This is a genomic window from Alteromonas sp. KS69, from assembly GCF_003989595.1.
Lineage (GTDB): Bacteria > Pseudomonadota > Gammaproteobacteria > Enterobacterales > Alteromonadaceae > Alteromonas > Alteromonas naphthalenivorans.
In genome coordinates, this window is the sequence record NZ_PYHU01000025.1 from 1 (window position 1) to 57,671 (window position 57,671).

The following is a 57,671-nucleotide window of genomic DNA, read 5'->3' on the forward strand; positions in this document are numbered from 1 at the left end:
TTGCCCCTAAGTTGGGCGTTATGTTTACAGGAGATACTGTGCAAGATTCACTAAAAATATTAGAAAGTGTTAATGCTTTTTACTCTCAATCCTTTGGGCAACTAATCAACATTACAGTAGCTGTTTTAGCTTTTGCAGGGATAGTTCTACCTATTTTAATTACACTCTATCAGAAACGATTATTCAAATTAGAACATCAAGCAATTCAGAATTCTTTAGCTACTGAAATGGAAAGTCGCCTTGAAGAAGGCATCAAAGAAATAAAGGCTGAATACGAACAAAAAGAAGCTGAGTTTGAAGATAAAATTTCTAAAATGAAAGAATCATTAAAGAAAGATTTAGATGCAACTAAAGGTGGCATATGTCATGTGCAGGGAAATAACGAATTAAAGCAAGAATTACTCCTCATGGCTTTTGATAGTTTTGTTTCTGCTAGTTTTTCATATGTAAAAGCAGAAGATAATTTAAATTTGAGGAGAGTTTTAGGTCTCATCGAAGAAAAATGCTTACCTAAGTTCTCAAAAACAGTTATTGAAGAGCATGATGAAAGCTTTAAGAGTTTTGAAAAGTTGCAGGAGAAAATAAGAGAATATGATAATAATGGTACCTTTGCTGATTTAGTCCAAAGTTTAAATAAAACTTATAACACAGCGAAAAAACGTCAACACTCAAAATCTGGTGCAAAGTAAACATAACAAGCCACTTAAAAGGACAAAAAACAGTTGGTTTTGCTCCTGCGTCGCTTATTTTAACCAACTATTTTTTGCCTCTTAGTGGGGCGTTATGACAGAAAGGATTCCGCCTAATGGTTCAAAATTTAGCTTTAATCTTTCTTTTATTCTTTGCCAGTTCTTCACTGGCTTTGGACAGTGAGGATATAAAGCAAGATAAATCTGTTAGTCTCGCAACGATTGCAGACAGCATCGCCATGCAACACCAGCAGATGGGCTGGTTTTCCGGCGCATTACTGATAACTAAAAATAATGAGGTGGAGTTTGCGTCATCTTATGGCTTTCAGAATGTCGAAGAAAAAATAAAGAACAGCATTCAAAGTCGCTTTAATCTTGGCTCAATCATGAAAGACTTTACCAAGGTCTTGATCTTGCAACAGGTTGAGGCTGGCAAATTAAAGTTAAGTGATAAACTAGTTAGCTTCGAGTTGGGGTTCAAACAACCTGATGCTGATAAAATCACGATTGAGCACCTACTAAATCATAGTGCAGGCTTTGCTGATATCTTTGTGGCTGAATATCGTCAGAATCAACTTGCATTTGATACTCTAAACAAGAAAATAAAGATATTGATAAATAACCCCCTTTTATATACACCTGGTACTGATCGAAAATATTCAAATTATGGGTATGTGGTATTAGGAGTGATTCTTGAAAAAGTAACTGGAAAGCCTTTCGAAGAACTACTCAAAAACAATATCTTCAATCGGGTTGAGATGTCTTCAACGACCTTCAGGCCGGTTAATTCTCATGAATATCAGTCAGTTCGATATACATTCCAGTACAATGGCAATTTGAGGAAGGTCGGCATTATTGAACACCCTAGTCCCGATGGCGGCATTGAATCGACTGTTGTGGATGTGCAACGATTTTATCGAGCGTTATTCTATAGCGATAAGTTATTGAAAAACTCAGACGCGATTAATCGCCACTTATTTGAAATGGACGGCTCCCACTGGGGCGCATATGGAGGTGGTCTAGGCGTCAGTGCAGCCGCGGAAGTAGATTTGGACACTGGCTATGAAATAGTTGTTCTGGCGAATACTGATCACTTAGTTGCAGAACGCATTTCTGGTCGAATACACTCTTACATCAAAAATGGTGAGTATCAACCAATTAGACAATTGGAAAAAAACTTTGCCTTTAAGTACTACCAATCAAAAGGAAAACAACAATTCTATAAACACTTCAAACAGGTTTACAACGACAATGGTTATAGTCGATTCATCGGAAGAACAATTAATGAAGTAGGAATGGAACTACTTAAAACAAAATCATGGACCGAGGCATTTGATATGTTCGAATATTTAGTTTCATTGTTTCCCAATGCACCGCAGGCCTACGACAGTTTGGCATTCGCCTATTTATCGAAAGGAGATAGCGAGACTGCGAAAAGTACTTTTAGCAAATCTTTAACTATTGATGGTAGTTTTAAAAGTGATTACGTGAGTGATAATTACGGTCATAACAGTACGCTCAAGTAAGGACAGGCTATCGCCAGCCTCTTAGCTTTGCGTTATGTTTCATGGAGGATTAAGTGAGCATCGGCCCCGATTACAAGTCTTATTCAATCGATGAACTTCTTGAAGCTCATGAAACGATAGATCGGAAAGCTTTTCCATTACAATTTAAAGTTTTAAATGACGAAATCACTTCTCGCTCAATTGCTTTAACTAAATCAGGGGTAGAGAGAGAGCAAAAGGGTGAAACGGTAGATGTGTATGTTCCAAATGAGGTTCCTATTTGGGAACAACTCAAAAATATCCTTCTGTCCATTGGAGTAATAGTATTTGGCGGCATCGGAGTTTTTGAAAATGATCTCGCGGTGAAAATTTGTCGCAGATGTGAAACTGTTTATCATCTTAAAGATGAGGCTGCATGGGTAATGTATGCATCTATGCTGCTCATGGCTGTGGGGCTTGTCTCAGAAGTGGTAGATCACTATGACAAAAGAAACAATGAGCATGTATACCACCGAATTTCCAATTTAACCATGTTACCGGGGTTAGTATTATTTGGACTTGCAATGTACTTGCATACACAATGAAACATAACAATTAAAACCAGTGTCCACTTTTATGGGTGAACTCTCTTGGGAAGTTATACATACGGAAGAAACATTAAGTTAAATGGATTACTCAAATAAGTGGTTAGTCGGCTTAGCCACATTACCAGCAACCGCTGTTTCAGTGACATTATTAGGCCAATTTGGTTTTTGGGGCTTACTTGCCTCTTTTGTAATTTTTATTGTGGTTACTAATATTTATCTTTCAGTCGTTGCTACCGCGGAAAAATCCCATAGGCTTATTAGGTTAAGCGCATTTTTTCTCGCACCATTCGCTTTCTTCGTAGTTGCAATGTATGTATAACAAACAAATTATGGCACTCGCTGCCGCTCGTTGAGACGCAGACACGTGCGCGGCTTCGCTATTTTCGCGCACGTGTCTGCGCCCCATATTTGGAAGTTAGCAATACAACAAACGGGGTTTCGCCAAATGAAGGGTCTACAAAAACTAGCTGGTATCGCAGCAATTTTCCAAGGGCTTATTTACATAGCAGCCTTTGTGTATTTTGGTGCTTTTTGGTCATATCCGGTTGATGGTAGTCCAGTCGAAAAAATGACTTACATGGCAGAAAATCAACTTCTATTTTCAATGTTCTATTTTCTAATGTACGTGGTGTTTGGCGTTTTTCTGGCCATACTCGTTATTGGTATGTATGAGAGGCTTAAACATAAAGTGAATCCCTTAATTACTATTGGATCTCTATTCGGGGGCATTTGGGTCGGTCTGGTGATCGCAAGTGGAATGATTTCGAATATCGGGCTTGATCATGCAATCAATCTGATGGATGCAAATCCAGAAAAAGCCCTTGATATGTGGATAATCGTTTCAGTGATAACAGAAAGTATAGGTGGTGGAAATGAATTAGTTGGCGGACTTTGGGTTCTATTGATTAGCGTAGCAGCTATACAAGAGGGCAGATTACCCCGGTCACTTAACTATCTCGGATATTTTGTAGGCATAGCGGGCATTGCAACGATTTATCCTGACAAACTATTTACTGAAATATTTGGCGTATCACAAATTGTTTGGTTTATTTGGTTGGGTATATGTTTACTAACCGAGGAAAATGCTAACAAATCAATCCAGCAGACCGCTAACGCGTCGGTTGATTGAGGCGTTAACCGACCGAATAAGACCATGCGACGAATTAGTATCAATCGACCTAAAGAAAAAGTACGCGGCATAAAGAGAAGGCTTGGCGTCTTGGATAAGTGGGCCGACTCTTTTGAAGGTTACTTCCCTTCAGAGTATGCCCAAGAAAAGTATTGGAATTGGAAGTTGCCTGTGCTTGACCGGTTAGTTGGTCCACCTACAACTCAAAATGGTTGGTTTAAAAACGCTTAGTATCAACTCCCAAGTGCAAAATTGATCATGCATCGTCATTCTTAATCTGCCGAGGAGTTTTGAACCCATACCGTTTACGCGGACGACTATTAAGTCGCTTCGCTCCAAAATTTAGCCCACGTGTTATTACCATTAAGCGGGGTGTTAGCATTACAAGGATTTGATGAAAGGTTATGGCTTCAAAAATTAGCGTTTTTTCTTTGCCCTTTATATTACTTACGATGTGTTCATGTTCTACATCGGCACCAATTGTTGTACATGAGCAATACGGTGAGATGAGTGCCAATAATGAACTGTTTCGCAAAGAAGCGAGTGATTGTGCGTTACAAGCTAGAGAAAGTGTTACTGGCACAACTTTAGACAAAAATTCCAATAAAGAAGATGTAACCGTTGCAAGCGTCCAGTTATTATCATTTTTTAGCGGTAATGCTTCATGTCTTAAATCTAAAGGTTGGTACATTAAAGAGTAATTGCTATAAGTCAATCAAGCGACTAAAGGCTAGCGGTTAACTAGCCTAAGCTTGCTCTCACATCTGCAATGGAAATGAAGAGTTTGTTTTCAGCGTCTTGAAATGCCTGAAAACCATAGCGTTCATAGAAATGTTTTGCTCCGTCTTTGGCATCAACAATAACAACTGGAAATGCAACGCTATCACTAGCGGCTAATAGCTTTGTGAGTGCGTCGATAAGCAGCCACTCACCAAAGCCTTTCCCTTTGTATCGGTCATCGACAGAAAGACGGGCAATCAGACCACCAGAAGTGGATGATTGGTGCTTTTTTTGTAACTTATCAGGCAATGCCTGTAAGTCAATTGGTGTCATTGTTAGCGTGTAAAAGCCGATGACATATGAGTTGTCGCTATCATCTTCCAAAACAAACGTTCTGGTGTTGTCCTTCTTTGCTTGCTGACTCGCTATTACCTTTAAGTAATTAAAGATTAATTCGGCACGCTGCTATTGTGGCGAAGCAATTAGATCTACGCTTGGGTTTCTTCATCATATTGTAAATTATTGTCTTAGCCATAGTTTCTCCGAAAATTGTTGTTACACTATGATTAATAAGCCAAATTAAGCACAAAGTGGCGACATCACGGTGGAGCTATCCTCATGAAACACAATCATTTATTTTTAGTGTTACTTTTAAGTGGCGGCGTACTATCAGCTTGCCATCAGCCCGATACTGCGCAATGCGATATCATATCAGCGTCTGTAGAAGAGGCCGGTTTTAGTAAGTCGGTACAGGTAACATGTGACGACAGCTATGCTTATTTAACTTCTAGTACCTATCCTAGCCACGATATGATGAATGGCATTACGGGCACCAACGAACAAATTCCGGTACCCGCTTTAGATTATGCAGCACCCATAAAGCTTAAACCTACCAAAGCTGAATCATTAACTAGTATTGATGCTGCATTAGGTGTTGCCGTTAATGGCGTTCCTATATACGACTATTCATCTCAAGGCGAACTTGATTTATCACACTACAACGAAAACGTTGATACCGTTAAATTAGGCCAGTTAGACAATTGTGGTGGTCACGCAGGGCGGGGCGACGATTACCACTACCATGCGGCGCCTACTTGTATGATTGAAACCATGGCGAATCGTAAAAGTAACCCCATTATTGGATGGGCGTATGACGGGTATCCTATTTACGGAGACGATAATCCAGATGGTAGTAAAATAGAAAAGGACACACTGGATGACTGTAACGGTCAGGCTGATGATGTATTTGGTTATCGTTACCATACGTCAGAGGCGCCGCCTTATATCGTTCAATGTTTGGTTGGAAAAGTTGATGTAGGTGACTTACCAAGAGTAGCACCGCTTACCAGCACCGATAAAGATGGTTCTACAACAACACTGAATGCTATGCGAGATAACTTAACGCCTCCCAGAGATGGCGTTGAAAATTTAAAGCATACTGTGTCCGATACTGGTAAACGTTCTATGACCTATACCTTCCAAGGTCAGGATTATTTTGTTCATTACACGCCGAATTCTAGCAAATCAAACTGTTTCGATTTCGAACAAAAAACGGTAAGTAACGGTGGGATAGTAGAAACAGGTACGTTTTGTCGAAATACCGATTCAAAACAAAACCCAACCCAAAACCAAAGCCAAAATGAAGAACCAGGCAGAAGACAAGACAACTCTCCGCCACCGCCACCAAAAGGTGATAGAAAGCCACCTCGCCAAAACGACCCTAATAGTGCAAAAGTTAATAAAACGACACACACTACAATGGTGAACAAAAGCCATACTTTTAAACTTGAAGCATGGGCAGACAATTGGTTCGCGGCGTATCTTAACCAGCAACTTATTGTTGAAGATTCAGTACCTATTACCACCGAGCGTTCTTTCAACGCAGAAGAGGTTACATTTTCGGCCGATTACCCGCTCACTATCAATTTAGTTATTAAAGACTTTAAGCAAAACGATACTGGGCTTGAATATATTGGTACACCAAGGCAACAAATGGGAGATGGCGGCTTCATCATGCAGATTACCGATATTTCAACCAATGAAATGGTTGCGGTTAGTAATAGCGCCTGGCATTGCAAGGTGCTTCATGAAGCGCCATTAAATAAGCAGTGTGAAACTGAGTTAAACCCAACCGCTGGCAAAGCGCCTTGTGATTATACTAGTACCGAAGCACCTTCTGGGTGGAAAAAAGCAGGGTTTGATGTAAGTGAATGGCCAAATGTTACCGAATATAGCGCGGCAATGGTTAGCCCTAAAGATGGCTACAACCTTATAAGTTGGGATGCACGTGCGAAGTTAATTTGGGGCGACGATTTAGAAACCAGTAATACGCTTATTTGTAAATTTACGGTTGAGAAGCCGTGAGAAAGCGCATGATGACATTCTTGTTTTCTGTATCGTATTTACGCGCCTTGCTGAAGGGGGTGTTTGCATTTACTTGTTTGCTACTCTCTTTTGCAACAAATGCTCATGTGGTTGAAGAAACCACGGCGCAAGTTATATTGCGAGACGGACAAGTAGAAATACGGATGCAAACCGACAGAGCCCATTGGGTAGCAGCAGTAGGTGATAGCGCCGCATTTTTAGTCGGTGATATAGACAGCGTTATGCCGAAAGGGCTATCCATTAAAGCGCAAGATACCTTTTTTGCGTCGATTCTAAAAAAGCAAACGGTAATAAGGGTCAATAACCTTGAACAAGCTATTGATGGCATTACTGTAATAGAAAACGAGAACAGCCAAAAAATGACTGTGGTGATGTACGCCACCCATACGCTATCAAAGGTAGAAAGCATTGGGGTAAGCTTTCCACAAAGCTTGGGTAACATTCACAGCAGTTTCAGTAAACCTCAATATCGAACGATACCTGCAGGAAGTTACCGTAGCGTAACACTAAAATAGTATGGATTCTGTAACGGCAGAGAAGTTAAAAACCAATGGCTGTGTTTAAAATTTTCCGCTGCTAATATTGCACACGCTAACTTTCACTTTTTACAAACCTGTTATGTCATCAGTACAGTTTTGTCCCATTTTCTGGATACTTTCGTGACATCTTTCTTTCAGTATTGATAGGGCGTTAACACAAACCTATTTATTACTAAGGAAACATCATGAAGCGATTTAATAAAATTTCTGCAGCGGCATTGCTTGCGTTTGCAAGCCAACAAAGTTTCGCTGCTGATATAACAGTAGAAATTCAGAACTTAACTCACGGGTTGTACTTCACACCTATTGCCGCTGTGGCGCACACCGCTGATGCTAGCTTATTTGAAGTAGGCGAAGCTGCCAGCACTGAATTACAAATGATGGCAGAAGGCGGCAGCTTAGACGGTATTGCTACCATTGGTACTGCTATTGGTGCAGACGTAATTGCTAACCCTGCAGGCGGACTGTTGGCGCCTACCATGTCTACGTCAGCCGACTTAATGACAGCCGACGACAATGTTGTATTGTCGGTAGTAGCGATGATCCTTCCTTCTAACGATGGTTTTATCGGGTTAGATAACTGGGAAATTCCAACAGAAGCTGGCACTTATACGGTTTTCATTAATGCGTATGATGCGGGCACAGAAGCTAACGACGAATTACGTGGTAGCGGTGAACCAGGTATGGCGGGTATGCCAGTACCACCACCATTAGATCCATTACTTGGTAACGGCGGAACTGGTGTAGCAGGCGCAGATACTAACACTACCGTACATATTCACCGCGGAAACATTGGCGACGACTCGTTAACGGAAGGCGCAAGTGATGTAGACAACGCCGTTCATCGTTGGTTGAACCCAGTAGCTAAAGTAACAGTAACCGTACGATAAGGAGGCTGTTGTGCAATATTTAGCCAAACATTATAAAAAAGCATTGGTACTTACGTTACCCTTTTTGCTTGCGGCGTGTGGTGATGACGATACCCGTGAAGTAATTGTAGAAGTAGAAGTGCCAGCTGAAATTCCCGATCCAGTGCCGGTATCGTACGACGTAACCGTAACTAATTTAACCAATGGTCAGCCAGTTTCGCCGCCTGCGGTAGTGCTGCATAGCGAAGGTACCTTGTGGGAAGTAGGTGCCGTTGCATCGGTGGAACTAGAGCGTATTGCCGAAGTAGGCGATTCAGCCGACTTTCTAATGCTAGGTGATGCAAGTGCTGGCGGTGTTGGCCCCATTACCCCAGGCGACTCACAAACAATTAGTGTCACCATTAACGATATCACCGACGCTAACCTGACTATTGCTGCCATGCTGGGAAATACCAACGATGCTTTTACCGGTATTAACAGTTGGAGCCTAGCCAACCTTGAAGTAGGCGCTACCTATACCACTGTTAGCCCAGCTTATGATGCAGGTACGGAAGCAAACACAGAAAGTGCTGCAACAGTACCAGGCCCTGCAGCGAACGGAGAGGGCTTTAGCCCAAGTCGTGACGACACAGGGTTTATCTCAATGCACCCAGGTGTGGTGAGCTCGGACGACGGCCTTACAACCTCGGCGTTAACGGTTGAACATAAGTTCGATAACCCGGTTATTCGTATACAAATTACGCGAACTGAGTAATGAAAAATAACGCCCAAGACTTAGACTAAAGTCTACTTTAACGGGCAGGTAAATAAAAAGCGTTAATCTTGTGAAAGATTAACGCTTTTCCATCGTTCTATTAGTTTTTGAACTGTGGCTTTCCTAAACATGACCGACAAAATATTAATTGTTGAAGACGACCAAGATATCGCAAATTTAATGCGGGTTAATCTGTTAGAACTGGGTGTTGAAATAGAGCATCAAACTGACGGAAAAGTAGCGTTGGAATGTGCGTTGTCTGATGAATACGCCATTGTGATTTTGGATGTGATGCTGCCTAGCATGAGCGGTTTAGATATATGCCGCAAGGTGCGAGATGCCTTGCCTATGCAAAGCATTATTATGCTTACCTCGAAAACCTCTGAAACCGACAGAGTATTAGGGTTAGAGCTTGGCGCAGACGATTACATGACAAAGCCATTCAGTGTAAGAGAACTGCAAGCAAGGGTGCGTTCTCAGCTTCGAAAATATCATGTGGTGCAACAAACTCAAAACACGCAACAACAAACAGATACACCGTTAAAACTAGGTCGCCTTGTTATCGACCAGCGAAATCATCAGGTATTTTTATCTGAAGAAGAATTGGTACTAACCGCCACTGAATTTGAATTGCTTCATCATTTAGCCAGTCACCCTGGGCAAGTGTTTAGTCGCAGCCAATTATTAGAATCGGTGTGGGGTTACCATCATAGTGGCTATGAGCATACGGTGAATTCACATATTAACCGGCTGCGTTCGAAGTTAGAAAACGACGCCACCGCGCCCCAAATTGTACAAACCGTATGGGGTGTAGGGTACAAATTTAATCCTCAAGGAGTATAACGCTATGAAATTTGGCTTTTATCCTCGCCTTGCCGTGTGCTTGGTTGGCGTATTTATGGTGGTGATGATTGCCTGTTTTTACTCCACGAATTTATTACAAAAACGTACTCAACAAGAAGCAGAGCAAAAACTGCATATTGGGTTGGCGGAACATCTTGTTAGTGATAATCCGCTGCTTAAGGAAGGGGTGTACGACTACGAAGCCCTTGGAAACCTTTTCCATACGCTAATGATTTTGGGACCAAGTTTTGAGTTCTATTATTTAGACCCTGAAGGCACCATTCTTACGTATTCGGCCGAGCCTGGAAAAGTGAAAGCCGATGCGGTGGATATTGCCCCTATAAAACAGCTTATTAATACCGATCGTGGCTTTCCCATTGAAGGTGACGACCCAAGAAACATTGGCCTGCAAAAAATATTTTCTGCGGCACCGGTTTATAACAACGAACAACTGCAAGGCTATTTGTATGTGATTATTGGTGGCGAGCGTTACGACTCCATTATCGCGAATTTACAAAATAGCCAGAGCATGCGCGAAGTCGCATTATTTATGTTTGTTGGTTTGTTTTTACTCTTGCTAGCGTTGCTTGTGTTGTTTAAATATTTCACCACGCCCTTAAGACGCTTAAGCGATGATATGGACCGCGTACGAGAAGCCGATTTTCATCGAGAAAAACTCCCCCCTAATTTGGCTACATGGAACAGAAACAGCGCCAACGAAATAGACCGCTTAGGCTGTGCGTTTACCGATATGCTTACCCATATAGACAATCAGTTCGACCAGCTTAATAAAATTGATAGCCAGCGCAGGGTATTGCTTGCCGATTTATCACACGACCTGCGTACGCCTTTGGCTAGCCTACAAGGTTACATTGAAACATTAGCGCTGAATGAAGACAGTTTATCTAAAGAAGATAGAAGGCATTTTGTAGATGTGTCGCTTAAAAACGCGAAAAACTTAAAGCATCTAATCGACCAAATATTCGAGCTGGCGTATTTAGAAGGCGGGCAAGTTACCTTGCATCAAGAGTCTTTCCCGTTAGGCGAATTACTGCATGATGTGGCGGCAAAGTTCGAGCTTGATGCGAAACAGAAAAATATCGCCATTAAAGTTATTCCCGATCACTTTGAATACTACGTGTTTGCTGATATTGGCAAGCTTGAGCGCGTGCTTACGAACCTTATTGCCAATGCTATTCGCCATACTCCAGAAAATGGCAGCATAGACCTTGCTGTGGTGTTACATAACGATAAGCTTAGGGTAGATATTCGTGATACCGGTATTGGAATTAGCGATAAAGAAATAGCGTACATTTTTGATGCTAGGTATCAGGCCAGTAATACAGAAAAAGACACCTGTAGCCATGCAGGTTTAGGTTTGGCTATTTGCAAAAAGCTAATGGCACTGCTTAATTCAGATTTACGAGTAGAGAGTCAATTAGGGAAGGGCACGTGTTTTAGCTTTGAACTTACGTTAGCGAACAGTCAATAGGGTTGGGCTTAAGCGGCAGGTATATTATAGCGGGCTTGATTTATAACGGTATTCGATTTACAGCGGGGCTCGATTTATAAAGGCACTTTGATTTTAAGCGGGCATAAGGCTACGCAGCAGCACGGAAGAATTTCGTCATCATCAATAAAGGCGAGGGGATCGGTAGTATATTCTACTTCGCCTTCAATCAGCTTAGTTCTACACGCACCACAAAAACCTTCACGGCAATGGTAGTGAATATTGATGTTAGCGGCTTCAAGGGCGGTAAGAAGCGTAGTATCAGGGGGGGATGAAATACACCCCACATCAACAACGTCGATGCGGAGTGTTTTATCAGCTGTGCTCATTATTTTTTGGCGCTACTTCTTAGCGTTTTTGTAGTGTGATCTGTTAGCGCTAGCGCTTAAAATCAGCTTAGCGCATTTCACAGTTCGAAATCAGCAAAATCGTCTTCACTCACCGCAGAGTCAATTTGACCTACCAAGTAAGAACTAATTTCAGACTCTTGTGGCGCTACCTGAACGTTGTCAGAGTTAAGGTAGTTATTCATCCACGGCAGAGGGTTACTGCTGATATCAAATGGTGCATCTAGGCCAATAGCCGTCATACGTTGATTGGCAATATATTCAACGTAAGAACAAAGGATTTCTTTGTTAAGGCCAATCATAGAGCCATTCTGGAAAAGGTAATCAGCCCATTCTTTTTCTTGCTGAACGGCATTCATGAAGATAGCGCGAGCTTCTTCTTTGCAATCTTGTGCAATTTGCGCCATTTCAGGGTCGTCTTTGCTTCGTGCCCACAAGTTCAAAATGTGTTGGGTAGAAGACAAATGTAGGTTTTCATCACGGGCAATCAGGCGGATAATTTTAGAATTACCTTCCATCAACTTACGTTCCGCAAAGGCAAACGTACAGGCAAACGACACGTAGAAACGAATGGCTTCTAAAGCATTCACTGAGTTCATACACAAGAAAAGCTTCTTCTTTAACTCGTACATGTTGATGGTATGTGGCACGCCATCAACAGTGTGCACACCTTCACCTTGTGTTTGCCATAATTGAGTGGCAAAAATAAGGTCGTCGTAGTACTTCGAAATGTCGGCGGCACGGCGCTTAATTTCATCGTTAACCACAATGTCTTCAAAAATATCGCTAGGATCTGAAAACAAGTTACGCAAAATGTGCGTGTAAGAGCGAGAGTGGATGGTTTCAAAGAAAGACCATGTTTCCACCCAGGTCTCAAGCTCAGGCAATGAGATGATAGGTAGAAAGGCAATATTAGGGCTGCGGCCTTGAACCGAGTCTAATAGGGTTTGGTATTTCAAGTTTGAAATAAAGATGTGCTTTTCAGGGTCGGTTAATTTTTGAAAATCAACACGATCGCGAGATACATCTACTTCCTCAGGGCGCCAGAAAAAGCTAATTTGCTTTTCAATAAGCTTTTCGAAAATGGCATGCTTTTGTTGGTCGTAACGGGCTACATTCACCGGGTTACCGAAGAACATAGGTTCAACCAATGGGTTGGTACTTTGCTGATTAAACGTAGTATATTTCATGAGTGCCTAACTAAAAACTTAATGATAAACGCGTTTTATTATTTATGTTCTTGCTGCGATACCGATTTCGCAAAAGCGGGCGCGTGCTAAATTTTGCACGCACCGCCTGCACAATCATCGTCTTCTTCTATAACCACTTCTTCTTGACGAGGTAACGGCTCATTGGCTTTAACATCTAATGCTGAAGCGTCTGTCGCACCATCGCGTGTGTTGTGGTAGTACAGGGTTTTCACACCCAGCTTGTACGTTGTTAATAGGTCTTTCAGTAACAGCTTCATCGGAACCTTGTTACCGTCATAACGGCTAGGATCGTAGTTGGTGTTAGCAGAGATAGTTTGGTCGATAAACTTCTGCATAATACCGACTAGCTGCAAGTAACCATCGTTAGAAGGAATATCCCACAACAATTCGTACTGATCTCTTAAGCGCTCGTACTCTGGTACGACTTGCTTAAGTACGCCGTCTTTACTTGATTTAATACTAATAAAGCCACGTGGCGGCTCAATACCGTTGGTTGCGTTTGAAATTTGAGAAGATGTCTCAGAAGGCATTAACGCAGACAAAGTAGAGTTACGTAAACCGTGAGTCTTGATTTCTTCACGAAGGGCATCCCAATCGTAATGAAGTGGCTCGTTACATACGCCATCAAGATCTTTCTTGTAGCTATCGATAGGCATAATGCCTTGCGAATAAGTGGTTTCGTTAAACTTAGGACACGCGCCTTTTTCTTTCGCTAGGTTGTTCGATGCTTTCAGTAGGTAATACTGCATAGCTTCAAACGTGCGGTGAACTAGGCCGTTAGCGCTATGGTCTGAATACTTCACACCATTTTTAGCTAAGTAGTAAGCGAAGTTAATAACACCTACACCTAAGGTTCTGCGACCCATAGTGGCATTATATGCCGCTGGTACGGGGTAGTCTTGGTAATCGAGTAGGTTATCAAGTGCACGTACTGCTAGGTCTGATAATTCTTCAAATTCGTCTAGTGACTTAATGGCACCTAAGTTGAAGGCAGATAGCGTACAAAGGGCAATTTCACCTTCTTCGTCGTTAACGTGCTGCAAAGGCTTAGTAGGCAATGCAATTTCAAGACAAAGGTTACTTTGACGTACAGGTGCCACTTCAGGGTTGAACGGGCTGTGCGTGTTACAGTGGTCAACGTTTTGAAGGTAAATACGACCTGTGCTTGCACGCTCTTGCATGAACAAGCTGAACAGCTCCATAGCTTTAATGCGCTTTTTACGAATGTTGTCGTCGTTTTCGTATTGCACATACAAACGCTCGAACTTTTCTTGATCGGCAAAGAACGCATCGTAAAGGCCAGGTACGTCAGATGGGCTAAATAATGAAATATAGTCATCTTTCATCATGCGTTGATACATGAGTTTGTTGAACTGTACGCCGTAGTCTAAGTGACGAACGCGGTTTTCTTCTACACCACGGTTGTTCTTAAGCACTAATAACGATTCAACTTCCATATGCCATAGTGGGTAGAACAAAGTAGCTGCGCCACCACGAACACCGCCTTGCGAACAGCTTTTAACGGCTGTTTGGAAGTACTTGTAGAAAGGAATACAACCCGTATGGAAAGCTTCTCCACCACGAATAGGGCTACCTAGTGCGCGAATACGGCCAGCATTCACACCGATACCTGCTCGCTGGCTTACGTATTTAACGATAGCGCTAGCGGTAGCGTTAATTGAATCAAGGCTATCGCCAGTTTCAATGAGTACACACGAGCTAAATTGACGAGTAGGGGTACGTACGCCAGACATAATTGGCGTAGGTAGTGATAACTTAAACGTAGAAGCGGCATCGTAGAAACGACGAATGTAGCTCATACGGGTATCTTTCGGGTAGTTAGCGAACAGACACGCTGCTACCAAGATGTATAAGAACTGGGCACTTTCGTAAATTTCACCGGTTACACGGTTTTGAACCAGGTACTTACCTTCAAGCTGCTTAACGGCGGCGTAGCTGAAGTTCATGTCGCGCCAATGATCGATATAAGTATCCATCTCGGCAAATTCTTCAGCAGTATAATCTTCAATTAAATGCTTATCGTATTTGCCCATCTCAACCATATTAGTGACATGGTCAAACAGTGCAGGGGGCTCGAACTGACCGTAGGCTTTCTTGCGAAGGTGGAAAATAGCAAGGCGAGCTGCCAAGTATTGGTAATCAGGCGCGTCGGTAGAAATTAAGTCTGCAGCTGATTTGATAAGGGTTTCATGGATTTCGCTGGTATTGATACCGTCGAAAAACTGAATTTGAGCTTTAATTTCAACTTGTGAAACTGAGACGTTTTCAAGTCCTTTTGCAGCCCATGTCACCACCTTATGAATTTTTTCTAGGTCGATGGATTCTTGCTCACCATTTCGCTTGGTGACGGATAAACTATTATTCATGTTACTCTGGCCGTTGTCTGTTAGCGCGCGAGGCGTGGGTATATCACCCTGTTATAATGTGTATTCTTTTTAAGTTAGTTGTTTCGCTGCGAAGTAATACATCTGCGTAAGACCATTTGCGCGAAATACACAACTAACCACGACCAACCCTAAACTTATTAGCGCATAAGTTTGAGAGATGCCGCTGAATGCTTTTCTTTAATAGTATGTTTTGTCTGATCATCCGAATAAACGCAGTAAAAGGATCGTTGTCGATCTCAATAATTTCCAAAAAATTCGCTTCGGGATCCCGCGTTGGATTAAACACAAGATAGTGAGGTTTGCCTCACAATGCAACCCAATATCTGGTGCTTAAACGACCACTTAAACTGGCACGGATTTTAGGTTAGTAGTGACTAACTTTTTAGCTTTCTACAAGCCTTAAATATACTGATTGCAAGTACTATTCGAAAAAATGATCGAGGCTTAAAATAATTTAACTTAATATCGTACTTAACACCTAAACACGATATGTGGTGTTGAAATTATCATCAAACCCCAATATGTAGTGCTAATTAATCTTGCGACACCGTATATAGTAGGTAGTTAACGTCTACATTGCGGTCAGAAAGATAAAAGCCCTGGGAAACCGGGTCCATATGTAAGCCGGTCATATCTCGTGGTAGCAAACCGGCATCATCTGTCATCTGCATAAGTTCAGAAGGTTTAATGAATCGAGAATGATCGTGAGTGCCTTTTGGCACCAGCTTTAATAAATACTCAGCGCCAACGATCCCCATCAAATAAGACTTTATATTTCGGTTTAATGTAGAGAAGAAAACATGGCCACCAGGCTTAACTAATTTAGCGCAAGCTCGCACTACCGAAGCAGGGTCGGGAACATGTTCAAGCATTTCCATACAAGTCACTACATCGAACTCGCCTGCATGACTGTCTGCGAAGGATTCAGCGGTAACACAGTGGTAGTCAACATTAATGCCCGACTCTAAACCGTGAAGCTTGGCAATTTCTAAAGACGCACTTGCCATATCGAGCCCAACAACTTCAGCACCGGCTTTCGCCATAGACTCAGCCAATATGCCGCCACCACAACCAATATCCACCACTTTCTTGTTAAACAAGCCATTGCTGTGTTGGTTAATAAAATCTAAACGAAGTGGGTTAATTAAATGTAGGGGTTTGAACTCACCTTCAGGATCCCACCACCGTGAGGCTAACTCTGAAAACTTATCAATTTCCTGCTCATCAACGTTTGTCATTTATATTTTTTCCTTTCTGCGCCTGCTTATTGTTTTGCACTAATTTATAACATCGATTTTTATATACCGATTTTGCAAAAGAACGCGCATGACTGATGCCGCTCGACAGATAGAAGCTATCTGCGATTAATTAAACACTACCTATATAAGAGCAATAACATAACGCAAAACCAGCGTTAAGGCATCGTTTTTGGCACTTGAATGCAGTTTCGAGTGCCTGCTTGAACGAAAAATAATCGCTTGTTAACGAGTACGTAAGGAAGGGCAATTAAGCGCTACATAAATGTGTCATCAAGTGTTACACTCGAAGCAAGATTATGAGCCCATAATAACAATGCAAATCTATCGTTTGCTTCTCTATATTGTGTAGATTGAGCTAGATAGATAATGCAGAACAAACCGAAAAAAAGGGATTAAGCAGTTTATGTCTGATAACGCTAACGAAATCCTCCCCGTTAATATTGAGGAAGAGTTAAAGAACTCCTATCTCGATTACGCGATGAGCGTTATTGTCGGGCGAGCATTGCCTGACGTGAGAGATGGTTTGAAGCCTGTACACCGCCGTGTGCTGTTCGCAATGAACGAACTGAAAAACGACTTCAACAAACCATACAAGAAATCTGCCCGTGTGGTAGGTGATGTAATTGGTAAGTATCACCCACATGGTGATTCTGCGGTATACGATACTATTGTACGTATGGCCCAGCCATTCTCACTTCGCTATATGTTGGTAGACGGCCAAGGTAACTTTGGTTCGGTAGATGGCGATTCAGCCGCTGCGATGCGTTACACCGAAATACGTATGGCAAAAATTGCCCACGAACTTCTTGCCGACCTCGATAAAGAAACCGTCGACTTCGTACCTAACTACGATGGCACTGAACACATTCCAGAAGTGTTACCTACTAAGGTTCCTAACTTACTGGTAAACGGTTCTTCTGGTATCGCGGTAGGTATGGCAACTAACATTCCGCCACATAACTTAACTGAAGTTATCAACGGCTGTATTGCCCTTATTAAAGACCCATCAATTACGATTGATGACTTAATGCTTCATATCCCTGGTCCTGATTTCCCAACTGCCGCTATGATCAGTGGTCGTAAAGGTATTGATGACGCTTACCGTACCGGTCGCGGCAAAATATACATGCGCGCCAAAGCGGAAATTGAAACGGAAGATAACGGTAAAGAAACCATTATCATTAATGAAATTCCGTATCAGGTTAACAAAGCTCGCCTTATTGAAAAAATTGCTGAGCTAGTTAAAGAAAAACGTATCGAAGGTATTTCTGCACTACGTGACGAGTCTGATAAAGACGGTATGCGTATTGTTGTTGAAGTAAAACGTAACGAATCAGCAGAAGTACTGCTTAACCATTTGTATGCCAATACGCAGTTACAAACGGTATTCGGTATTAACATGGTTGCGTTAGATAACGGCCAGCCTAAAGTCTTTAACTTAAAAGAGACCTTAGAAGCCTTTATTCTGCATCGCCGTGAAGTCGTTACCCGCAGAACGGTATTTGAACTACGTAAAGCTCGCGACCGTGCACACATCCTTGAAGGTTTAGCTATTGCGCTAGCCAACATCGACCCAATTATTGAGCTAATTAAAGCCTCACCTGGCCCTGCTGATGCGAAAAAAGCATTAGTCGCACAAGGGTGGGATTTAGGCGATGTTTCGCAAATGCTTGAACGTGCTGGTGATGATGCTGCACGCCCAGATTGGTTAATGCCTGAGTTTGGTATTCGTGACGGACAATACTTCCTTACCGAACAACAAGCACAAGCTATTCTAGACCTTCGCTTGCACAGACTGACTGGTCTTGAGCACGAAAAAATTCTTGAAGAATATAAACAGCTTCTAGACGTTATCGCTGAACTACTTCACATCCTTAATAGCCCAGAGCGATTAATGGAAGTGATTGAAGAAGAGCTTGAGAAAATTCGTGACGAATTTGGTGACGCGCGCCGTACTGAAATTACTGCTGCTAGTCACGATATTGATATTGAAGACTTAATCGAACAAGAAGACGTTGTAGTTACCTTGTCTCGTGAAGGCTATGTGAAGTATCAAAAACTTAATGATTATGAATCTCAGCGTCGTGGTGGCCGTGGTAAATCCGCTACCAAGATGAAGAATGAAGATTTCATTGAGAAGCTACTCGTTGCGAATACTCATGACCACATACTTTGCTTCTCAACCCGTGGCCGTTTGTACTGGTTGAAAGTGTATCAATTGCCGTTAGCGAGCCGTAACGCGCGTGGTCGTCCAATTGTAAACATTCTTCCTTTAGAAGATAACGAGCGTATTACTGCAATTCTACCTATCAAAGAATTTGAAGAAGGTAAGTTTGTATTAATGGCGACGGCTAACGGTACGGTGAAGAAAACCGATTTAAGCCTTTATTCACGCCCACGTTCAAGCGGTATCATTGCTGTTAACTTGAACGAAGGTGATGAACTAATTGGTGTTGACATTACCCATGGTGATGACGACATTATGTTGTTCTCAGACGCGGGTAAAGTGGTTCGCTTTAACGAAAAACTGCGTGAAAGCGAAACAGGTAACGTTAAATTAGATCCGGAAACTGGCGAAGAACTATTAGCACTACGTCCAATGGGTCGTACCGCTACCGGTGTTCGTGGTATCAGATTACAAGACGACCAACGCGTTGTGTCCCTAATTGTACCTCGTGGTGATGGTCCTATCCTTACTGCCACAGAGAACGGTTTTGGTAAACGTACACCGCTTGAAGATTACCCAGCGAAGAGCCGTGCTACACAAGGTGTAGTATCGATTAAGGTTTCTGAGCGTAATGGTAAAGTGGTTGGCGCGGTTCAAGTTGATGAAGCCAATGAAATCATGCTTATTTCTGACCAAGGTACTTTAGTACGTACCCGCGTTGGTGAAGTATCAGTGGTAGGTCGAAATACCCAAGGTGTTCGCTTAATCCGTACTGTTGAGAATGAACACGTTGTTGGCTTACAACGTATAGAAGAAGTAGTAGAAGAATTGCTAGAGTTAGATGAAGATGGCAATCCAATCGCTATAGAAGAACCTATTGAGCAAGAAGAAAACGCTGCACAAGACGGCGACAGCTCAACGACAGAAGAGTAGGGTATTGCCCGCTTAATTTAAAAGCGGGCAGTTATCGGTGTTCTTTATTACAAGCGGCTTAGGCCGCTTGTTATTTTATAGGTGTTGAAAAACGCAATGAAAGAGGTTTTCAATTTTAGCGCTGGCCCGGCAAAGTTGCCTGAAGCCGTAATGCAAAAAGCACAAGCTGAATTTACTAACTGGCGCGACTCAGGTTGCTCGGTAATGGAAGTCAGTCACCGCGGAAAAGATTTCATCGAGATAGCAGCCAAAGCTGAACAAGATTTGCGCGACTTACTCTCGGTTCCTAAAAATTATCATGTTCTTTTCACCCATGGCGGTGGACGTGGTCAATTTGCAGCGGTTCCCCTTAATTTATCGTCTGCTTCAGACACCAGTCTTCACTTAGTCAGTGGGTCTTGGTCTGATGGTGCGGTGAGTGAAGCTGCGAAATACAATAATGCTGTAGTGGTAGGCGAGCTTTCTAAAAAAGAGGGTTTGCATTACATGCCGCAACCCTCACTGGCCAATGTAGATCAATCTGCAGCGTATTATCATTTCTGCCCGAATGAAACCGTTGACGGTATCGCCTACGATTGGTTACCAGAGTCTGGCGATGTACCGCTGGTTTCTGATATGTCTTCTACTATTTTGTCTCAGCCTGTTGATGTTGCTAAACACGGTCTTATTTACGCCGGTGCGCAGAAAAATATAGGCCCAAGTGGTTTGTCGGTAGTGATTGTTCGTGAAGACTTAGTGGGCAAAGCTCGTAAAGAAACACCGTCTATTTTCGACTACGCATTAGCCGCTAAAGCTGATTCTATGTATAACACGCCGCCCACGTTCTCGTGGTATTTGGCGGGGTTAGTGTTTGAGTGGCTCAAAGAGATGGGCGGCGTTGATGCTATGGCAAAACGCAACAGCGAAAAAGCATCATTGTTGTATTCTGCTATCGACAGCTCTGATTTTTATGCTAGCCAAGTACACCCAGACAATCGTTCTAAAATGAATGTGCCGTTTCAGTTGGCTAACCCAGAATTAGATGCGCTATTTTTACGCCAAGCACAAGATGCTGGTTTAATGGCATTAAAAGGTCACCGCTCTGTAGGCGGAATGCGTGCTAGCATTTATAACGCTATGCCCGTTGAAGGGGTGATGGCGTTAGTAGAATTTATGCGTGAATTTGAACGAGTAAACGGGTAGTCATGGAACAGTTAACATTAGAACCTATTAGCAAAGTATCAGGGGAAGTAAACGTTCCTGGGTCTAAAAGCCTGTCGAACCGAGCATTACTGCTTGCTGCATTAGCTGAAGGCGAAACCGAACTAACAAACTTGCTTGATAGTGAAGATATTGAGCATATGCTAAATGCGCTAACCAAACTTGGCGTTACTTATTCACTCAGTGAAGATAAAACTCGCTGTAAAGTAGTGGGTAACGGCGGGGCGTTTTCAGTTGCCGAGCCATTGGAGCTTTTCTTAGGTAATGCAGGTACAGCAATGCGGCCACTATGCGCTGCACTCGCTGCCAGTAATGTACAAGTTGTACTTACCGGTGAGCCGCGCATGGAAGAGCGCCCTATAGGCGATTTGGTTGATGCATTACGCATGGGTAACGCGGAAATTGAATACCTTAAAAACGACGGTTTTCCTCCGCTACAAATTAAGGGTAAGACGTTATCCGGCGGTGAAATGGAAGTAGACGGTAGTGTGTCGAGTCAATTTTTGACTGCACTATTAATGTCTGCACCCTTGTTTACTGGTGACGTGACCATTCGTATTAAAGGCGAATTAGTGTCGAAACCGTATATCGATATTACCCTAGATACCATGGCGAAGTTTGGTGTTGAAGTAAACAACGATAACTATCAAACATTCACCATTAGTGCAGGGCAATCATATCGTTCGCCAGGTAAATTTATGGTGGAAGGTGATGCTTCATCGGCTTCTTACTTCCTTGCAGCCGGCGCCATTAAAGGCGGCACGGTACGCGTAACCGGAATTGGTAAAAATAGCATCCAAGGTGATATTCGCTTTGCCGATGTGCTTGAAGCCATGGGCGCTAAAATCACTTGGCATGATGAATATGTGGAAGTAACAGGGGCTCCACTTAAGGGTATAGACATGGATATGAACCATATTCCTGATGCGGCCATGACCATTGCCACTACTGCACTTTTTGCACAAGGGCCAACCAGTATTACTAACATCTACAACTGGCGAGTAAAAGAGACTGACCGTTTAAACGCCATGGCCACTGAGCTTAGAAAGTTGGGTGCAGAAGTAGAAGAAGGGCATGACTATATAAAAGTATGGCCAACGGATATGTTAAAGCATGCTGCCATTGATACCTATAACGATCATCGCATTGCCATGTGCTTTTCGCTAGTAGCACTCAGTGATACGCCGGTAACCATTAACGACCCAGGTTGTACCCGCAAAACCTTCCCTGATTACTTCACACGGTTTGCCACACTCTATTCTTAGTCTGAAAAAAGACCTTATTTCGTTCATAGCGTATTATTTTTAAAACGAAATTTAGCCTTATGTACAATGCCATCAACGCTCGATGGCATTGCTTATCTCTACTTAACGCGTATAATTGCGCGCGATTTTTACGTATTTTATAAATTCTGGAGCAGGTATGCATTCTACACCCGTAGTCACGGTTGACGGTCCCAGCGGTGCAGGTAAGGGAACGTTAAGTAGCTTACTCGCAAAGAAGCTTGGATGGCACTTTTTAGATAGCGGCGCGATTTATCGTGTTCTGGCTGTCGCAGCTCTACACCACGACTTACCGTGCGACGATGAAGAATGTGTTGTTCCGTTAGCAACGGGTCTTGATGTAAGTTTTGAAACTGACAAAGACACCACACGTGTCATTTTGGAAGGTGAAGACGTAACTGACGACATTCGTACTGAAGAAGTGGGTAGTGTTGCATCGAAGGTTGCCGCGTTACCTCGCGTTCGTGAAGCTTTGCTTCGACGTCAACGTGCTTTTCAACAAGATCCTGGCCTTGTCGCCGACGGTCGAGACATGGGTACAGTGGTTTTCCCCGACGCAAAAGTGAAGATATTTCTTACCGCTAGCGCCGAAGCCCGTGCTGAACGTCGCTATAGCCAGTTGAAAGCTAAAGGTATGGATGTTAATATTGCGCGCCTTTTAACCGATATCAAGGCCAGAGATGAGCGAGATACACAACGTTCAGTGGCGCCATTGGTACCGGCTCAAGATGCGGTAATTATAGACTCAACGGACTTGGATATAGACCAAGTCTTTGAAAAAGCGATGGATATCATCAATTCGCGCCTTTAAGTAAGGTGAGTTTTTAAGGTATTCAAAGCAGTGCTACCACAGGGAGTGGCGGCTTTTACTAATAACCCCACGTTATCCGGATTTGAAGCGTGGATATCAACTTAAAGTTAATTTAAACCTTATGACTGAAAATTTTGCACAACTTTTTGAAGAAAGCTTACAAGAACTAGAAACACGTCCAGGTTCAATTGTAAAAGGTACTGTAGTTTCTATCGACAAAGACATCGTTCTTGTTGATGCAGGCTTGAAATCAGAAAGTGCTATACCAGCTGACCAATTTAAAAACGCTGAAGGCGAGCTTGAAATCGCTATCGGTGACGAAGTAGATGTAGCTCTAGACGCAGTAGAAGATGGTTTCGGTGAAACAATCCTTTCTCGCGAAAAAGCGAAGCGTCACGAAGCGTGGGTTGAGCTGGAAAAAGCTTACGATGATAAAGTTACCATTAAAGGTATTATCAACGGTAAAGTTAAAGGCGGTTTCACTGTTGAAGTTAACACAGTGCGCGCTTTCCTTCCTGGTTCATTGGTTGATGTACGTCCAGTACGTGACACAACTCACCTTGAAGGCAAAGAGCTAGAATTTAAAGTTATCAAACTTGACGCTAAGCGTAACAACGTTGTTGTTTCACGTCGTGCCGTTATTGAAGCAGAAAGCAGCGCAGAGCGCGAATCTCTTCTTGCTAACCTTGAAGAAGGCCACGAAATCAAAGGTATCGTTAAGAACCTTACTGATTACGGAGCATTCGTTGACCTTGGTGGCGTAGACGGTCTACTACACATTACCGATATGGCTTGGAAGCGCGTTAAGCACCCAAGTGAAATCGTAAATGTTGGTGACGAAATCAACGTTAAAGTACTTAAGTTCGATAAAGAGAAGCAACGTGTTTCTCTTGGCATGAAGCAAATGGGCAACGATCCATGGCAAGAAATTGCTTCACGTTACCCAGAAGGTACTAAGATCTCTGGTCAGGTTACGAATCTTACCGATTACGGCTGCTTCGTTGAAATCGAAGACGGCGTTGAAGGTCTTGTACACGTTTCTGAAATGGATTGGACTAACAAGAACATCCACCCATCTAAGGTTGTTAACCTAGGTGACACAGTTGACGTTATGGTTCTTGAAATCGACGAAGAACGTCGTCGTATTTCTCTAGGCCTTAAACAGTGCATCGACAACCCTTGGGAAACTTTCGCTAAGTCACACGAAAAAGGTGACAAAGTGTCTGGTAAGATCAAGTCTATTACTGACTTCGGTATCTTCATCGGCCTTGACGGCGGCATCGACGGTCTAGTTCACCTTTCTGACATTAGCTGGAACAAGTCTGGTGAAGACGCTGTTCGTGACTATAAGAAAGGCGACGAAATCTCAGCTGTTGTTCTTCAAGTTGACCCTGAGCGTGAGCGTATCTCTCTTGGCGTTAAGCAAATCGAAGAAGACCCTTTCAACAAGTATCTGACAGATAACAAGAAAGGTGCTATCGTTGTAGGTACGGTTACTGAAGTTGACGCTAAAGGCGTTACAGTTAACCTTTCTGAAGAAGTTGATGGCTACATTCGCGTTGCAGATTTATCTGTTGACCGTATTGAAGACGCAACTGAAGCTGCTAACGTTGGCGACAGCATCGAAGCGAAATTTATGGGCGTTGACCGTAAAAACCGCACCGTTAACCTATCTGTGAAAGCAAAAGATCAGGCTGACGAAAAAGAAGCTATCGACAAGGTTAATCAGCAAGAAGATGCTGGTTTTGCTAGCGCAATGGCAGAAGCATTTAAAGCTGCTAAAGGCGAATAATAAGCTATATGTGGGAGTGTCTTGCACTCCCTTGTTCGCAGTAGCTGTTTAACGATAATATTGAAACGAGGTTAGTATGACCAAGTCTGAATTAATTGAACGGCTCGCGGATCAAGCGCGTCAAATTCCTGCAAAAGATCTTGAACTGGCAATTAAAGAACTTCTCGAACAGATGGCCCAGACCCTTCAAAAAGGCGACAGGATTGAAATTCGAGGCTTCGGCAGTTTTTCATTACATTACCGCGCTCCGCGCGTGGGACGTAACCCGAAAACTGGCGAAACAGTAGAGTTAGATGGCAAATATGTCCCTCACTTTAAGCCAGGAAAAGAGCTTCGAGAAAGAGTAGACGCCTCCATAGCTTAAATAAAAAAAACCGCACATGTTGCGGTTTTTTTATATCTATTAAAAAAAATTTGGTATATTCGTTACTTAAGTTTAAATTTATATCTGGATGCAGGTTTTATTTTCAAATCTGAATAGATTGTAGTTAATTAAATACGGTGCATGGTGTACCAATGTCGGCCGGCGAAGAACAACAAATCATAAAGCAGTATCAGCCGCTTATTCGTGCCTTAATTCCTTATGAGCAAGATAATCGCTTATTGGAAGGTATTAATAAATTTTCAAAGCGGCTCCCAGGCAATATCCGCAAAATCATTAAAGAGGAAGTCGTTAGGCTTACGTCTTTAACTGATGCATCTGCGGACAATTCTGCGTTCGCGAAATTCCCTGTCATGAAGTTTAAACATTTTGGCATCCCCATGCGTTTAGACAAAGTGGGCGCTAAAATCCTTCAAAATGAAACTGCCTTATATCAAGAACGATATACCGTAGGGGTGTTTGAATCGGTGATGAACTCCGATTTTTATCAAACACAAATTAAGCGCGATCAATTTAAAAAAATTGTTGAAGCATTTAATGTAGAAAGCCAGTCATTTACTGATATAGATTTTGGTGACGACATTGCTGTAAGACCCAACTTCACCGTGTCTTCCGTAGATTTTGAAAAGGGGAGGCATTGCACCGTAAGCTCCCTTTCTTTTACCGGTATTGCTGTTGAAACAAAACGACCGCCTAACGTTTCCACCGGGGATATTATTACCTTCGTTATACCCGAAGTAATGGGCTTAACCACCGAACCGACTGAAATTACCTACGAACTCGATGCCATTAAGTACAATAAGCACTTAGGTAAGTACGAGTCATTTTTTACGGTTTCATCAGAAACCGATCTTAGCCTGCTTAATAATTTGAAGCGCTACATTAAAGGCACGTCGTATAAACAGCCTTTGCAGCGAGACTTAGAAATTGAAAGGGCCATGCAAGACCTCGAACGCGACCGTATTTTAGAAAACAGCCCCTGGTTGCCAGTTTTTCTTTCTGCCCATCAAAAATCGCTTAAGCCAATTATTGCGCTATTTACTAAAGCGAATGTGGACAACAATAATTCAGAGAAGCTACTAGCGAGTCTGCAAGACAAAACGCATTTTGAAAATTTGGTCCAAGAATTACATAAGTACAATGAAGCTTTTATCTTCCATGGTGTGATTAAAACCAAAAGCGGTCAAATTACTATCACTGCAACCCATCGCCAACTTGTAGAACTTGGGCAACTCAATGCCATCGTTTATCTACTGGTTAAAAGTGGGGAGTTTACTTGCACGCAGTGCCGCTTAGAAGAGGTAAGCCGAGAAGATAAAGTAAAAGCATTCGCTATTCATGACATCCCTAGCAAAGAATTTGAACATCTTGCTGCGTTAAGCCATGTAATGTACTGCCGAGATATCTCTATGTACCTTACTAATTTAACCCTCAGCGAAAAGTGTGATTTTAAACCCTTATCGAAAACGCTGCGGGCTACGGGCGACAACTGGTCCATCGATTTCGTGATGGAAGATGATCTTGATAGGCGTTCTGAGACCCGCTATATCATCGATAAAGTCGCCATGATAAAAGTAGGGCTGCTATCTTCAATTAATGTACGTGTTGCCGATTTATCTGCCAGTGGTATGAAGTTAATGGTTGCCCCAGGCACTGAGCTGCAAAGCGATGTACGGGTATCGGTACCAGATCTTAAAATTAAAAATGAGAGGTATAAGGTTGTTCACTATGACGCTGCGTCAGGCGTTGTGCGCTTATGCTTAGAAGATGTGAAAAAATCTAAAGCTGGGGCAAATGTTGACGCCATGGTTGAAGAAAATACCGCGTATTTCAAAATAAGAGACATTGCGCGTATTCAACGCTCAACCCATCGATTCATTTGGGAACTAGCCGTACGCCATATGCCTTCGCTTTCTGTGCTTTGCGTCATGAACAGGCATATTCTGGATAGACTTAAAACCGTATATCAAAGCGATTCATCTGACGACTTGTACCCATTTTCTCGTACGGCAAATATTATTCCATTACATGGCTTTTTTGCTGATAAAGCGGTAGCTAAGCCTAAATCGATGATGCTTGAAGCCATGTTTAAAGGCGATGTTGAAAACAATCTAGTGGTGCATTGTGTACGTAAAAGCGACAATCGCTTGGTATACATAAAAGAAAGCGATTTTCTTTATTCTAAATTACGCACGCAAATTCAAAATCAGCTAGAAGAAGAAAAAGTGCAGGTGAGTGCCACTAATGTAACGGCTATACGCTGTTATGGCGCCACTACACCGCTGACAAAGAAGCGCTTAGCACAGCTGTCTAAACTTGATAAGGCAATGTACGATAAATTAGAAACCATGCAAGCTGGCTATACACACTGTATTTTTGTGACTAATATGTCTGCATTGCATCACGACTTGGTTATGGCCAAATTAATTGCAAAGCAAGAGCGCCCTTTATCAGAAGATGAAGCCACCGCCTAACGCTAAGTAAGCACAACTAAAACCTTGGGTTTTGGTGTTATCTCTTGCTGCATTTTGCTATTCTTTATTAATTACGTACAAGAAGGGTTTGGTCTTGAAAGGGATCCTCACAATACTCGCCATTTTGGTATTACTGACATTTGCTTTTGTCATTGGCACACAAAACGAAGCCTATATCACCGTTAACTATCTTATTGCTCAAGCTAACATGCGGGTTTCCACCCTTATTGCTATTGCGCTTTCTTTGGGTGTGTTAGTCGGGATACTTATTATGTCAGCAAGCTGGTTGCGTTTACGCGTGCAGTTGTTGTCGGCGAACTCAAAAATCAATAGCCTGAAAAAAGAACACTAATATGCTCGAACTGCTGTTTTTACTTTTGCCTGTTGCAGCAGGTTACGGATGGATTATGGGCCGTAACAGTGTTCGCCAAGCACAACGTAAACAGTCTAGTATTCTTTCTAAGCATTATTATAAAGGCTTAAACTTCCTCCTTTCCGATCAACCAGATAAAGCGGTAGACACGTTAATCAAAATGATTAATGTGAACAGCGATACGGTTGAAACTCACATTGCGATGGGCAGCTTCTTTCGCCACCGCGGCGAAATAGATAGAGCCATAAAGGTTCACCAAAACCTAGTAAGCCGAGACGAGCTGCAACCTACGCAACGTGAAAGCGCGTTAAAAGAACTTGGGCACGATTACACCCACGCTGGTTTCTTAGAACGGGCTGAAAACGCCTTTCTTCAATTGCTTAATAGCGACAAGCACTATTTGGTGGCGCAAACACAGCTATTTAGTATTTACCAAACCACCAAAGAGTGGGACAGAGCCATTGAACTTGCTGAGCGCATGGTGGAATGTCATGGCGACAACGATGATGTGTGCGAACGCTTGGCGCATTTTTATTGTGAACATGCCGTAGCGAAGCTAAAAGACGATGATCAAGGCTCTGCGTTGTCCTTGCTTCAAAAGGCCGTTAACGCCGATGAGCATGCGGTAAGACCGTGGTTAATGCTTGGGCAGCTTGCACTTCAACAACAACGTTACAGCGACGCACGGGCGTATTTTGTGCAAGTGGCAGAGCGTGACATTAATTGGTTCAGTGAAGCGGTTCCCAGTTTAGAAAAAATTGCGGAAGAAACCGGTGACTGGGATAATTTCGCAGAAAGCTTAGAAGCCCATTGGCAAGAATGTGCAACCTCGTACCTTGCCATGGTTGATGTATTGTTGAAAAAAGGCGATACCACGCAAGCGGCGGATTATCTATTAGAACAACTACGTAAACGCCCAACCATGCGTGGCTTCAAAACCTTAATGGGGTTGTATATCGACCAGTTAGACGATAAGACCTCAGCAGAGAGCTTACGTATATTAAAAGAATTAGTAGAAAAGCAAATGTTGCAACGCCCTAAATATCGCTGCCATAGCTGCGGGTTTTCTGGGCGTAAACTCTACTGGCTATGTCCTTCGTGTAAAAAATGGGGCGTAGTAAAACCAATAAAAGGGCTAGACGGAGAATAACTTCACCATGCAAGAACCTCGCGTTATTGTTGCACTCGACTATGACAACCAAGAACAAGCACTTTCGTTTGTAGACCAATTAGATCCCAGCCTGTGTAAAGTTAAAGTGGGCAAAGAAATGTTCACCTTATTTGGTCCTGAGTTTGTAAAATCTTTAGTGGCGAAAGGCTTTGACGTTTTCCTTGATTTGAAATTTCATGATATCCCTAATACCGTAGGTAAAGCGTGTAAAGCAGCCGCTGAACTTGGCGTGTGGATGGTAAACGTGCACGCCAGCGGTGGACTTCCAATGATGCAGGCAGCCAAAGAAGGTATTGCGCAAAGTAGCCGACCTGAAACCAAATTAATTGCGGTTACAGTACTTACCAGCATGGATCAATCGCAGCTAAGCGGCGTGATTGATAATGTAACGCCCGAGCAACAAGTGTTGCGCCTAGCATCGTTAACTGCCCAAGCGGGTTTAGATGGTGTGGTGTGTTCTGCTAAAGAAGCCGCGATGCTACGTAATGAAATTGGCGAAGACTTTTTGTTGGTGACTCCTGGTATTCGCCCTAAGGGGAGTGATGCGGGCGATCAAAAACGTGTGATGACGCCGCCAGAAGCAATCGACAGTGGCGTAAGTTACTTGGTAATGGGAAGACCAATTACGCAAGCTAGCGACCCTATGGATGTGTTAAAGCAGGTAAACGCCTCTATTAGCTAGTTGCCGACTAGCTACCTCCAAACAAACAAATACATACAAAAAACGCCCAGTAGTGACGCATTCAATATGCTAACCACTTACTGGGCGTTTTTTATTTGCTAGCACTTATATAAGCACTAGCAAGCCAAACATTTACTTACGCGTTAAGTGCTTCTTGTGCAGGTGTGTAAGTTAAACCTAACTTTTCGCCTAATGCGTCAACCACTGCTTTATAAGTTACTTTGCCTTCATGAACGTTAAGACCGTTCAATAAATGCTTATCTTCAAGCATGGCTTTAGCAGGGCCTTTATTCGCTAATGCTAAACCAAACGGAAGGGTTGCATTGTTAAGGGCCATCGTTGAAGTACGTGCAACACCACCTGGCATATTCGCAACACAGTAATGCACTACGTCGTCGATGATGTATACAGGGTCTTGGTGTGTAGTGGCTTTAGAGGTTTCAAAACAACCACCTTGGTCGATAGCAACATCAACCAACACAGAGCCTGGCTTCATGGCTGCTATTTGTTCGCGGTTAAGAAGCTTAGGTGCTGCTGCGCCAGGAATAAGTACGGCGCCAACAACAAGATCAGCTTTTGAAGAGTAATGTTCAATAGCATCAACTGTTGAGTAAACCGTTTTAACTTGGCCATTAAAAATGTCATCTAACTGACGAAGGCGAGGAAGTGAACGGTCTAGAATAGTAACGTCAGCGCCTAGGCCTAAAGCCATTTTAGCTGCTTGCGTTCCTACAACACCGCCACCAATAATAAGTACTTTACCCGGTGCTACGCCAGGAACGCCGCCTAGAAGGGTGCCGCTGCCGCCATGTGCTTTTTCTAAATAATGTGCACCGGCTTGAACTGACATACGGCCAGCCACTTCGCTCATTGGCGCTAATAATGGCAAGCCACCACGGTCGTCGGTTACGGTTTCGTAAGCGATACAGGTTGCGCCAGAAGCAATAAGAAGCTCTGTTTGCGTAGGATCAGGGGCTAAATGAAGGTAAGTGTAAAGGGTTTGGCCTTTACGAAGCATTTTACATTCATTTGTTTGTGGTTCTTTCACTTTAATAATCATTTCTGCTTCAGCAAAAACTTGCTCAGCAGTAGATGCGATAGAAGCACCAGCTTCAACGTACATTTCATCGGTAAAACCAATTGCATCACCGGCTAGCGTCTCAACTAACACTGAATGACCATGACTGGTAAATTCTTTCACTGCCGCAGGCGTTAAGCCAACGCGATATTCATGGTTCTTAATTTCTTTTGGTACACCGATTAACATAACTTTTCCTCTAATTGATTAGCCCAGTGGCTCACTTGCCGATTATTATTTGATTCAGTATACGTGAGATAAAAACGAACTATGTGCTGAAAAAATATGAGTTGCAGCATATAATCTGGCTTTGCGTTATTTAGTCGGAATAAAATATGCTGGTAAAAACCCCAAAACACCTTGACCGAATAGACAGGAATATACTGATTTCACTACAAAAAAACGGGCGCATATCAAACGTGGAATTGGCTAAAGACGTGGGCTTGAGCCCTAGTCCTTGTTTAGAGCGCGTTAAGCGTTTAGAGAGCCAAGGCTATATAAAAGGCTACCATGCAGTGGTTGATCCAGAAAAACTAGGCGCTGCCATGCTCGTTTTTGTAGAAATAACGTTAACGAAGACGTCAGTAGATATCTTCGCAGAATTTTCTGCGGCAGTTAGGCTCCATGACGATATACAAGAGTGTCACCTTGTGTCAGGGGATTTTGACTTCTTACTTAAAGCTCGGGTTGCAGACATGTCGAGTTACCGTAGATTATTGGGCGACACCTTACTGCGCCTTCCAGGTGTGAGTGAGTCACGAACCTATGTAGTCATGGAAGAAGTGAAAAGTACAACATCACTTCGGATTAATTTGAAGTAATGAAAGCATGGCTCAATTATGGGCATTTGTGATAGGCTGTGCAAAAATACAGTGGTTATTGTTAATGTGAATTTCGCCTGCAATAGTGGGTGTATGTAAACCGATTTGTAATACACCTTATTAATAAATTACTTATTGAAAACATTACGATAATATTGGCACTGCATTTGTATTCTTCTTTATCGGTAGAATTATCACAACATCGAAACATCAATTTAGTTTAATAAGTGACTTAGGGTTATGACGCAATTAACAGGGATTCAGCGAATTTGGGAAGCCGGCATGATAATAGCCTGTGTCTTCGCCTTTTTCTTATTGCTGGCATTAGTATCTTTTCATCCGGGCGACCCTGGCTGGAGCCAAGCCGGCTTGCAATTAGACGTACATAACTGGGTAGGGTCTACCGGCGCGTGGAGTGCCGATTTATTACTTTTCTCTTTTGGCTTTTTAGCTTACCTACTGCCTTTTGGTGCCGCCTTTTTAGGTTGGTTCTTATTCCAGCACATAAAAGCCTTGGAAGAGTTCGATTACCTCACAATTGGTTTACGAATTATTGGTGGTTTATTGATGGCACTGGGTGCCACGGGAATTGCCAGTATAAATTTTGACGACATATACAACTTTTCTGCCGGCGGCTTTGTTGGCGATGTTATTAGTTCAGCCCTTGTGCCGTACTTTAATACCGCAGGCACTATTTTATTGCTTTTGTGTTTTTTCTGTACCGGCTTTACTTTACTCACGGGTATTAGCTGGTTAAGTATTGTAGACAGACTTGGTGAAATGACGCTTTGGTTTGGGCGCAAATGTGTCTCTTTACCCCAACAGGCACTTGCGCTCGATATGCCAAGGCTTGCGCTTCCTTCTCGTAGTGCAAAGTCTGAAAATGATGAATTAGACATAACCAGCATGCGTGCCGAGCCCGCAGAAACACCTGAACCTGTCTATACGCCGCCACCTCAGGCAGAGCGAAGTGAACCTTCATTTGGTGTTCCTGATGATGTGTTTGATGATGACGATGTTCCGCCTTTTGAAACACAGCGCCACACGCCTGATAATACTGATAGTGAAAGCAAACCTAAGTCGAGTTTTTCTTTATCTGGTATGCGTGAAGCAGTGCGCAATAAAGTGAAAGAAGCCAAGCCTTCTAGTAATGACGAAGCTGCAGTTAATCGCCAAGATACTCAGTCGCAGTCTGATGAAATGATTGAGCCAACCTTCGATATATCGCAAACCGATACGTTAGATGAAGCGCAAGCGACTGAGGCACAACACACTGCTGAGCCTGTTAATGCAGAGCCATTAGACGCGCAGCCTGCGCCTGCTCCCGAATCAGCACCAGCACCACAGCCAGCGCCTAAGCCAGTACATCAACCCTTTACACCAGTGGCGATGGGAGCAAAATCCATTACTCGTCATGAAGGGGAGGGGAGCGAACCTATTACGGCTATGCCTTCGTTCGACTTGCTTGAGCGTGCAGATAAACACGAAAACCCTCTCACTCAGGAAGAGATAGACGGTATTTCAAGGCTAGTTGAAGAGAAACTGGCTGACTTTAATATTGAAGCCACGGTAGTGGGTGTTTATCCCGGCCCTGTAATTACGCGTTTCGAGCTAGATTTAGCGCCTGGGGTGAAGGTAAGCAAAATTACGGGGCTATCTAAAGATTTAGCACGCGCCATGTCGGCCATATCGGTGCGTGTAGTAGAAGTTATTCCAGGTAAATCTGTTATAGGCTTAGAGCTTCCAAACAAAAAACGTGAAATGGTGCGTTTAAGTGAAGTGATTGGCGGCGATGCATTCCAGCGCAATAGTTCACCGCTTACCATGGTGTTAGGTGCAGATATTTCCGGTAAGCCTGTGATAGTAGATTTGGCTAAAATGCCTCATTTGTTGGTGGCAGGTACAACGGGGTCAGGTAAATCGGTTGGGGTTAACGTTATGATCTTAAGCTTGCTTTATAAGAGCACGCCAGAAGATGTACGTATGATCATGATAGACCCGAAAATGCTTGAGCTATCGGTATATGAAGGCATTCCGCATCTGCTTGCCGAAGTGGTAACCGACATGAAAGAAGCGGCCAACGCCCTTCGTTGGTGTGTAGGCGAGATGGAGCGTCGTTATCGCTTGATGAGTGCCTTAGGGGTAAGAAACCTAAAAGGCTACAACGCAAAAGTGGAAGAAGCGATTGCTGCTGGTACGCCTATTCAAGATCCGTTGTGGAAGAGTGAAGAAAGCATGGAGCCCCATGCGCCTGATTTAGAAAAGCTGCCTGCTATTGTGGTTGTGGTAGATGAATTCGCCGACATGATGATGATTGTAGGTAAAAAGGTGGAAGAGCTTATTGCTCGTATTGCGCAAAAAGCCCGAGCAGCTGGTATTCATTTAGTTTTGGCTACGCAGCGACCTTCGGTAGATGTTATTACCGGCCTGATTAAAGCGAATATTCCAACGCGTATTGCATTCCAAGTTTCCAGTAAAATTGATTCACGAACTATTTTAGACCAGCAAGGTGCTGAAGCACTGCTAGGTATGGGTGATATGTTGTACTTGCCACCAGGTAGCCCAGTACCTACACGTGTGCACGGCGCGTTTGTAGACGACCATGAAGTTCATGCTGTTGTAGCAGATTGGAAGCGTCGTGGTGCACCTAAATATATTGATGAAATATTAAATGGTGAAGCGTCCGCCGAGGTACTTTTACCCGGCGAACAAGCCGAAGGTGAAGATCAAGAATTTGATGCATTTTATGATGAAGCCGTCGCCTTTGTTACCGAAACAAGAAGGGCAAGTGTCTCTAGTGTGCAACGCAAATTCAGAATTGGTTACAATCGCGCCGCACGATTGGTGGAACAAATGGAATCTAGTGGCGTCGTAAGTGCACAGGGTCACAACGGTAACCGCGAAGTATTAGCTCCGCCAGCGCCTAAGGATTAAAAAGAATGAACAAAGTAGTACCTATTATGATGGCAATGGCGCTAACGGCGCCGTTAAGCTTATCTGCAATGCCAGTAGAGGCAATTAATGATATCAGTGGTGAGGCCGCAGTGGTGGTTGAATCTGCAACAAAGCCTGAATTTACCTCTCACAGTGCTGAACAAATTTCAAAAGCAGATGATGCGAATGTACTTTTAAAAAAACGCCTACATGGCTTACAGCAATACCAAGCTGCTTTTAACCAAACGGTAACGGATGCCCAAGGTAATATTGTGCATGAAGCGCAAGGTACCCTAACCATGATGCGCCCCAATAAACTTCGCTGGGAAACCACCTTTCCTGATGAAACCTTGCTGATTGCCGATGGTGAAGCGGTTTGGAATATCGATACCTTTGTTGAGCAGGTGACTATTATTTCGCAAGACCAAGCGATTAAAGACAATCCTATTGTTTTATTAACGGCTAACGACGATGAAACCTGGAATAGCTTTGTGATCAGTAAGCTTGATGACGCGAAGGCCAGTTCAACGTTAGAGCAATACCAAATTGTGCCTAAATCGACAGATGGCCAAATAAAGTCACTGACATTAGGGTTCAACAGCGACGGTATTCTGTCGACACTTGATATGCTTGATGCACAAGACCAAACCAGTGCGTTAGTGTTTAGCAACCAAGACTTAGATTTTGCTATTGATACTGCTAAAGATAACCTATTCTCTGTAGACGTGCCGCAAAGCTATATTATTGATGATCAGCGATAGCAAAGAATAGATGATTAACGATAATAAAGAACCGCTTGAACCTTTCGCGCCACTAGCAGCTAAATTGCGGCCAGTTACCATAGATGAGTATGCCGGCCAGTCGCACCTATTAGGCACCAACAAACCGCTACGTAAAATGTTAGAAGCAGGCCATTGCCATTCTATGATTTTATGGGGCCCGCCAGGTACGGGTAAAACAACGTTAGCCGAGCTTATTGCCACCTATACCAATGCTTCGGTTATTCGCATTTCAGCGGTAACTTCTGGTGTTAAAGATATTCGTGCTGCAATGGATGCCGCAAAAGAAAACTCTCGCTATAACCAACGTACCTTGCTGTTTGTGGACGAAGTACATAGGTTCAACAAAAGCCAGCAAGATGCGTTTTTACCCTTTGTAGAATCTGGCACCGTCACTTTTATTGGTGCCACCACTGAAAACCCCTCATTTGAATTAAATAATGCATTGCTTTCTCGTGTTCGGGTTTACGTACTTAAAGCGTTAGAACAAGAGGCGCTTGCTGAATTAATGCAACGCGCGCTAACCGACGAAGAGAAAGGGCTAGGTTCACGCCAATTAAGCATTGAGGAAGATGCCAGTAACGCCTTATTAGGGTTGTGCGGCGGCGATGGTCGAAGGTTACTTACGTATTTAGAGCTAGCAGCCGACTTTACCGAGAACAGTGTTATTTCTATTGCCGATATTGAACAAGCCGTAGGCGAAAAAATTGCCAGCTACGACAATAAAGGTGATACATTTTATGACTTAATATCGGCGTTTCATAAGTCGGTACGGGGTTCAGACCCTGATGCTGCATTATATTGGTACGCTCGTATATTAGACGGTGGTGGTGACGCGCTGTATGTCGCTAGGCGATTATTGGCCATTGCTTCGGAAGATATAGGCAATGCCGACCCTAGAGCCATGCAGTTAAGCATAAACGCCTGGGATACCTTTCATCGCGTAGGGCCTGCTGAAGGTGAACGTGCAATAGCGCAAGCTGCTGTTTATTGTGCCTTAGCGGCAAAGAGTAATGCTGTTTATATGGCATTTAGCCAGGCTAAAGCATTAGCTCGAAAAACTTCAGATGCACCGGTTCCCATGCATTTACGTAATGCGCCAACTGACTTAATGAAAGACTTAGGCCATGGCGACGGCTATCGGTATGCCCATAACGAACCTAATGCTTTTGCCGCAGGAGAGGTTTACTTGCCCGATAGCATTGTAGGCACTCGTTTATACGAGCCTAACGAACGCGGGTTAGAGAAAGCGCTTAAAGCAAAACGTGACTATTTAGATCAACTTAACTTAGCTGCGCGCAGCGCGCAAAATAATCAGAAACGGTGAATATTGTGCCCCAAGGCGTTATTTTATACTGCTATATTGCAGCAGGCGGAGCAATTGGCGCTTGCTTGCGTTATTTTTGTACCACAACCATAGATTCTTGGTTTGGAAAAAATATGCCCTTTGGTACACTAGCGGTGAACGTTGTAGGCTCATTTGCTTTAGTTACGCTATACGGCTTTATTGAGCGCAACGAATTAACCGACTCTCCCTTTCGTGCATTAATTGGGGTAGGGTTGTTGGGCGCGTTTACTACATTTTCAACATTCTCTGTGGAAACGCTCACATTATTAGAAAACGAGCTGTGGTTAAAAGCCATTGCTAACATATTTCTTAACGTTGGCGCTTGCTTATTAGCAGGTTGGCTGGCTATTGAACTCATGAAAGGATAAGTAGGAACACATGTTAGATCCAAAGTGTTTACGAAGCGATATAGAAGAAACTGCCAAGCGTTTGGCTGCCCGTGGTTATAACCTCGATGTAGCAACATTTAACTCGCTAGAAGAAAAAAGAAAAACACTTCAGTCCAAAACACAGGATCTGCAGAACGAACGTAATGTTCGAAGTAAGTCCATTGGTAAAGCAAAGTCACAAGGTGAAGATATTGCGCCTTTGTTGGCAGAAGTGGGCAAATTAGGCGATGACTTAGATGCGGCTAAAGCTGAACTAACAGTATTGCTTGATGAAATCACTGCCTTTACCCAAGGCATTCCTAACTTACCGCATGAGTCGGTACCTGAAGGTAAAGACGAAGACGACAACGTGGAGATTTCACGTTGGGGCGAGCCACGCGCTTTCGATTTTGACGTGAAAGATCACGTTGATATTGGTGAAGGGCTAAATAACAGCTTAGATTTTGCTACGGCAACTAAATTAACAGGCAGTCGCTTTGTAGTGATGCGCCGTGAGATGGCTCGCTTAAACCGTGCTATTGCCCAGTTCATGTTGGATGTTCACACCACCGAACATGGTTACGATGAAATGTACGTACCGTTTTTGGTAAACGCCGACAGCCTGTATGGCACAGGGCAATTGCCTAAATTCGGTGAAGACTTATTCCATACGCAGCCAGCAACAGAAGAAGGCCAAGGGCTTTCACTTATTCCGACGGCAGAAGTGCCGTTAACGAATATTGCCCGTGATGAAATTCTAGACGAGAAATCGCTACCGATTAAAATGACTGCGCATACCCCTTGTTTTCGTTCAGAAGCAGGCTCGTATGGCCGTGATACCCGTGGTTTGATTCGTCAGCATCAGTTCGACAAAGTTGAGCTTGTACAGCTAGTGAAGCCTGAAGATAGCTTCGATGCGTTAGAGGAACTTACTCAGCACGCCGAAACTATTTTACAGAAGCTTGAATTGCCATACCGTAAAGTGTTGCTTTGTACTGGTGACATGGGCTTTGGCGCATGTAAAACCTACGACTTAGAAGTATGGTTGCCAGCACAAAATACGTATCGTGAAATTTCATCATGTTCAAACATGGTAGATTTTCAGGCCAGACGTATGCAAGCTCGCTTCAGAAACCCAGAAACGAACAAGCCTGAGTTGCTTCATACCTTAAATGGTTCTGGTTTAGCGGTTGGCCGCACGTTGGTAGCTATTTTAGAAAACTACCAACAAGCCGACGGAAGTGTAACGGTACCTAAAGCCCTTGTACCTTATATGAATGGTTTAGAAGTGATAAAGGCTTAAGCCTTTAAGGCATGCGCTTTGAGGTATAGCCTTTAAGGTCTAGAGCCACAACTTACATTTCATATTTAATGACTATTTATAAGCTCGTAGATGTTCTATCTGCGAGCTTATTTGTATGTGGGATATAAATAGCTAAAGGCAAATGGCTTCGTGCATTAGAATTACCGTGTAGTACTTGTTAATTAAAGTGAGAATCGCTGCCTGAGAAAGCGCGCTACACCGTCTTCATTATGATGTCCAATCACTTCACTGGCTGCGTTTTTGATAACAGTCTTGGCGTTGTCGGGGGCGTAACATTCATTAGCCAATTCAAACATGCTTAAATCGTTGTCGCTGTCGCCAAAACAAATAACATTGGTAGCACCCAGTTGTTGTTTTAAATTCATGACCGCACTACCTTTACTTGCTGCACGGTGGTGAATATCCATCCAACTAAAAGAATTTCCCTCTATTGCGCGCCCTGAATACGCAATAAGGTTTTCAACGTCGTTAATGGTTTTCCACATATTTCTAACTGTTGAGTTGTCGCCAATCATACTGATGTTGGTTATTTTAGCTGAAAGGGAAAGTTGGCTTATCGGGCGAAGTATTGCGTTCGTCTTTTTAAAATATTTGTCTAGTAAATTCTGTTCTATTGGGTGTTTTGCCGTGGGGTGATAAACAACATGAGACGTGCCATCGATAACGTTAACAAAAGGAGTGATATCATTTTGGTGCGCAAGATGAATAATGAATTCAAGCTCATTAGTATTGACTAGGTTTTCGAGGGTTAATGCATTGGCTGTTGGGTCCCATATAGCTACACCGTTATTATAAATATGGGGCAGCAGAAAGTTATCTTCTGCAATAATGCTGTTAGCAGATAGCATGGTTCTGCCCGTCGCCACTGTATATGCAATGCCGTTCTGTTTCAGCAGAGCTAAGGTCTCACGGGTATAGCTTGAAATTTGTGATTCGCTATTTAACAGCGTCCCGTCTAAATCGAAGAAGATAAGATCCATGTGTTGCTCCTCGTTAACCTTAATAAGTGACTAAGCGTTTGCGCTAGCGTAAACCGGTTTTACAAGCACTTTTCACAAGCACTTTGCAGGCTTCGGTAACCCAGCAAGTTTGGTGGCTTGCTTGGCTGGGCCTTTAGGGAACAAACGTTGTAAATAACGGCTATTACCTTTCTCTGGCCCATATTTTGCTGCCATCGCTTTCACTAGCGCGCGAATAGCAGGGCTAGTTTCAAACTCTTCATAAAAGTTGCGGACAAAGCGAATAACTTCCCAATGAGGCTCACTAAGGCTAATGTTTTCGTTTGCTGCTAGCGTTGGCACCATGTCTTCATTCCACAAGGTGTGATCAAGCAGATAGCCTGCCTTGTCAGTAGGGATGGTAGTGCCGTTAAATTCAAAATGAAACTGTTCTTGGGTCATTAATAACGCTCTGTAATTGACGCATTGGGCATTGTACGTGTCAGTGTTAGGTTTTACTGCTGCGCAAAGACGTGGATGCTTAAAGGTACAAATATGAATGATAAAGGTTTAAACGCCTTATTTAAGTTAAGTGCTTGAACAACGACCTTAAGAAGTAACTTATAAGTACACCACAGGATAAAAAGTATCTGTAAGGGTTACTAACTCATCGGACGATATCGGCGTGACAGATACTTTATTATCACCTTCATTTACCCAACGACTTACCCCACGTAGCGCCATATCTTCTTGTAAGGCGAACATACTTGTTGTCTCCCTGCGCAAATCTTCACGGGCATTTATTGTGTTTGCTAAGCCTAAGCTCGCTGAAACTAAATTCGCAAATCCGCAAAACAAACCGTCATCAGAATGTTGGGTGTAATACACACCGTCGTCTACTAGAACAACTGCGTTGGCAGAATCTGTACTTATAAACGCCTGTTGAAGGGTTTGAACCGCTATAGCACTTAGCGGGTAAGATTTTACAATAAAGAGCATTAGAAGGTCACCACATGGTCTACACGTGCACACAGTGCTAGCTTTTCATCAATTGATAACAGTGAAGCATCTAGTTGCGCTATTAACTCATGTTTTTGGTTAGCTAGAGGCGACTGCTTTAAACTTTCTTCGCAAACGTAACATTCTTCAATATCGAAAAAGGGCAGGGAGCCTAACCGTTTACTGTGGTTTTTTGTTCCGCGAACAGATTCAGTTTTAGTTAGCTGCAATACACCTTGTTGTTCGAACAGCACGATGATCTCATGGCCATAGTTGGTGGCAGCGAGTGCAAAGTCCAGCCCATCTTGGCTGGTGCTAGATTGATAAGGGGGTTGCGTAAATCGAATCAGTAAAGTAGCCATTAAAATTGTACCACCTTATCGCAATCGTGAAGCGCGGTAAAAAATTCACCTAAACCAGCCTGTTCAAAACCATCTGCTACATTAGCACCTGATACCCCGGCGCTAGCAGCTTCCTGCTCACCCACAATTCCACGTTTAACTGCGGCAGTAATACAAAGGAGCAGGGTAACATTATGATCGTTTTTAAGCGCTTGCCACGCAGCCAGTGGATAAAATTCATCGCCCACTTCTACCATGAAGCCATTAGCATGATGCACACCTTGGCCATAGAAGAAGACGTTATTAACAGTATGCCCCTGTGCAATAGCACTATTGATAAAGGAAACCGCACGTTGTGCGTGTTGACCTTCATAAGGGGAGCTTGTTATTAAAATTGAATAGTGTGCCATGACTCTACAATATGGTTGGTGATTAATTTAGTGATAAATCTAAGGTTTATTCTAGTAATAAAAACTACGCCGTAGAAACAAAAACACCCCAGTTACGGGGTGTCTTCTTTAACGTTTGCGTTGAATTTAGTCGTCGCCGCCAAATGCACCTAGAAGGTGAAGCATAGACGTGAACAAGTTATAAATGTTCAAGTACAAAGAAACCGTTGCGCGGATGTAGTTTGTCTCGCCACCGTTGATGATACGGCTTGTATCAAACAAGATGAAACCAGACATAATAAATACGATAGCTGCGCTAATGGCCAAGCTTACCGCAGGTACTGCGAAAAACATATTCGCAATGGCCGCTACAATCACAACAACTAAACCTACAACCAAGAAGCCGCCCATAAACGAGAAATCTTTTTTGGTAGTAAGTGCATAACCAGAAAGAGCGAAGAAGACTAACGCTGTAGCACCTAACGCTTCCATAATTAAGCCTGGGCCTGCTACACCTAAATAGAAGTTAAGCGTGTAACCTAATGAAGCACCCATTAAACCGGTGAACAAAAATACCCAATAAATACCTGAAGCTGATTCAGCTTTCTTTTGTACAACAAATAAAGTAATGAATGCACCAATGGTCATGCCTAGTGACATCATAGGAGAAATACCTACAGCCATGGCAACACCAGCACAAACCGCACTGAACGCTAGTGTCATCGCAAGCAGCATATAGGTGTTGCGCAAAACCTTGTTCGTTTGCAACACTGATGGTTGAGATGCACTTGAATACATCGAACGTTGATCCATTGTTTCCTCCAAAAGGACTTTGTCTTTAACCAAAACGGTAAACTAACTATTAGTGTATGTTGTATGGGTTTTAGTTCCCATTTTCAAGTAGTTTTAAATGAAAATAGTGTTAGTAAGTATGAATTACGTGTCAACCGCGCAATTAGCGCACTAATTGTTTGAAATGCCATCACTTAACTTATTTTTTTTAATTTTTACTTTACAGTCATAAAAATATCATTAAGATACGCAGCACTTGGAGAGGTGGCAGAGCTCGGTTTAATGCACCTGACTTGAAATCAGGCGAAGGGTCAAACCTTCCGGGGGTTCGAATCCCTCCCTCTCCGCCAAGTTCTGAAAACCCGCACACTGTTGCGGGTTTTTTTATGGGTAAAAGAAAAGTTAAAGCTTACATGAGAGGGAGGGTGAGAACCCCCGTTTTTCGACAAAATGGCAGGATAGCCATTTTGCACAGCCGAAGGCTGCCCGCAGGGTGAGCGCCATGGACGGCGCGAATGAATCCCTCCCTATCCGCCAAGTTCTGAAAACCCGCACATTGTTGCGGGTTTTTTTATGCCTGCAATTTTATGCCTGTAACAAATCACATGATTTTATCTTTTATTCGATGTATGTTTTGTATTCAGTCTTTGATTTACAAAAAGAAAATACTTTCGAAAGCCTAATACTCGTTTAAGGATGAATTTATGAAGCGCTTTTTAGCTATGTTACCCATTGTCTTGTTGGCAGGTTGTAATTCAGATAACGACGATGGCGTTGTTTGTACCACTGAAGTTATTCCAGGCATCGCTATAACCGTTATTGATGATGTAACCGAAGCACCTATTTCTTGTGGCGCCACTGCCATACTTCAAGAGTCAAGCTACGAAGAAGAGCTAACCAACCCAGAATCCTCTGATTGCGATTCTACTACGATGTTGTTTGGCGCACTTGAGCGACAAGGCTTTTACAACATTACCGTACAAAAAGAAGGGTACGAATACTGGTATGCCTATGATGTAGAAGTGGCCGAGGGGCTTTGCCATGTTGAACAAGTTGAAGTGGAAGCAAGATTAATCCCTTTATAAGGTGCTGAAAATAACTGTCTACAAAAATGTGAAGCTTTGCAGATTCACTTAGCTTGGTTATTAGCTAAATGTCGCAAAACAAGTGCATTTTGCACGAAATACGCCCTTTACTTTACATTTTGTTTATCTATTCGCCACTTGGCACACTTTATTTAGATTTGCACTTTACACGCCGAAAAATATCATTAAGATACGCAGCACTTGGAGAGGTGGCAGAGCTCGGTTTAATGCACCTGACTTGAAATCAGGCGAAGGGTCAAACCTTCCGGGGGTTCGAATCCCTCCCTCTCCGCCAAGTTCTAGAAACCCGCACACTGTTGCGGGTTTTTTTATGCATTAAATAAATGCGAAATCAGTTTACGTCTAAGACCACAGTCGCATTGTTACACGCTATTAACAGGTATAGCCTTGCCATTCTTCCAGCAATCGTAAGGTGTAAAGTGTCTCAAAAAAGCGATTCTTATCAAAAACTTCACAAGCCAAGTAGTACGTTTCAATCAAGAGAAGATTATCTCAATCACGAATTACAAATTATTGCGCCAAAGCGCTGGCGACTGAACCTACCTGGTAGAGACTACCGATTAGAGTGGGAAGACTGTGTGCCTGGCATGGCGGCAACAATAGGCAAAATTGTAATGGTTGCGGCCGTTGTGGGGGCGTTTGCTGCGCCGTTAGGGTTATCAGCTGAATTCGTTGTAGAAAACGTTCGTTTTGAGCTACTTATTGCTGCGGTGTTGTTTGTTGTGTTGATATCCGGGTTTTTCAATCCGTCAGCGAACTTGGCGGGTACTCATGGCCCTTTACTGCCTTTGGTGCCACTGATTGTTGCGTCGGGCGGTCATCCTATGGCGTTAGGGTTGTCAATTGGTTTTTTGGGCTTTTTGTTGGGGATAACCAAGGGCGGCAGTGTACTAGCAAAACTAACCAGTAATGGGGTTTGTGGCGGCCTTTTACTGTATTTAGGATTTATTGGTATTACTGGGCAAGTGAAAAAACTGTTTGCGTGGGCAGAGAGTTTCGACATGGCCTATTTAGCCTTTGTGGTTATTGTTGCCACCATTTTAATGTATGCATGGTTGGAGCATATTCAAAAGCGTTGGTTGGCTATTCCTTTAGGCGCAGTCATGGCAGCGGTTATTGCTTTTGCTCTAGGCGCGCCATTTGAATTTACTACCTCACCGGGTATGCCAAACTTAAACCCAGCCTATTGGTGGGGTGAAAATACAGGGTGGCAACTGGGGCTACCTGATTGGTCTCATTTTATTGCGGTACTGCCATTTGCTGTATTGGCGGTGTCTATGTGGTCTCCGGATTTTCTTGGTCATCAGGTTTTCCAGAAATTGAGCTATCCGAAGCATAGTGAGAAAGCGCATATGAATATCGACGATACCATGATTGCAGCATCTAGCCGCCAAGCAGTGGGAAGTTTACTTGGTGGTGGCAACATTGCTTCATCGTGGGGAACCTACATAATACCAGCGTCAATTGCGCGTAGACCTATTCCAGGCGGTGCGATAGTAACTGGCATATTGTGTGTAGTTGCTGCCATTTGGGGTTATCCAATGGACCTTGCTATTTGGCCACCCGTGTTGTGTGTTGCACTCATAGTAGGTGTTTTTTTACCGTTGATGGAAGCCGGTATGCAAATGACGCGAGAAGGAAAAACAACACAATCTGCAGCACTAGTGGTTATTTCGTCAGTACTGGTTAACCCTGTGTTTGGTTGGTCGTTCACTATGCTTCTCGATAACTTAGGGTTAGTTGGTTGTAAGGAAAGAGCGGGGGAACTTGGTAAAGCCGGCCGTTGGCTCATTCCTGGTATCACTTTTATTGTGCTTTGTACGGTAATGGCTTTAATTGGCATGTTCCCAGGCGTGCCTGCCATCATTGAGACCTTCAGAGTGTAAGTACTAAAACGTTTTTATAATTTAAATGGTAGGGGCTGTGTTTATACCAGTCCCTGCATTAACGTTTTTGTATGGGCTCATTTAACGGCTTGTCCCAGTAAGGAGTATCTTCAAAGTAGGCACACAAAAAGTCGATAAAAACGCGGAGCTTATTGGAAACCAGTTTACGGTGTGGGTATACCGCATATAAGGAAATAGCTTGTGGGACATAGTCTTCTAATATTGAAAACAACTCACCCCGCCTGAGCGCGTCACCGGTAATAAAAGTAGGTTGTAATACATAACCATCACCGTGTATTGCCACATTAGTCAGCACCTCTCCATTGTTCGCAATAAGTTTTGGCGTTACTTTTTGTGCATTAGTTTTAAGCGCCTTCATTAACTCAGACCCGTCGCTATCATAATTGACATAGGAATATTCTAGGTAATGTTCTGGATTTAACTCTGATGGATGTGAGGGCGTTCCATATTTTTCTAAATAGGCCGGCGCTGCGCAAAGGGCTAAGTTAAGTGTAGTGATCTTTTTTGCAACGAGGGCAGAGTTAGCCAAATAGCCAGCCCGAATCGCAACATCCAGACCTTCATCTACCACATCTACTTTGCGATCATTCAGTTGTAAGTTTACAGAAACGCTGGGGTGAGCATGTTGGAACGCCGCGAGCGCTGAAGATAGATGTAAGGTAGAAAAGGATACAGGGGCACTTACGTGTAGTACACCTTTGGCTTGCGTGTTAAGTAGGCCGAGCTGCCCCTCCATATCGTTAACACTTTCCAATATGTTATTGGCGTGCAGTAAACACTGTTGCCCTGCTTCTGTCAGGTGAATCTTTCGGGTAGTGCGGTTGAATAAACGCACGTCTAAGTGCTTTTCAAGTTGAGCCACATATTTACTTATAAGCTGGTTTGAGGTGTTAAGCCTATCCGCAGCGCGAGTAAAACTGCCTTCATTAGCAACCACCACAAACGTTTTAAGCATTGCGATCCTATCCATTTCTCTATTATTAACCCTATTGTCAACAAAACGTTGTTAATTATTCAATACTATGCCGCTTTATTCAATTTATGTTGGCAACTATTCTACACCCATGCCGTTAGTTCTTCGTCACAGACAAAGGACTAACAACTAACTAAAGGCTTTCTACACGGCAGTGTGGTTGCCGTGACGGAACTATTAAGGTGTAACTATGAATAAGCATTTTTTAACAAGCGTATTTTCTAGCAACAATAGTGTAGCGAATTTAGTGCTACGTGTGCCCCTAGGAATTATTTTAGCTGCACATGGTGGGCAAAAGCTATTTGCATGGTTTGGCGGATACGGTCTTGAGGGAACTGGACAGTGGATGGAGAGTATAGGGTTAACTCCTGGGTTTATCATGGCATTACTCGCCGGTAGTGCAGAGTTCTTTGGGGGAATAGCGCTAATACTTGGGTTTCTTACACGTCCCGCTGCCGCACTAAGTGCGTTCACCATGTTAGTCGCTATTTTTAGTGTGCATGCGGGTAACGGACTATTCATGAGCAACAACGGTTACGAATTTGCCTTAGCCCTACTTGCTGCCACGGTTGCACTGTCTATTCAGGGCGCCGGAAAATTTTCATTTGATGCCGTTATCAGCAATAAATTACACGGTCAATACGGTGGCTTTGTCAAAGGCTGATTTTGTTAAAAACAGGCACGAATGAAGGCTGCCTATAGCTTTAATGAGTCTGCGTCATCGATTTAACAGTTATATCGGGGAAAACACTGATGAGTATTACAACGGCTTACATTTCACATGGTGGTGGACCGCTACCACTTCTAGAACGCGTTACAGATGAAGACGGCAAAGGGGGCGCAAACCATAAAGAAATGATTGAGGTACTTAAAACCTTATCGCGAGATATGCGAAGGCCTGATGTCATTGTGGTGGTTAGTGCGCACTGGGAGGAAAATAACACCCAAGTGACTGCCAGTAACCAACCAAGCTTAATTTATGATTACTATGGCTTTCCTGAGCGGGCTTATACACTGCAATATCCAGCCCTTGGTATCTCCGATTTATCTGCATCTATTGTTGCGGGTTTGCAAGCACAGGGTATTGACGCAACGGCTAACCCTAATCGCGGGTTTGATCACGGGATGTTTGTTCCTCTCACTATCATGTACCCAGAGGCAGACATTCCATGTATTCAAGTATCCTTAACATCAGACTTGGATGCGGCAAAGCATATTGCGTTAGGAAGGGCATTGAGACACATTTTACAGGCTAATTGTAACGACAAGCATGTTTTATTGTTGGGCTCGGGTTCGTCTTTTCATAACATGCGTGGCTTTTTTGATAGTTCAGCGCCGGCAAATAAAAAAGCACAAGAATTCAATCAATGGCTACAAGAAACAATGAAGTTTGAACCAATGAGTGAATTAGAAAGGAGTCAAAAACTCATTGAGTGGAAAAGTTCACCCCACGGAATATTTGCTCACCCTAGAGAAGAACATTTACTACCTCTTCATGTTTGTTACGGCGCAAACGAAAGGATGGTAGACAAAGCAATATCATTAACGTTACTGACGAAGCCAGCAAGTATGTTTGTTTGGCAAAACTAAGCGAAACATCCACGGACATGCACTTAACTTAAACAAATTAACCAAAATACAGACACTTTGTTTATCAATTAATCGGTTGAACATAAAAGTTTAAGTTAGTGCTTTACACTTTCAGCGAAATCATTAAGATACGCAGCACTTGGAGAGGTGGCAGAGCTCGGTTTAATGCACCTGACTTGAAATCAGGCGAAGGGTCAAACCTTCCGGGGGTTCGAATCCCTCCCTCTCCGCCAAGTTCTAGAAACCCGCACACTGTTGCGGGTTTTTTTATGCTCGAAATAAAATGTATTAGCACCACAGCAAGCTGGAATAAGCAGCGTATATTTTCGTGCAGGTTTCATTAAATAAAATTCACAATGCTAAAACTTTAATTAAGGTTAGAAGATGTTCTAGCCACTAAGTAGCAATGCCGCATTGATAAACGTACAAACACACGTAAGATAGCGGTGAAAAAGTACTGCAACTCATTGAAAGTTTTTCTGATCTTCCTCTGTCTATAATTTGTAATAAGCACTTATAAAATGATTACATTCATTATAACTAATGTGTTCGACTACGCGGCGTTAATAAAAATGAGTGAGAGACTAAACTAAGGCTCACGCGTCAATCGCATGTTGGTCATAATTTTTTGCTAAAAACGATTAATCATAAGCTTTGTATACTATCGCTATTGTACATAGGTACACTTGTTGAAAGACGCTAATTCGCAGATGTGTGGTTAGTGCTTCACTCTAATGTCCAATTGCAATTAAGGTGTATAGTAAGTGATATAGAGGTTATTACTCATTACAGTGCTAATGCTTAAAACGAAAGTGTAAGTGAAACGCAACGACAACTCGTTACACCCACTGACGAAAAAGAATAAATATAGAGGATTGATATGCAGGCTATGAGTACGCTCAATTTGAGTCAGGGCAGTGTTGAGCAAAAACGTCAGGAAATCAAAGCGTATTTTACGGATTCGTTTGATACCTATGAAAGCCTATTCACTTGCCTAGCAAGCGATGAAGCCTATTTCCAGCGTGCTGAAAAGCTTCGCCATCCACTTATCTTTTATTTTGGCCATACCACGACTTTTTTTATCAATAAGCTTATTTTGGCTAAAATCATTTCTGAGCGTATCAACCCGAGATTCGAGTCGTTATTTGCTATCGGTGTAGACGAAATGAGTTGGGATGATCTTAACGACGAGAACTATGCATGGCCGTCTGTTGATGAAGTACGTCAGTATCGCCGCCAAGTGCGCGATCTCGTGTTATCGGTAATTGAAACCCTCGATTTTAGTATGCCTATCAATTGGGAAAGCCCAATGTGGCCGCTGGTGATGTGTATTGAACATGAACGCATTCATTTAGAAACGTCCTCAGTACTTATCCGTCAACTTCCTATTAGCCAGGTTAAGACCGATAATGAAAATTGGCCTAGTTGTAACGTTTTCTCTAGCGCCCCTATCAATATATTAATCGAGGTGCCAAGTGGCGATGTTATATGCAACAAGCAATGGAACGATGCCTTGTATGGGTGGGATAACGAATATGGCCACCATCAAGCTAGCGTAGCAGAATTTAAAGCCAGTCAATTCGTTGTGAGTAATGGTGAGTTTTTAACGTTTGTAGAAGCAGGCGGATATGAGAACTCAGATTACTGGGAAGAAGAAGGTATTAAATGGCGCGAATACACAAAAGCATCGCATCCGACTTTCTGGGTAAAGACTGACAACGGTTATTTGTACCGCAGTATGCTAGAAGCATTTCCGTTACCACTGAGCTGGCCCGTAGATGTGAATTACCACGAAGCCAAAGCCTTCTGTAATTATAAAAGTGAACAATCCGGCACGTTAATTCGACTACCTACTGAAGATGAGTGGTTACGTTTACGTGAGTTTGCGGGCATTACCGAAAACACCTATTCAGACGGCTATAACATTGCGCTGAACAAGTATGCGTCTAGTGAGCCGGTTGATATTAACCAAGCCGGTGATTTTTACGATGTAGTGGGCAACGTATGGCAGTGGACGGAAACGCCAATTTACCCCTTTGATGGGTTTAAAGTGCACCCGCTGTACGACGATTTCACCACGCCTACCTTTGACAACAAACATAACCTTATAAAAGGCGGAAGCTGGATATCTACGGGGAATGAGGCAATGGCACAAAGCTTCGCCGTCACTTCTTTCAACACGCAGGCTTTCGCTATGTAGAAGCTGCGCTACCCATACAGGTAAATGATTTGGATTACGAAAGCGATACACAGGTATCACAATACAGTGAGTTCCATTACGGTGACACTTACTTTAATGTTGAAAACTTCGCTAAAGCGAGTGCTCATTTTTGTTTAAGCCACATGCCTGAAAATAAAGGCGGCAAGGCGTTAGACTTAGGGTGCGCAGTAGGCCGTTCATCGTTTGAATTAGCTACCTATTTTGATCATGTTGATGGTATCGATTTTTCTGCACGGTTTATTAAAACCGCCGTTGCTATGCAAGAACGAGGTGAAATCCGCTATAACCTTATTGAAGAAGGCGAACTAACTTCATTTAAAGCCAGAAAGTTAAGCAACTTGGGCTTAGCGGAATGTGCCGATAAAGTGCACTTTGCTCAAGGTGACGCGTGTAATTTGAAGCCGCAATTTACAGGCTACGACTTAATCTTTATGGGGAACTTGCTTGATAGAGTGTACAGCCCTAAGAAAGTACTGAACGACGTGACAGCAAGGCTTAATGCTGGCGGCATACTGGTAATAGCCTCACCGTTTACGTGGTTGGAAGAATACACAGAACGTAGCGAATGGTTAGGTGGTTATAAAGACGAGAATGGTGAAACGTTAACGTCGACAGAAGCGCTGGAAGCCACGCTTAAAGAAAGTTTTGAGCGAGTAGGGGCACCAACTGAAATTCCTTTTGTTATTCGTGAAACTAAGCGTAAATATCAGCATACACTGTCTGAATTTAACGTGTTTAGAAAGCGATAGTATTGTGTATAGCGTGTTTAAGCGTTGTGTTCTTTGCCAAGAAGGTCATGAATGAAAGCAGCTAAACCTAGTGCTAAAGCAGCTAAGCCTCGCGCTAAAGCGGCAAAGCCTGGCGCTAAAGCTTCGCAAGGCGATAAATCTGTGAGGCCAAGCGCGCTAGCAGGCGCTGATAAACTCGCAGACAGCAGCGTAGATATAAACGCAGCGTTGAAACAACAGGTTGCCGATATTGACAACCTGTTTTCTGCGCAACTTAGTCAATTCTCATCACTGTGGTATACACCTTTGGGTTGCGGTGATATTGAGGTCAATACTAATGTTAATGATGGCGATGGCGAAACTAACGCAAGAAGCCGCTTAAAGTTTTCGTCGCTTTCTACTCGGTTCCCGCATGCACCAGAACACGCAGTAAGTATGTGGATAGCCGACATGGACACTGCGCCATCTAAGCACATTGCCCATGCTATTTCGGCATTTGTATCTTCGCATTATGGGTATCAGTCATGTGATATTGGTGATGTTGTGGCAGCCCGTTACGCTAAACAAGGTGCAGTCATTGCCGCCAATTCGGTAGTGAGTACGGCAAGTGTGATGGCTGCAGTAGATACTGCGTTGAAGGTGTGCACCACCAAAGGTGATAAAGTCATGGTGCTTTCACCTACCTACGGCCCCCTTCGAGAAAGAATTGCGGCGCAGGGTCTAAACCTCGTTGATATCAGCATTGAGGATATTAGTTTTACAGAAACCGGTTCAGAAAAAAAGATAACCGCGTTATTAGATGCAGATTGTAGTGCTTTTGTGCTTTGCCACCCGAATAACCCCACTGGCACAGTGCTAAGCGAAACACACCAACATGATATTGCCCGTTTTTGTGATGCTCATAATATCACCCTTATTCTTGATGAAGTGCACAGTGAATTTGGTTTTATTGATGCCGATGCTACTGTTGATGCTTCGTACAACACCAATACCAATAAAGCGTGTGCTATAAGACCTTTTGCGATAAATATCCCATTTGCGCAAGATATGATTATTCGAATAAACAGCGCCGGTAAGGCATATAATTTATCGGCTATACCCGCTGCCTCATATGCCATTATCGCGAATGATGCATTACAGGCTAAATTTGCGAAGGAAATAGACAGTTGCCATCTTGAGGCGTCACCCGTAGCAAAAGTTGCGCTGATGGCGGCGTATGAACAAGCAGATGATTGGTTAGCGTTAGTGCTAAAGGCCATTGCGTTCAATAGGCAATACGCCAAAGCGCTTATGAACGTACTGAGCCCAACCACATCTTTTACTTTGGGCGATGCAGGTTACTTTTTATGGTTGAATCTGAATGAACGCTTTTTGCAAAACACGTTCCTTGAAGCCTGCCGGCGTGGTGTTATTGGTGTTGATGGGGCAAGTTTTAACGCCCCCGGTTATTTACGCCTTAATTTGGCATGTCACCCTAGCGCGATAAAAACCGCGTTACTAAGATTATTCTCCGATTAAGTTATCGCCTTTCATTATTCTGGCTCTATCGTTTTTCTAGCCCTATCGTTATTGTCGCCTTTGCCTTAAATCACATTACCGCCAGCGTAAACTCATATCTAATTAATTCATTCTCAAAAAGCGAATGAACGGTGCTAATTTCGCTAATTTTATCCCGCTGCTTAGTAACTACAATATGGTGTATTGAAAGTTAATTATCGAAAACAGGCGCATTAATGGTTCTTAAAAAGCGCCTCGATGAAAGGATATAATTATGCAATACATTCGAAAAGGTAGCGAACGAGGTAACGTTAATCTTGGTTGGCTTAACAGCAAACATAGCTTTTCATTTGGCCAGTATTATGATGCCAATCATATGGGATTTTCTGCACTTAGGGTATTTAACGACGATATCGTACAGCCGGGCAGAGGCTTTGAAACCCATGGGCACCGGGACATGGAAATCATTTCTTTTGTGGTAAGCGGTGCGTTAAAACACAAAGACAGTACGGGTAACGACTACGTTATACCTGCTGGTGATATCCAAGTGATGAGTGCAGGGAAGGGCATTCGGCATTCTGAAATGAATGCGTCTGATAAGGAGGAAGTTAATTTTATTCAAATTTGGATTGAGCCTAACGTAACGGGTGTTCAGCCGGCCTACTTACAGAAATCGGTTAGTGATAAAAACGGATTAGAGCTTCTTGTCAGTGAATCGGGGCAAGACGGCTCGTTAAAAATTAATCAAGATGCACGTATTAGTAAACTGGCCCTTAGCCGAGGGGAAAGTTTCGACTTGGCCGTTGAATCTTCGCCAACCTTGGGGGCTGGCTATTTGCATATTGTGAAAGGTGAATTAACCGTTAACGACGTTAAGTCAGACAAGATGACTACCTTAACAAAAGGCGATGCAATAGGGTTAGGCTTGGGGCAAAAGGTAGTGGTTTTGGCCAATGAAGAAGCACTTGCGCTTTGGTTTGATTTGCCTCCTGTAGGCTGATAAGTCGGTGTAGTATCTTTATTAACCAGCTTGTTCTGTTAATGCTTGTTTTTACAAATTTCCTTACTACAAATTGACACTGAAAAGTTTACCTAGTCGGTAGTCGTGGTATGATACGAACACATGATTGGTAAGTAACTGGTGGAATCCACCTCGGTTACGGATCTTTTTTGTTTGAAAGCAAACCGTAGTCAGTGAGATACATGTGATAAAAATAATCCTAGCAGATGACCATGATTTGGTCAGAAGAGGGATCCGCCGAATTCTGGAAGATGTCGTAGATTTTTCAATCATAGCTGAAGCTAAAAATGGCGAAGATGCCGTACAGCTATGTCGAAAAAACGCTCCAGATGTGGTGCTCATGGACGTAAATATGCCCGGTATTGGCGGGCTAGAAGCAACCAAACGCATTGTGCGGATGTCAGAGAACACCCGCGTAATTTGTTTGTCTATGCATAAAGAAAACCCCATACCTATGCAGGTAATGAATGCTGGCGCGTTCGGCTTCTTAACGAAGGATGCCGAACCTGAAGAAGTTATTCGTGCCATTCATAAAGTAGTTGGTGGGCAAAAGTATATCGATAGTGAAGTTGCGAACAGCATCGCCATCGATAAGCTTTCCCCAAATTCAGACAATCCGTTCAATGACTTATCAGATAGAGAGTTAAGTATTGCGCTTCGCCTCACCAAGGGCAAGCGTGTACCTGATATTGCTACTGAACTAAGCATTAACGCAAAAACCGTCAATACATACCGTTATCGTATGTTTGAAAAGTTAGGCGTAACCACTGATGTGGAATTAACCCACTTAGCGCTTCGCCACAAACTCATCGATTCGAATTTGCTTTAGCCCAGTATGTCTGCATTTGATTCCGCAGCCTTTCTCAAAAATTTAACTTCTCAACCTGGCGTATACAGAATGTATAACGCCCAGGAAGAAGTCATTTATGTGGGTAAAGCAAAAAACCTTAAAAAGCGTGTTTCTAGCTATTTTCGAATGAATGTCGATAATGCAAAAACACGCTCATTGGTAATGCAAATTGCCAATATGGATGTCACCGTTGTAAATAGCGAAACAGAAGCATTTTTGCTAGAAAATAACTTCATCAAGAAGTACAAGCCACGTTATAACGTGGTCATGCGTGATGATAAATCCTACCCTTTTATATTCCTATCTGATCACCAGCATCCACGTTTATCGTTTCACCGTGGCCCGCAAAAGAAAAAGGGCGAATATTTTGGTCCTTATCCTAGTGCGGGGGCCGTTCGTGAAAGTCTGCGTTCTATGCAGCGTATTTTTCCAGTACGCCAATGTGAAGACAGTTACTACCGCGCTAGAAGTCGCCCTTGTTTGCAATATCAAATGCAACGATGCAGTGCACCTTGTGTTGAAGGTTACGTTAGCGACGAAGAGTATAACGAGCAGATAGACCTCGCTAGGCTATTCCTAAAAGGTAAAAACCAACAAGTCATTGGTACCTTGGTAGATAAAATGGAAAAGGCCAGCGAAGCACTAAACTTTGAAGCTGCCGCACGTTATCGCGATCAAATCAACACGCTTCGCAAAGTACAAGAGCGCCAATGGGTAGCCGGTACCCAAGATGAAATGGACGTATTTGGTTTTGCGGTAAAAGGCAATATGGCGTGTATTCAGGTGATGTTTATTCGTGACAGCCAACTTTTAGGCAGCAAGGCGTTTTTCCCAAAAGTGCCGAACACGGCCGATGAACAAGAAATATTCGAATCCTTCTTATTGCAGTTCTACTTAGCGGGCAACAAACTTATACCTAAGCAAATGGTATTTGCCAGTGCGTTGTCTGATGAAGACGCGATAGCCGATTTACTTAGCAGTGAAGCCGGATACCGTGTAAATTTCTTTAAAGGTGCACGTGAAGAGAAACGCCGTTACTTAGAGCTAGCACAGGCCAATGCTGAAACCGCACTAGAGGCCCAGTACGGTGAACAAAAGTCGGTATTTGCCCGATATCTCGATTTAGAAACGGCGCTTGAATTAGATGCGCCATTACAGCGTATGGAATGTTTCGACATAAGCCACACCTCCGGCGAGCAAACCGTAGCATCTTGCGTGGTGTTTAATCGTGAAGGCCCGCTTAAAAGCGATTACCGCCGCTATAATATTGAGGGCATTACGCCCGGTGATGATTACGCCGCTATGGCACAAGCCCTTAAACGTCGCTATAAATCGGTTAAAGAAGTACAAAAGATCCCTGATTTACTGCTTATTGATGGCGGTAAAGGGCAGTTGTCGCAAGCTGAAACTTTCTTTGAAGATTGGCCGCATGATAAAAAGCCTATGTTATTAGGTGTAGCGAAAGGCACAACCCGTAAGCCGGGGTTAGAAACTATTATATTGGCCGATAGCCACGACACCGTGCCTATGGACAGCCACTCACCCGCCTTGCATCTTATTCAGCATATAAGAGATGAATCTCACCGCTTTGCTATCACTGGGCACAGAAACCGCCGTCAAAAGGTGAAAACCACATCAAGTTTAGAAACCATACCTGGAGTAGGGGCTAAACGTCGCCAAACATTGTTGAAATACATGGGCGGGCTGCAAGGGCTTAAAAAGGCCAGTAAAGATGAAATTGCCAGCGTACCAGGTATTAGCAAAGAGTTAGCTGACACCATATACGATCATCTTCATCTTTAATCTCATCCAATACGCGCATTAATACGTAAATTGCGGTAATCTGTTAAAAATTGAAGGCTTAAAAAAAGCTGCGCTAAACCTGCCTATATTAGGCGAAAATTTTGAGATGTATTTATGTGGACGGTTCCAAATTTAATTACTCTATTCAGAGTAATCCTTATTCCTGTGTTTGTTGGTGTTTATTTTCTAGATTGGCGTTGGGCCCACGAAGCTGGCGCAGTTATTTTCTGGCTTGCGGCGATTACCGATTGGTTCGATGGCTACTTAGCTCGAAAACTTGAACAATCTACGCCTTTTGGTGCTTTCCTCGATCCTGTTGCCGATAAGCTTATTGTGGGGGCTGCATTATTAATGATTACCCACAGTTACGGTAGTTTATGGATCACTATTCCAGCCATTGCACTATTAGTGCGAGAAATTTATGTTTCTGCGCTAAGAGAGTGGATGGGACAAAATGGTGTGAGGGAAGCGGTAAAAGTGTCATTTATTGGCAAAGCAAAAACGACTGCGCAAATGTTAGCCATTATTGGATTATTATCTGGCCTTGAATCGTTTATGGGCATTCCACTTTATTGGGTAACCCTAGGACATATTTTACTTTATATCGCTGCAGTGCTGTCAATTTGGTCAATGATTATTTACTCTCGTGCTGCGTGGCCACACCTTAGTGCGGGTTTAAAAGATAAGATTTGATCGTCTATTGAACAATGTGAATAAAAATGTAGCAAACGATCACAAAATTGCATATTTCCTTGTTTTTCGTATTGACACTTTCAGCGTTACAGGTAGAATTCACCGCACATTTCGAGACGGCAACAACGAAACGAAATGTAAGACTTTAAATGCGGGAATAGCTCAGTTGGTAGAGCACGACCTTGCCAAGGTCGGGGTCGCGAGTTCGAATCTCGTTTCCCGCTCCAAAGTCTAGTATTACGGCGGAATGGCAGAATGGCTATGCAGCGGATTGCAAATCCGTGGATCTCGGTTCGACTCCGGGTTCCGCCTCCATAATGCTTTAATGCTACAACAGGTTTCTACGCCTGACACCCCAACCGAAAGGTTACCCCGATGCCCGGGTGGTGAAATTGGTAGACACAAGGGATTTAAAATCCCTCGTCAGTAATGACGTGCCGGTTCAAGTCCGGCCCCGGGCACCATTTTTTTGTCTTTCGACATCCAAATAAATAAATTCTCACTCAAAAATAAGCCAAAAATCAATCGCTTATCCCAGTTCTTAGTCTGTTTCGGTCTGAGCACGTCTTGCTATATCCAAAAATTTTAGTAACACTGAATGTAACACGGGCATAAATACGCATGGAGCGTGTTACATTAAATGGCTAGAACTACCACATCACTTAATTCTACTCAGGTCGAAAAAGCAAAGCCAAAAGACAAGGAATATAGTCTTGCAGATGGTCGCGGCCTGCTTCTCAGAATCAAGCCTAATGGCGTTAAAAAGTGGGTATTCAACTACCCTAAGCCATTTACTAAAAAGCGCTCTAATCTCACTGTGGGCTCATACCCTGATGTTTCGCTGGCAAGGGCCAGGGAGTTAAGGGAAGAGTATCGAGCATTGCTTGCCCAGGGTATTGATCCACATGAGCACAGGGAAGAAACACACCAGAAGAAGTCCGAAGCAATAAACAACACATTTGAATTGGTTGCGCGGCAATGGATGGGAATACACGCCACCAAGGTATCAGCTGGAACACTTGCTAATATTACCCGTTATTTTGAGAAGGACGTTTTCCCGCTGGTGGGTAAGCTGCCTATTGAACAACTCACTGCGCCCAAAGCTATTAAAGTTATCAATAAAATTGTGGGGCGTAACAGTCATGAGA

General features: G+C 43.1%; 51 protein-coding genes, 6 tRNA genes and 2 pseudogenes (1 of these 59 running past the window's edge). 46 read left to right on the plus strand and 13 right to left on the minus strand.

Annotated features, from left to right (window positions below; genetic code table 11):
- The 7 genes from C7Y69_RS14460 to C7Y69_RS14485 form a co-directional block, all read left to right on the plus strand.
- Window positions 1-689, plus strand: a 689-nt coding sequence (locus C7Y69_RS14460) for a hypothetical protein (RefSeq protein ID WP_221885332.1), incomplete at its 5' end; no start/stop codon positions are given.
- 116 nt (window positions 690-805) lie between these two features.
- Window positions 806-2,215 (plus strand): serine hydrolase domain-containing protein, encoded by a 1,410-nt coding sequence (locus C7Y69_RS14465; protein ID WP_126873183.1) that lies wholly within the window; start codon window positions 806-808, stop codon window positions 2,213-2,215.
- 53 nt (window positions 2,216-2,268) lie between these two features.
- Window positions 2,269-2,778: a hypothetical protein gene (locus tag C7Y69_RS14470; RefSeq protein ID WP_126873184.1), complete on the plus strand. Its 510-nt coding sequence runs from the start codon at window positions 2,269-2,271 to the stop codon at window positions 2,776-2,778.
- A gap of 82 nt (window positions 2,779-2,860) precedes the next feature.
- Window positions 2,861-3,100 (plus strand): hypothetical protein, encoded by a 240-nt coding sequence (locus tag C7Y69_RS14475; RefSeq protein ID WP_126873185.1) that lies wholly within the window; start codon window positions 2,861-2,863, stop codon window positions 3,098-3,100.
- A 126-nt stretch (window positions 3,101-3,226) separates the two neighbouring features.
- Window positions 3,227-3,910: a DUF4386 family protein gene (locus C7Y69_RS14480; RefSeq protein ID WP_126873186.1), complete on the plus strand. Its 684-nt coding sequence runs from the start codon at window positions 3,227-3,229 to the stop codon at window positions 3,908-3,910.
- 90 nt (window positions 3,911-4,000) lie between these two features.
- Entirely contained in the window at window positions 4,001-4,141 is a 141-nt protein-coding gene (locus C7Y69_RS21600; RefSeq protein WP_185864179.1) for a hypothetical protein, read from the plus strand.
- A gap of 173 nt (window positions 4,142-4,314) precedes the next feature.
- Window positions 4,315-4,611, plus strand: coding sequence for a hypothetical protein (locus tag C7Y69_RS14485; protein WP_126873187.1), 297 nt, complete (start codon window positions 4,315-4,317; stop codon window positions 4,609-4,611).
- A gap of 40 nt (window positions 4,612-4,651) precedes the next feature.
- On the opposite strand, the pseudogene C7Y69_RS14490 reads toward C7Y69_RS14485, so the two are convergent.
- Window positions 4,652-5,086, minus strand: a pseudogene (locus C7Y69_RS14490) (GNAT family N-acetyltransferase); the annotation flags it as partial.
- A 162-nt stretch (window positions 5,087-5,248) separates the two neighbouring features.
- Here C7Y69_RS14490 and C7Y69_RS14495 point away from each other — a divergent pair.
- The 6 genes from C7Y69_RS14495 (at window position 5,249) to C7Y69_RS14520 (ending at window position 11,512) form a co-directional block, all read left to right on the plus strand.
- On the plus strand, window positions 5,249-6,994 hold the full coding sequence (locus C7Y69_RS14495; RefSeq protein ID WP_126873188.1) for a YHYH protein: 1,746 nt from the start codon (window positions 5,249-5,251) through the stop codon (window positions 6,992-6,994).
- A gap of 8 nt (window positions 6,995-7,002) precedes the next feature.
- On the plus strand, window positions 7,003-7,530 hold the full coding sequence (locus C7Y69_RS14500) for a hypothetical protein (protein WP_126873189.1): 528 nt from the start codon (window positions 7,003-7,005) through the stop codon (window positions 7,528-7,530).
- A 209-nt stretch (window positions 7,531-7,739) separates the two neighbouring features.
- A complete protein-coding gene (locus tag C7Y69_RS14505; protein WP_013784180.1) occupies window positions 7,740-8,444 on the plus strand; it encodes a spondin domain-containing protein in 705 nt (234 codons plus the stop codon).
- A gap of 10 nt (window positions 8,445-8,454) precedes the next feature.
- Window positions 8,455-9,177 carry a spondin domain-containing protein gene (locus C7Y69_RS14510; protein ID WP_126873190.1) on the plus strand — a complete coding sequence of 241 codons (723 nt, stop codon included), beginning with the start codon at window positions 8,455-8,457 and terminating at the stop codon, window positions 9,175-9,177.
- A gap of 129 nt (window positions 9,178-9,306) precedes the next feature.
- Window positions 9,307-10,020 carry a response regulator transcription factor gene (locus tag C7Y69_RS14515; RefSeq protein ID WP_126873191.1) on the plus strand — a complete coding sequence of 238 codons (714 nt, stop codon included), beginning with the start codon at window positions 9,307-9,309 and terminating at the stop codon, window positions 10,018-10,020.
- A gap of 4 nt (window positions 10,021-10,024) precedes the next feature.
- Window positions 10,025-11,512, plus strand: coding sequence for a sensor histidine kinase (locus C7Y69_RS14520; protein WP_126873192.1), 1,488 nt, complete (start codon window positions 10,025-10,027; stop codon window positions 11,510-11,512).
- 74 nt (window positions 11,513-11,586) lie between these two features.
- Here the strand turns inward: C7Y69_RS14520 and yfaE are convergent, their stop codons facing one another.
- The 4 genes from yfaE to ubiG all read right to left on the minus strand — a co-directional run bounded on the left by yfaE (window position 11,587) and on the right by ubiG (window position 16,734).
- Complete coding sequence (gene yfaE / locus C7Y69_RS14525; protein ID WP_013784176.1) at window positions 11,587-11,859, minus strand: class I ribonucleotide reductase maintenance protein YfaE; 273 nt, start codon at window positions 11,857-11,859, stop codon at window positions 11,587-11,589.
- A gap of 77 nt (window positions 11,860-11,936) precedes the next feature.
- Window positions 11,937-13,067 (minus strand): class Ia ribonucleoside-diphosphate reductase subunit beta, encoded by a 1,131-nt coding sequence (gene nrdB, locus C7Y69_RS14530; protein ID WP_126873193.1) that lies wholly within the window; start codon window positions 13,065-13,067, stop codon window positions 11,937-11,939.
- Window positions 13,068-13,153: 86 nt separating this feature from the next.
- The gene (gene nrdA, locus C7Y69_RS14535) at window positions 13,154-15,475 is read right to left on the minus strand and encodes a class 1a ribonucleoside-diphosphate reductase subunit alpha (protein WP_126873194.1); all 2,322 of its coding nucleotides are present in this window, start codon (window positions 15,473-15,475) and stop codon (window positions 13,154-13,156) included.
- Window positions 15,476-16,029: 554 nt separating this feature from the next.
- On the minus strand, window positions 16,030-16,734 hold the full coding sequence (gene ubiG / locus C7Y69_RS14540; RefSeq protein WP_126873195.1) for a bifunctional 2-polyprenyl-6-hydroxyphenol methylase/3-demethylubiquinol 3-O-methyltransferase UbiG: 705 nt from the start codon (window positions 16,732-16,734) through the stop codon (window positions 16,030-16,032).
- 424 nt (window positions 16,735-17,158) lie between these two features.
- Here ubiG and gyrA point away from each other — a divergent pair, with 424 nt between their 5' ends.
- The 10 genes from gyrA (at window position 17,159) to pyrF (ending at window position 30,023) form a co-directional block, all read left to right on the plus strand.
- Window positions 17,159-19,855, plus strand: a complete 2,697-nt coding sequence (gene gyrA / locus C7Y69_RS14545; protein WP_126873196.1) for a DNA topoisomerase (ATP-hydrolyzing) subunit A — start codon at window positions 17,159-17,161, stop codon at window positions 19,853-19,855.
- Window positions 19,856-19,951: 96 nt separating this feature from the next.
- Complete coding sequence (gene serC, locus C7Y69_RS14550; RefSeq protein WP_126873197.1) at window positions 19,952-21,037, plus strand: 3-phosphoserine/phosphohydroxythreonine transaminase; 1,086 nt, start codon at window positions 19,952-19,954, stop codon at window positions 21,035-21,037.
- Window positions 21,038-21,039: 2 nt separating this feature from the next.
- A complete protein-coding gene (aroA, locus tag C7Y69_RS14555; protein ID WP_126873198.1) occupies window positions 21,040-22,320 on the plus strand; it encodes a 3-phosphoshikimate 1-carboxyvinyltransferase in 1,281 nt (426 codons plus the stop codon).
- A 157-nt stretch (window positions 22,321-22,477) separates the two neighbouring features.
- Window positions 22,478-23,149 (plus strand): (d)CMP kinase, encoded by a 672-nt coding sequence (gene cmk / locus C7Y69_RS14560; RefSeq protein ID WP_013784169.1) that lies wholly within the window; start codon window positions 22,478-22,480, stop codon window positions 23,147-23,149.
- Between the two features lie 121 nt (window positions 23,150-23,270).
- Window positions 23,271-24,941 (plus strand): 30S ribosomal protein S1, encoded by a 1,671-nt coding sequence (gene rpsA, locus C7Y69_RS14565; protein WP_013784168.1) that lies wholly within the window; start codon window positions 23,271-23,273, stop codon window positions 24,939-24,941.
- 76 nt (window positions 24,942-25,017) lie between these two features.
- Window positions 25,018-25,305, plus strand: a complete 288-nt coding sequence (ihfB, locus tag C7Y69_RS14570; protein WP_013784167.1) for an integration host factor subunit beta — start codon at window positions 25,018-25,020, stop codon at window positions 25,303-25,305.
- Window positions 25,306-25,457: 152 nt separating this feature from the next.
- Window positions 25,458-27,797, plus strand: coding sequence for a PilZ domain-containing protein (locus C7Y69_RS14575; protein ID WP_013784166.1), 2,340 nt, complete (start codon window positions 25,458-25,460; stop codon window positions 27,795-27,797).
- Window positions 27,798-27,891: 94 nt separating this feature from the next.
- A complete protein-coding gene (locus C7Y69_RS14580) occupies window positions 27,892-28,149 on the plus strand; it encodes a LapA family protein (RefSeq protein ID WP_041452528.1) in 258 nt (85 codons plus the stop codon).
- Between the two features lies 1 nt (window position 28,150).
- The gene (gene lapB / locus C7Y69_RS14585) at window positions 28,151-29,320 is read left to right on the plus strand and encodes a lipopolysaccharide assembly protein LapB (RefSeq protein ID WP_057791946.1); all 1,170 of its coding nucleotides are present in this window, start codon (window positions 28,151-28,153) and stop codon (window positions 29,318-29,320) included.
- A gap of 7 nt (window positions 29,321-29,327) precedes the next feature.
- Window positions 29,328-30,023, plus strand: a complete 696-nt coding sequence (pyrF, locus tag C7Y69_RS14590; protein WP_126873199.1) for an orotidine-5'-phosphate decarboxylase — start codon at window positions 29,328-29,330, stop codon at window positions 30,021-30,023.
- 136 nt (window positions 30,024-30,159) lie between these two features.
- Here pyrF and ald read toward each other — a convergent pair whose 3' ends face one another.
- On the minus strand, window positions 30,160-31,290 hold the full coding sequence (ald, locus tag C7Y69_RS14595) for an alanine dehydrogenase (RefSeq protein WP_013784162.1): 1,131 nt from the start codon (window positions 31,288-31,290) through the stop codon (window positions 30,160-30,162).
- Window positions 31,291-31,436: 146 nt separating this feature from the next.
- On the opposite strand from ald, the gene lrp reads away from it, so the two are divergent.
- From lrp to serS, 6 genes are all read left to right on the plus strand, one after another.
- Complete coding sequence (gene lrp / locus C7Y69_RS14600; RefSeq protein ID WP_013784161.1) at window positions 31,437-31,922, plus strand: leucine-responsive transcriptional regulator Lrp; 486 nt, start codon at window positions 31,437-31,439, stop codon at window positions 31,920-31,922.
- 240 nt (window positions 31,923-32,162) lie between these two features.
- A complete protein-coding gene (locus C7Y69_RS14605; RefSeq protein WP_126873200.1) occupies window positions 32,163-34,856 on the plus strand; it encodes a DNA translocase FtsK in 2,694 nt (897 codons plus the stop codon).
- 5 nt (window positions 34,857-34,861) lie between these two features.
- The gene (gene lolA, locus C7Y69_RS14610) at window positions 34,862-35,617 is read left to right on the plus strand and encodes an outer membrane lipoprotein chaperone LolA (protein ID WP_126873201.1); all 756 of its coding nucleotides are present in this window, start codon (window positions 34,862-34,864) and stop codon (window positions 35,615-35,617) included.
- A 10-nt stretch (window positions 35,618-35,627) separates the two neighbouring features.
- On the plus strand, window positions 35,628-36,962 hold the full coding sequence (locus C7Y69_RS14615) for a replication-associated recombination protein A (RefSeq protein ID WP_126873202.1): 1,335 nt from the start codon (window positions 35,628-35,630) through the stop codon (window positions 36,960-36,962).
- Between the two features lie 5 nt (window positions 36,963-36,967).
- Window positions 36,968-37,351 carry a fluoride efflux transporter CrcB gene (gene crcB / locus C7Y69_RS14620; RefSeq protein WP_126873203.1) on the plus strand — a complete coding sequence of 128 codons (384 nt, stop codon included), beginning with the start codon at window positions 36,968-36,970 and terminating at the stop codon, window positions 37,349-37,351.
- 10 nt (window positions 37,352-37,361) lie between these two features.
- The gene (serS, locus tag C7Y69_RS14625; RefSeq protein WP_013784156.1) at window positions 37,362-38,654 is read left to right on the plus strand and encodes a serine--tRNA ligase; all 1,293 of its coding nucleotides are present in this window, start codon (window positions 37,362-37,364) and stop codon (window positions 38,652-38,654) included.
- Window positions 38,655-38,836: 182 nt separating this feature from the next.
- Here the strand turns inward: serS and C7Y69_RS14630 are convergent, their stop codons facing one another.
- From C7Y69_RS14630 to C7Y69_RS14655, 6 genes are all read right to left on the minus strand, one after another.
- Window positions 38,837-39,655: an HAD family hydrolase gene (locus tag C7Y69_RS14630; protein ID WP_126873204.1), complete on the minus strand. Its 819-nt coding sequence runs from the start codon at window positions 39,653-39,655 to the stop codon at window positions 38,837-38,839.
- A gap of 72 nt (window positions 39,656-39,727) precedes the next feature.
- Entirely contained in the window at window positions 39,728-40,075 is a 348-nt protein-coding gene (locus tag C7Y69_RS14635; RefSeq protein ID WP_126873205.1) for a TusE/DsrC/DsvC family sulfur relay protein, read from the minus strand.
- Between the two features lie 159 nt (window positions 40,076-40,234).
- The gene (locus tag C7Y69_RS14640) at window positions 40,235-40,612 is read right to left on the minus strand and encodes a hypothetical protein (RefSeq protein ID WP_126873206.1); all 378 of its coding nucleotides are present in this window, start codon (window positions 40,610-40,612) and stop codon (window positions 40,235-40,237) included.
- Window positions 40,612-40,974, minus strand: coding sequence for a DsrE family protein (locus C7Y69_RS14645; RefSeq protein ID WP_126873207.1), 363 nt, complete (start codon window positions 40,972-40,974; stop codon window positions 40,612-40,614). Before C7Y69_RS14645 ends, C7Y69_RS14640 begins: the two co-directional genes overlap by 1 nt.
- Window positions 40,974-41,363 (minus strand): sulfurtransferase complex subunit TusD, encoded by a 390-nt coding sequence (gene tusD, locus C7Y69_RS14650; protein WP_126873208.1) that lies wholly within the window; start codon window positions 41,361-41,363, stop codon window positions 40,974-40,976. Before tusD ends, C7Y69_RS14645 begins: the two co-directional genes overlap by 1 nt.
- Window positions 41,364-41,489: 126 nt before the next feature.
- Window positions 41,490-42,155, minus strand: coding sequence for a Bax inhibitor-1/YccA family protein (locus C7Y69_RS14655; protein ID WP_013784150.1), 666 nt, complete (start codon window positions 42,153-42,155; stop codon window positions 41,490-41,492).
- Between the two features lie 237 nt (window positions 42,156-42,392).
- Between C7Y69_RS14655 and C7Y69_RS14660 the strand changes: the two genes are divergently transcribed.
- The 4 genes from C7Y69_RS14660 to C7Y69_RS14675 all read left to right on the plus strand — a co-directional run bounded on the left by C7Y69_RS14660 (window position 42,393) and on the right by C7Y69_RS14675 (window position 45,126).
- Window positions 42,393-42,484 (plus strand) — tRNA-Ser (locus C7Y69_RS14660).
- Window positions 42,485-42,838: 354 nt separating this feature from the next.
- Window positions 42,839-43,219 carry a hypothetical protein gene (locus tag C7Y69_RS14665; protein WP_126873209.1) on the plus strand — a complete coding sequence of 127 codons (381 nt, stop codon included), beginning with the start codon at window positions 42,839-42,841 and terminating at the stop codon, window positions 43,217-43,219.
- A 203-nt stretch (window positions 43,220-43,422) separates the two neighbouring features.
- Window positions 43,423-43,514: transfer RNA gene (locus tag C7Y69_RS14670), tRNA-Ser, on the plus strand.
- A 145-nt stretch (window positions 43,515-43,659) separates the two neighbouring features.
- Window positions 43,660-45,126, plus strand: a complete 1,467-nt coding sequence (locus tag C7Y69_RS14675) for a DUF3360 family protein (RefSeq protein WP_126873210.1) — start codon at window positions 43,660-43,662, stop codon at window positions 45,124-45,126.
- A gap of 58 nt (window positions 45,127-45,184) precedes the next feature.
- Here the strand turns inward: C7Y69_RS14675 and C7Y69_RS14680 are convergent, their stop codons facing one another.
- The gene (locus tag C7Y69_RS14680; protein WP_126873211.1) at window positions 45,185-46,117 is read right to left on the minus strand and encodes a LysR family transcriptional regulator; all 933 of its coding nucleotides are present in this window, start codon (window positions 46,115-46,117) and stop codon (window positions 45,185-45,187) included.
- Window positions 46,118-46,310: 193 nt separating this feature from the next.
- On the opposite strand from C7Y69_RS14680, the gene C7Y69_RS14685 reads away from it, so the two are divergent.
- The 13 genes and pseudogenes from C7Y69_RS14685 to C7Y69_RS14745 all read left to right on the plus strand — a co-directional run.
- Window positions 46,311-46,784 carry a DoxX family protein gene (locus C7Y69_RS14685; RefSeq protein WP_126873212.1) on the plus strand — a complete coding sequence of 158 codons (474 nt, stop codon included), beginning with the start codon at window positions 46,311-46,313 and terminating at the stop codon, window positions 46,782-46,784.
- A gap of 89 nt (window positions 46,785-46,873) precedes the next feature.
- A complete protein-coding gene (locus C7Y69_RS14690) occupies window positions 46,874-47,710 on the plus strand; it encodes a DODA-type extradiol aromatic ring-opening family dioxygenase (protein ID WP_126873213.1) in 837 nt (278 codons plus the stop codon).
- A 141-nt stretch (window positions 47,711-47,851) separates the two neighbouring features.
- Window positions 47,852-47,943: transfer RNA gene (locus C7Y69_RS14695), tRNA-Ser, on the plus strand.
- 647 nt (window positions 47,944-48,590) lie between these two features.
- Window positions 48,591-50,680 (plus strand): annotated as a pseudogene (gene ovoA / locus C7Y69_RS14700) (5-histidylcysteine sulfoxide synthase).
- Window positions 50,681-50,731: 51 nt separating this feature from the next.
- Window positions 50,732-52,177: an aminotransferase class I/II-fold pyridoxal phosphate-dependent enzyme gene (locus C7Y69_RS14705; protein WP_126873214.1), complete on the plus strand. Its 1,446-nt coding sequence runs from the start codon at window positions 50,732-50,734 to the stop codon at window positions 52,175-52,177.
- A gap of 253 nt (window positions 52,178-52,430) precedes the next feature.
- On the plus strand, window positions 52,431-53,156 hold the full coding sequence (locus C7Y69_RS14710; protein WP_013784135.1) for a pirin family protein: 726 nt from the start codon (window positions 52,431-52,433) through the stop codon (window positions 53,154-53,156).
- A 205-nt stretch (window positions 53,157-53,361) separates the two neighbouring features.
- On the plus strand, window positions 53,362-54,006 hold the full coding sequence (uvrY, locus tag C7Y69_RS14715) for a UvrY/SirA/GacA family response regulator transcription factor (RefSeq protein ID WP_126873215.1): 645 nt from the start codon (window positions 53,362-53,364) through the stop codon (window positions 54,004-54,006).
- 6 nt (window positions 54,007-54,012) lie between these two features.
- Window positions 54,013-55,830, plus strand: coding sequence for an excinuclease ABC subunit UvrC (gene uvrC / locus C7Y69_RS14720; protein ID WP_126873216.1), 1,818 nt, complete (start codon window positions 54,013-54,015; stop codon window positions 55,828-55,830).
- Between the two features lie 114 nt (window positions 55,831-55,944).
- Entirely contained in the window at window positions 55,945-56,523 is a 579-nt protein-coding gene (pgsA, locus tag C7Y69_RS14725; RefSeq protein WP_013784132.1) for a CDP-diacylglycerol--glycerol-3-phosphate 3-phosphatidyltransferase, read from the plus strand.
- A 151-nt stretch (window positions 56,524-56,674) separates the two neighbouring features.
- Window positions 56,675-56,750, plus strand: a tRNA-Gly gene (locus C7Y69_RS14730).
- Between the two features lie 14 nt (window positions 56,751-56,764).
- Window positions 56,765-56,838 (plus strand) — tRNA-Cys (locus tag C7Y69_RS14735).
- A gap of 62 nt (window positions 56,839-56,900) precedes the next feature.
- Window positions 56,901-56,987: transfer RNA gene (locus C7Y69_RS14740), tRNA-Leu, on the plus strand.
- A 176-nt stretch (window positions 56,988-57,163) separates the two neighbouring features.
- Window positions 57,164-57,671, plus strand: the 5' portion of a protein-coding gene (locus C7Y69_RS14745; RefSeq protein WP_126873217.1) for a tyrosine-type recombinase/integrase. 737 nt of this gene lie beyond the right edge of the window; only the first 508 of its 1,245 coding nucleotides appear in the window; it begins with the start codon at window positions 57,164-57,166; its stop codon lies beyond the right edge, outside the window.

Coding starts and splice junctions, on each gene's coding strand:
- C7Y69_RS14465 (WP_126873183.1), top strand. CDS start 806: ATGGTTCAAAATTTAGCTTTAATCTTTCTTTTATTCTTTGCCAGTTCT.
- C7Y69_RS14475 (WP_126873185.1), top strand. CDS start 2,861: ATGGATTACTCAAATAAGTGGTTAGTCGGCTTAGCCACATTACCAGCA.
- C7Y69_RS14480 (WP_126873186.1), top strand. CDS start 3,227: ATGAAGGGTCTACAAAAACTAGCTGGTATCGCAGCAATTTTCCAAGGG.
- C7Y69_RS14485 (WP_126873187.1), top strand. CDS start 4,315: ATGGCTTCAAAAATTAGCGTTTTTTCTTTGCCCTTTATATTACTTACG.
- C7Y69_RS14495 (WP_126873188.1), top strand. CDS start 5,249: ATGAAACACAATCATTTATTTTTAGTGTTACTTTTAAGTGGCGGCGTA.
- C7Y69_RS14500 (WP_126873189.1), top strand. CDS start 7,003: ATGATGACATTCTTGTTTTCTGTATCGTATTTACGCGCCTTGCTGAAG.
- C7Y69_RS14505 (WP_013784180.1), top strand. CDS start 7,740: ATGAAGCGATTTAATAAAATTTCTGCAGCGGCATTGCTTGCGTTTGCA.
- C7Y69_RS14515 (WP_126873191.1), top strand. CDS start 9,307: ATGACCGACAAAATATTAATTGTTGAAGACGACCAAGATATCGCAAAT.
- C7Y69_RS14520 (WP_126873192.1), top strand. CDS start 10,025: ATGAAATTTGGCTTTTATCCTCGCCTTGCCGTGTGCTTGGTTGGCGTA.
- yfaE (WP_013784176.1), bottom strand. CDS start 11,859: ATGAGCACAGCTGATAAAACACTCCGCATCGACGTTGTTGATGTGGGG.
- nrdB (WP_126873193.1), bottom strand. CDS start 13,067: ATGAAATATACTACGTTTAATCAGCAAAGTACCAACCCATTGGTTGAA.
- nrdA (WP_126873194.1), bottom strand. CDS start 15,475: ATGAATAATAGTTTATCCGTCACCAAGCGAAATGGTGAGCAAGAATCC.
- ubiG (WP_126873195.1), bottom strand. CDS start 16,734: ATGACAAACGTTGATGAGCAGGAAATTGATAAGTTTTCAGAGTTAGCC.
- gyrA (WP_126873196.1), top strand. CDS start 17,159: ATGTCTGATAACGCTAACGAAATCCTCCCCGTTAATATTGAGGAAGAG.
- serC (WP_126873197.1), top strand. CDS start 19,952: ATGAAAGAGGTTTTCAATTTTAGCGCTGGCCCGGCAAAGTTGCCTGAA.
- aroA (WP_126873198.1), top strand. CDS start 21,040: ATGGAACAGTTAACATTAGAACCTATTAGCAAAGTATCAGGGGAAGTA.
- cmk (WP_013784169.1), top strand. CDS start 22,478: ATGCATTCTACACCCGTAGTCACGGTTGACGGTCCCAGCGGTGCAGGT.
- rpsA (WP_013784168.1), top strand. CDS start 23,271: ATGACTGAAAATTTTGCACAACTTTTTGAAGAAAGCTTACAAGAACTA.
- ihfB (WP_013784167.1), top strand. CDS start 25,018: ATGACCAAGTCTGAATTAATTGAACGGCTCGCGGATCAAGCGCGTCAA.
- C7Y69_RS14575 (WP_013784166.1), top strand. CDS start 25,458: ATGTCGGCCGGCGAAGAACAACAAATCATAAAGCAGTATCAGCCGCTT.
- lapB (WP_057791946.1), top strand. CDS start 28,151: ATGCTCGAACTGCTGTTTTTACTTTTGCCTGTTGCAGCAGGTTACGGA.
- pyrF (WP_126873199.1), top strand. CDS start 29,328: ATGCAAGAACCTCGCGTTATTGTTGCACTCGACTATGACAACCAAGAA.
- ald (WP_013784162.1), bottom strand. CDS start 31,290: ATGTTAATCGGTGTACCAAAAGAAATTAAGAACCATGAATATCGCGTT.
- lrp (WP_013784161.1), top strand. CDS start 31,437: ATGCTGGTAAAAACCCCAAAACACCTTGACCGAATAGACAGGAATATA.
- C7Y69_RS14605 (WP_126873200.1), top strand. CDS start 32,163: ATGACGCAATTAACAGGGATTCAGCGAATTTGGGAAGCCGGCATGATA.
- lolA (WP_126873201.1), top strand. CDS start 34,862: ATGAACAAAGTAGTACCTATTATGATGGCAATGGCGCTAACGGCGCCG.
- C7Y69_RS14615 (WP_126873202.1), top strand. CDS start 35,628: ATGATTAACGATAATAAAGAACCGCTTGAACCTTTCGCGCCACTAGCA.
- serS (WP_013784156.1), top strand. CDS start 37,362: ATGTTAGATCCAAAGTGTTTACGAAGCGATATAGAAGAAACTGCCAAG.
- C7Y69_RS14630 (WP_126873204.1), bottom strand. CDS start 39,655: ATGGATCTTATCTTCTTCGATTTAGACGGGACGCTGTTAAATAGCGAA.
- C7Y69_RS14635 (WP_126873205.1), bottom strand. CDS start 40,075: ATGACCCAAGAACAGTTTCATTTTGAATTTAACGGCACTACCATCCCT.
- C7Y69_RS14640 (WP_126873206.1), bottom strand. CDS start 40,612: ATGCTCTTTATTGTAAAATCTTACCCGCTAAGTGCTATAGCGGTTCAA.
- C7Y69_RS14645 (WP_126873207.1), bottom strand. CDS start 40,974: ATGGCTACTTTACTGATTCGATTTACGCAACCCCCTTATCAATCTAGC.
- tusD (WP_126873208.1), bottom strand. CDS start 41,363: ATGGCACACTATTCAATTTTAATAACAAGCTCCCCTTATGAAGGTCAA.
- C7Y69_RS14655 (WP_013784150.1), bottom strand. CDS start 42,155: ATGGATCAACGTTCGATGTATTCAAGTGCATCTCAACCATCAGTGTTG.
- C7Y69_RS14665 (WP_126873209.1), top strand. CDS start 42,839: ATGAAGCGCTTTTTAGCTATGTTACCCATTGTCTTGTTGGCAGGTTGT.
- C7Y69_RS14680 (WP_126873211.1), bottom strand. CDS start 46,117: ATGGATAGGATCGCAATGCTTAAAACGTTTGTGGTGGTTGCTAATGAA.
- C7Y69_RS14685 (WP_126873212.1), top strand. CDS start 46,311: ATGAATAAGCATTTTTTAACAAGCGTATTTTCTAGCAACAATAGTGTA.
- C7Y69_RS14690 (WP_126873213.1), top strand. CDS start 46,874: ATGAGTATTACAACGGCTTACATTTCACATGGTGGTGGACCGCTACCA.
- C7Y69_RS14705 (WP_126873214.1), top strand. CDS start 50,732: ATGAAAGCAGCTAAACCTAGTGCTAAAGCAGCTAAGCCTCGCGCTAAA.
- C7Y69_RS14710 (WP_013784135.1), top strand. CDS start 52,431: ATGCAATACATTCGAAAAGGTAGCGAACGAGGTAACGTTAATCTTGGT.
- uvrC (WP_126873216.1), top strand. CDS start 54,013: ATGTCTGCATTTGATTCCGCAGCCTTTCTCAAAAATTTAACTTCTCAA.
- pgsA (WP_013784132.1), top strand. CDS start 55,945: ATGTGGACGGTTCCAAATTTAATTACTCTATTCAGAGTAATCCTTATT.